General features: G+C 32.5%; 58 protein-coding genes, 1 pseudogene and 1 riboswitch (1 of these 60 running past the window's edge). Of the genes and pseudogenes, 43 read left to right on the forward strand and 16 right to left on the reverse strand.

Going from position 1 to position 57,671, the window contains the following annotated elements:
• On the forward strand, positions 1–371 hold a 371-nt coding region (locus EC396_RS03770), incomplete at its 5' end, for a FeoA family protein (protein ID WP_164975200.1).
• Positions 355–2,572, forward strand: a pseudogene (gene feoB / locus EC396_RS18260) (ferrous iron transport protein B). The gene EC396_RS03770 and the pseudogene feoB (EC396_RS18260), both read left to right, overlap by 17 nt.
• A 98-nt stretch (positions 2,573–2,670) precedes the next feature.
• Here the strand turns inward: feoB (EC396_RS18260) and EC396_RS03785 are convergent.
• The 4 genes from EC396_RS03785 to EC396_RS03805 all read right to left on the reverse strand — a co-directional run bounded on the left by EC396_RS03785 (position 2,671) and on the right by EC396_RS03805 (position 6,824).
• Complete coding sequence (locus EC396_RS03785; RefSeq protein WP_129365376.1) at positions 2,671–3,522, reverse strand: heparin lyase I family protein; 852 nt, start codon at positions 3,520–3,522, stop codon at positions 2,671–2,673.
• Positions 3,523–3,738: 216 nt separating this feature from the next.
• The gene (gene feoB / locus EC396_RS03795; RefSeq protein WP_129365378.1) at positions 3,739–5,847 is read right to left on the reverse strand and encodes a ferrous iron transport protein B; all 2,109 of its coding nucleotides are present in this window, start codon (positions 5,845–5,847) and stop codon (positions 3,739–3,741) included.
• Positions 5,848–5,850: 3 nt separating this feature from the next.
• A complete protein-coding gene (locus EC396_RS03800) occupies positions 5,851–6,078 on the reverse strand; it encodes a FeoA family protein (RefSeq protein WP_129365379.1) in 228 nt (75 codons plus the stop codon).
• 71 nt (positions 6,079–6,149) lie between these two features.
• Complete coding sequence (locus EC396_RS03805) at positions 6,150–6,824, reverse strand: SCO family protein (RefSeq protein WP_129365380.1); 675 nt, start codon at positions 6,822–6,824, stop codon at positions 6,150–6,152.
• Between the two features lie 159 nt (positions 6,825–6,983).
• On the opposite strand from EC396_RS03805, the gene rseP reads away from it, so the two are divergent.
• Positions 6,984–8,297: an RIP metalloprotease RseP gene (gene rseP / locus EC396_RS03810; RefSeq protein ID WP_129365381.1), complete on the forward strand. Its 1,314-nt coding sequence runs from the start codon at positions 6,984–6,986 to the stop codon at positions 8,295–8,297.
• Between the two features lie 278 nt (positions 8,298–8,575).
• Here the strand turns inward: rseP and EC396_RS03815 are convergent, their stop codons facing one another.
• Together EC396_RS03815 and EC396_RS03820 are read right to left on the reverse strand one after the other, a co-directional pair.
• Positions 8,576–9,229: an HD domain-containing protein gene (locus EC396_RS03815; protein ID WP_129365382.1), complete on the reverse strand. Its 654-nt coding sequence runs from the start codon at positions 9,227–9,229 to the stop codon at positions 8,576–8,578.
• Positions 9,230–9,304: 75 nt separating this feature from the next.
• Complete coding sequence (locus EC396_RS03820) at positions 9,305–9,715, reverse strand: BrxA/BrxB family bacilliredoxin (RefSeq protein WP_129365383.1); 411 nt, start codon at positions 9,713–9,715, stop codon at positions 9,305–9,307.
• 245 nt (positions 9,716–9,960) lie between these two features.
• Between EC396_RS03820 and EC396_RS03825 the strand changes: the two genes are divergently transcribed.
• The 27 genes from EC396_RS03825 to EC396_RS03955 all read left to right on the forward strand — a co-directional run bounded on the left by EC396_RS03825 (position 9,961) and on the right by EC396_RS03955 (position 41,997).
• Positions 9,961–10,704, forward strand: coding sequence for a TerB family tellurite resistance protein (locus EC396_RS03825; protein WP_129365384.1), 744 nt, complete (start codon positions 9,961–9,963; stop codon positions 10,702–10,704).
• Positions 10,705–11,011: 307 nt separating this feature from the next.
• On the forward strand, positions 11,012–12,475 hold the full coding sequence (locus EC396_RS03830) for a cobyric acid synthase (RefSeq protein ID WP_129365385.1): 1,464 nt from the start codon (positions 11,012–11,014) through the stop codon (positions 12,473–12,475).
• Entirely contained in the window at positions 12,468–13,481 is a 1,014-nt protein-coding gene (locus tag EC396_RS03835; RefSeq protein WP_129365386.1) for a histidinol-phosphate transaminase, read from the forward strand. Before EC396_RS03830 ends, EC396_RS03835 begins: the two co-directional genes overlap by 8 nt.
• A complete protein-coding gene (gene cbiB / locus EC396_RS03840; RefSeq protein WP_205757905.1) occupies positions 13,472–14,407 on the forward strand; it encodes an adenosylcobinamide-phosphate synthase CbiB in 936 nt (311 codons plus the stop codon). The genes EC396_RS03835 and cbiB overlap by 10 nt, the downstream gene beginning before the upstream one ends.
• The gene (locus EC396_RS03845; protein ID WP_129365387.1) at positions 14,395–14,940 is read left to right on the forward strand and encodes an AAA family ATPase; all 546 of its coding nucleotides are present in this window, start codon (positions 14,395–14,397) and stop codon (positions 14,938–14,940) included. Before cbiB ends, EC396_RS03845 begins: the two co-directional genes overlap by 13 nt.
• Before the next feature lie 48 nt (positions 14,941–14,988).
• Positions 14,989–15,191: riboswitch (cobalamin riboswitch) on the forward strand.
• 199 nt (positions 15,192–15,390) lie between these two features.
• Positions 15,391–16,935 (forward strand): uroporphyrinogen-III C-methyltransferase, encoded by a 1,545-nt coding sequence (gene cobA, locus EC396_RS03850; protein WP_129365388.1) that lies wholly within the window; start codon positions 15,391–15,393, stop codon positions 16,933–16,935.
• A gap of 4 nt (positions 16,936–16,939) precedes the next feature.
• Positions 16,940–17,872 carry a sirohydrochlorin chelatase gene (locus EC396_RS03855; RefSeq protein WP_129365389.1) on the forward strand — a complete coding sequence of 311 codons (933 nt, stop codon included), beginning with the start codon at positions 16,940–16,942 and terminating at the stop codon, positions 17,870–17,872.
• 20 nt (positions 17,873–17,892) lie between these two features.
• Positions 17,893–18,597, forward strand: a complete 705-nt coding sequence (gene cobI, locus EC396_RS03860) for a precorrin-2 C(20)-methyltransferase (RefSeq protein WP_129365390.1) — start codon at positions 17,893–17,895, stop codon at positions 18,595–18,597.
• Positions 18,594–19,970 carry a precorrin-3B C(17)-methyltransferase gene (gene cobJ, locus EC396_RS03865; protein ID WP_129365391.1) on the forward strand — a complete coding sequence of 459 codons (1,377 nt, stop codon included), beginning with the start codon at positions 18,594–18,596 and terminating at the stop codon, positions 19,968–19,970. The genes cobI and cobJ overlap by 4 nt, the downstream gene beginning before the upstream one ends.
• A gap of 3 nt (positions 19,971–19,973) precedes the next feature.
• The gene (bluB, locus tag EC396_RS03870; protein ID WP_129365392.1) at positions 19,974–20,612 is read left to right on the forward strand and encodes a 5,6-dimethylbenzimidazole synthase; all 639 of its coding nucleotides are present in this window, start codon (positions 19,974–19,976) and stop codon (positions 20,610–20,612) included.
• Between the two features lie 2 nt (positions 20,613–20,614).
• Positions 20,615–21,811, forward strand: coding sequence for a precorrin-6y C5,15-methyltransferase (decarboxylating) subunit CbiE (gene cbiE, locus EC396_RS03875; RefSeq protein WP_129365393.1), 1,197 nt, complete (start codon positions 20,615–20,617; stop codon positions 21,809–21,811).
• Between the two features lie 5 nt (positions 21,812–21,816).
• The gene (gene cobM / locus EC396_RS03880) at positions 21,817–23,658 is read left to right on the forward strand and encodes a precorrin-4 C(11)-methyltransferase (protein WP_129365394.1); all 1,842 of its coding nucleotides are present in this window, start codon (positions 21,817–21,819) and stop codon (positions 23,656–23,658) included.
• A 116-nt stretch (positions 23,659–23,774) separates the two neighbouring features.
• Positions 23,775–24,536 (forward strand): precorrin-6A reductase, encoded by a 762-nt coding sequence (gene cobK, locus EC396_RS03885; protein WP_129365395.1) that lies wholly within the window; start codon positions 23,775–23,777, stop codon positions 24,534–24,536.
• Positions 24,536–25,627 carry a cobalt-precorrin-5B (C(1))-methyltransferase CbiD gene (gene cbiD, locus EC396_RS03890; RefSeq protein ID WP_129365396.1) on the forward strand — a complete coding sequence of 364 codons (1,092 nt, stop codon included), beginning with the start codon at positions 24,536–24,538 and terminating at the stop codon, positions 25,625–25,627. Before cobK ends, cbiD begins: the two co-directional genes overlap by 1 nt.
• Positions 25,624–26,340 (forward strand): cytochrome c biogenesis protein CcdA, encoded by a 717-nt coding sequence (locus EC396_RS03895; protein WP_129365397.1) that lies wholly within the window; start codon positions 25,624–25,626, stop codon positions 26,338–26,340. The genes cbiD and EC396_RS03895 overlap by 4 nt, the downstream gene beginning before the upstream one ends.
• Positions 26,337–28,019, forward strand: coding sequence for an AAA family ATPase (locus tag EC396_RS03900; protein ID WP_129365398.1), 1,683 nt, complete (start codon positions 26,337–26,339; stop codon positions 28,017–28,019). Before EC396_RS03895 ends, EC396_RS03900 begins: the two co-directional genes overlap by 4 nt.
• Positions 28,012–29,331: a cobyrinate a,c-diamide synthase gene (locus EC396_RS03905; protein WP_129365399.1), complete on the forward strand. Its 1,320-nt coding sequence runs from the start codon at positions 28,012–28,014 to the stop codon at positions 29,329–29,331. Before EC396_RS03900 ends, EC396_RS03905 begins: the two co-directional genes overlap by 8 nt.
• Positions 29,332–29,343: 12 nt before the next feature.
• Positions 29,344–29,931 carry a cob(I)yrinic acid a,c-diamide adenosyltransferase gene (locus EC396_RS03910; protein WP_129365400.1) on the forward strand — a complete coding sequence of 196 codons (588 nt, stop codon included), beginning with the start codon at positions 29,344–29,346 and terminating at the stop codon, positions 29,929–29,931.
• 12 nt (positions 29,932–29,943) lie between these two features.
• Positions 29,944–30,963: a cobalamin biosynthesis protein CobW gene (cobW, locus tag EC396_RS03915; protein ID WP_129365401.1), complete on the forward strand. Its 1,020-nt coding sequence runs from the start codon at positions 29,944–29,946 to the stop codon at positions 30,961–30,963.
• A 21-nt stretch (positions 30,964–30,984) separates the two neighbouring features.
• Positions 30,985–34,731 (forward strand): cobaltochelatase subunit CobN, encoded by a 3,747-nt coding sequence (gene cobN, locus EC396_RS03920; protein WP_129365402.1) that lies wholly within the window; start codon positions 30,985–30,987, stop codon positions 34,729–34,731.
• A 20-nt stretch (positions 34,732–34,751) separates the two neighbouring features.
• A complete protein-coding gene (locus EC396_RS03925) occupies positions 34,752–35,471 on the forward strand; it encodes an energy-coupling factor ABC transporter permease (RefSeq protein ID WP_129365403.1) in 720 nt (239 codons plus the stop codon).
• Entirely contained in the window at positions 35,468–35,761 is a 294-nt protein-coding gene (locus EC396_RS03930; protein WP_129365404.1) for an energy-coupling factor ABC transporter substrate-binding protein, read from the forward strand. Before EC396_RS03925 ends, EC396_RS03930 begins: the two co-directional genes overlap by 4 nt.
• Positions 35,755–36,510, forward strand: a complete 756-nt coding sequence (locus EC396_RS03935; RefSeq protein WP_129365405.1) for an energy-coupling factor transporter transmembrane protein EcfT — start codon at positions 35,755–35,757, stop codon at positions 36,508–36,510. The genes EC396_RS03930 and EC396_RS03935 overlap by 7 nt, the downstream gene beginning before the upstream one ends.
• Entirely contained in the window at positions 36,503–37,330 is an 828-nt protein-coding gene (locus EC396_RS03940; protein WP_129365406.1) for an energy-coupling factor ABC transporter ATP-binding protein, read from the forward strand. Before EC396_RS03935 ends, EC396_RS03940 begins: the two co-directional genes overlap by 8 nt.
• A gap of 199 nt (positions 37,331–37,529) precedes the next feature.
• Positions 37,530–40,937, forward strand: coding sequence for an isoleucine--tRNA ligase (ileS, locus tag EC396_RS03945; protein ID WP_129365407.1), 3,408 nt, complete (start codon positions 37,530–37,532; stop codon positions 40,935–40,937).
• Positions 40,938–40,941: 4 nt separating this feature from the next.
• On the forward strand, positions 40,942–41,322 hold the full coding sequence (locus EC396_RS03950) for a TraR/DksA C4-type zinc finger protein (RefSeq protein ID WP_129365408.1): 381 nt from the start codon (positions 40,942–40,944) through the stop codon (positions 41,320–41,322).
• A gap of 66 nt (positions 41,323–41,388) precedes the next feature.
• Positions 41,389–41,997: a lipoprotein signal peptidase gene (locus EC396_RS03955; RefSeq protein WP_129365409.1), complete on the forward strand. Its 609-nt coding sequence runs from the start codon at positions 41,389–41,391 to the stop codon at positions 41,995–41,997.
• Here the strand turns inward: EC396_RS03955 and EC396_RS17955 are convergent.
• Both EC396_RS17955 and EC396_RS17960 read right to left on the reverse strand, forming a co-directional pair.
• Positions 41,994–42,560 carry a DUF1566 domain-containing protein gene (locus tag EC396_RS17955; protein ID WP_370276417.1) on the reverse strand — a complete coding sequence of 189 codons (567 nt, stop codon included), beginning with the start codon at positions 42,558–42,560 and terminating at the stop codon, positions 41,994–41,996. The two genes, EC396_RS03955 and EC396_RS17955, sit on opposite strands and share 4 nt — an antisense overlap.
• Before the next feature lie 55 nt (positions 42,561–42,615).
• Positions 42,616–43,206, reverse strand: coding sequence for a DUF1566 domain-containing protein (locus EC396_RS17960; protein ID WP_205757907.1), 591 nt, complete (start codon positions 43,204–43,206; stop codon positions 42,616–42,618).
• 131 nt (positions 43,207–43,337) lie between these two features.
• On the opposite strand from EC396_RS17960, the gene EC396_RS03965 reads away from it, so the two are divergent.
• The 10 genes from EC396_RS03965 to EC396_RS04010 all read left to right on the forward strand — a co-directional run bounded on the left by EC396_RS03965 (position 43,338) and on the right by EC396_RS04010 (position 49,750).
• Positions 43,338–43,673 (forward strand): helix-turn-helix transcriptional regulator, encoded by a 336-nt coding sequence (locus EC396_RS03965; protein WP_129365410.1) that lies wholly within the window; start codon positions 43,338–43,340, stop codon positions 43,671–43,673.
• A gap of 12 nt (positions 43,674–43,685) precedes the next feature.
• The gene (locus EC396_RS03970; RefSeq protein WP_129365411.1) at positions 43,686–44,162 is read left to right on the forward strand and encodes a DUF6428 family protein; all 477 of its coding nucleotides are present in this window, start codon (positions 43,686–43,688) and stop codon (positions 44,160–44,162) included.
• Positions 44,163–44,172: 10 nt separating this feature from the next.
• Positions 44,173–44,940: a metallophosphoesterase gene (locus tag EC396_RS03975; RefSeq protein ID WP_129365412.1), complete on the forward strand. Its 768-nt coding sequence runs from the start codon at positions 44,173–44,175 to the stop codon at positions 44,938–44,940.
• Entirely contained in the window at positions 44,941–45,426 is a 486-nt protein-coding gene (locus tag EC396_RS03980; RefSeq protein WP_129365413.1) for a GNAT family N-acetyltransferase, read from the forward strand.
• Between the two features lie 20 nt (positions 45,427–45,446).
• On the forward strand, positions 45,447–45,770 hold the full coding sequence (locus EC396_RS03985; protein ID WP_129365414.1) for a thioredoxin family protein: 324 nt from the start codon (positions 45,447–45,449) through the stop codon (positions 45,768–45,770).
• 144 nt (positions 45,771–45,914) lie between these two features.
• Positions 45,915–46,526, forward strand: coding sequence for a low molecular weight phosphatase family protein (locus EC396_RS03990; RefSeq protein WP_129365415.1), 612 nt, complete (start codon positions 45,915–45,917; stop codon positions 46,524–46,526).
• A 2-nt stretch (positions 46,527–46,528) separates the two neighbouring features.
• Entirely contained in the window at positions 46,529–47,560 is a 1,032-nt protein-coding gene (arsB, locus tag EC396_RS03995) for an ACR3 family arsenite efflux transporter (protein ID WP_129365416.1), read from the forward strand.
• A gap of 3 nt (positions 47,561–47,563) precedes the next feature.
• A complete protein-coding gene (locus tag EC396_RS04000) occupies positions 47,564–48,541 on the forward strand; it encodes a permease (RefSeq protein WP_129365417.1) in 978 nt (325 codons plus the stop codon).
• Positions 48,542–48,601: 60 nt separating this feature from the next.
• Positions 48,602–49,042 carry a nitrophenyl compound nitroreductase subunit ArsF family protein gene (locus tag EC396_RS04005; protein WP_205757908.1) on the forward strand — a complete coding sequence of 147 codons (441 nt, stop codon included), beginning with the start codon at positions 48,602–48,604 and terminating at the stop codon, positions 49,040–49,042.
• Positions 49,043–49,750, forward strand: a complete 708-nt coding sequence (locus EC396_RS04010; RefSeq protein WP_129365418.1) for an aromatic aminobenezylarsenical efflux permease ArsG family transporter — start codon at positions 49,043–49,045, stop codon at positions 49,748–49,750.
• A gap of 174 nt (positions 49,751–49,924) precedes the next feature.
• On the opposite strand, the gene EC396_RS04015 is transcribed toward EC396_RS04010, so the two are convergent.
• The 7 genes from EC396_RS04015 to EC396_RS04045 form a co-directional block, all read right to left on the reverse strand.
• Positions 49,925–50,149, reverse strand: coding sequence for a YwbE family protein (locus tag EC396_RS04015; RefSeq protein WP_129365419.1), 225 nt, complete (start codon positions 50,147–50,149; stop codon positions 49,925–49,927).
• A gap of 4 nt (positions 50,150–50,153) precedes the next feature.
• On the reverse strand, positions 50,154–50,699 hold the full coding sequence (locus EC396_RS04020) for an MOSC domain-containing protein (protein WP_129365420.1): 546 nt from the start codon (positions 50,697–50,699) through the stop codon (positions 50,154–50,156).
• Positions 50,696–52,192 (reverse strand): GH3 auxin-responsive promoter family protein, encoded by a 1,497-nt coding sequence (locus EC396_RS04025; protein WP_129365421.1) that lies wholly within the window; start codon positions 52,190–52,192, stop codon positions 50,696–50,698. The genes EC396_RS04020 and EC396_RS04025 overlap by 4 nt, the downstream gene beginning before the upstream one ends.
• Entirely contained in the window at positions 52,192–53,061 is an 870-nt protein-coding gene (locus tag EC396_RS04030) for a M23 family metallopeptidase (protein WP_129365422.1), read from the reverse strand. The genes EC396_RS04025 and EC396_RS04030 overlap by 1 nt, the downstream gene beginning before the upstream one ends.
• 86 nt (positions 53,062–53,147) lie before the next feature.
• Positions 53,148–53,726 carry a nicotinate (nicotinamide) nucleotide adenylyltransferase gene (nadD, locus tag EC396_RS04035; RefSeq protein ID WP_129365423.1) on the reverse strand — a complete coding sequence of 193 codons (579 nt, stop codon included), beginning with the start codon at positions 53,724–53,726 and terminating at the stop codon, positions 53,148–53,150.
• On the reverse strand, positions 53,727–54,299 hold the full coding sequence (gmk, locus tag EC396_RS04040) for a guanylate kinase (protein ID WP_129365424.1): 573 nt from the start codon (positions 54,297–54,299) through the stop codon (positions 53,727–53,729).
• Between the two features lie 11 nt (positions 54,300–54,310).
• Positions 54,311–55,168 carry a YicC/YloC family endoribonuclease gene (locus EC396_RS04045; RefSeq protein WP_129365425.1) on the reverse strand — a complete coding sequence of 286 codons (858 nt, stop codon included), beginning with the start codon at positions 55,166–55,168 and terminating at the stop codon, positions 54,311–54,313.
• A gap of 171 nt (positions 55,169–55,339) precedes the next feature.
• On the opposite strand from EC396_RS04045, the gene upp reads away from it, so the two are divergent.
• Positions 55,340–55,990, forward strand: coding sequence for a uracil phosphoribosyltransferase (gene upp / locus EC396_RS04050; RefSeq protein ID WP_129365426.1), 651 nt, complete (start codon positions 55,340–55,342; stop codon positions 55,988–55,990).
• Positions 55,991–56,108: 118 nt separating this feature from the next.
• On the opposite strand, the gene EC396_RS04055 is transcribed toward upp, so the two are convergent.
• On the reverse strand, positions 56,109–57,032 hold the full coding sequence (locus EC396_RS04055; protein WP_129365427.1) for a DUF6427 family protein: 924 nt from the start codon (positions 57,030–57,032) through the stop codon (positions 56,109–56,111).
• Between the two features lie 40 nt (positions 57,033–57,072).
• Between EC396_RS04055 and EC396_RS04060 the strand changes: the two genes are divergently transcribed.
• The gene (locus tag EC396_RS04060) at positions 57,073–57,270 is read left to right on the forward strand and encodes a uracil phosphoribosyltransferase (RefSeq protein WP_129365428.1); all 198 of its coding nucleotides are present in this window, start codon (positions 57,073–57,075) and stop codon (positions 57,268–57,270) included.
• 49 nt (positions 57,271–57,319) lie between these two features.
• A protein-coding gene (trmB, locus tag EC396_RS04065; RefSeq protein ID WP_129365429.1) for a tRNA (guanosine(46)-N7)-methyltransferase TrmB crosses the window boundary here: on the forward strand, positions 57,320–57,671 show its 5' portion. It continues 320 nt past the right edge of the window; the window shows 352 of its 672 coding nt (coding positions 1–352); it begins with the start codon at positions 57,320–57,322; the stop codon falls past the right edge of the window.

The following is a 57,671-nucleotide window of genomic DNA, read 5'->3' on the forward strand; positions in this document are numbered from 1 at the left end:
ATAACGAAAAGAGAGTTGTTTTTCATTCGGAAGGTGAAGAATATGTTTTGGCTCCTATTGTTGCAAACAATATTACCATTACCGAATTGCTAAAGGAAGAATTTTCAGAAGAAAAAAGCTTTAGATTGTCTAATTTAAAAAATGGAGAAGAAGCCAAAATAATAGGTATTTCAAGAGAATGCAGGGGCGAAATTAGAAGAAGATTACTAGATCTAGGTTTTGTAATAAACACCAAAATAACGGTAGATTTAACAAGCCCTATGAACAACCCCAGAGCTTATTTGGTGAGAGATACTTCTATTGCCATTAGAAATGAGCAAGCAAAATTTATATTAATCGAAAAAATAAAAACCCATGCAAAAAGCCACTAAAAGCGCTTGCGAAACCTGCGATTTAAACGCAAATGCAAGTCTAAAAAAAATGGGTATTAATACAGAAAATACCGATTATGTAATTGCCTTGGCTGGCAACCCAAACACTGGAAAAAGCACTGTTTTTAATGCCTTAACTGGTTTAAAACAGCACACAGGAAACTGGCCAGGTAAAACAGTTACACGTGCCGAAGGTGGTTTTGGTTATAATGATAAAAAATTTAAAATAGTAGATTTACCAGGTACTTACTCATTACTTTCCACTTCACAAGACGAAGAAGTTGCACGTAATTTTATTTTATTTGGAAAACCTGATGTTACCGTAATTGTAGTTGATGCCAGCCGATTGGAACGCAATTTAAACTTGGTTTTACAAATTTTAGAAATAACAGACAAGGCTGTTTTATGTTTGAATTTGATGGACGAAGCAAAACGTTTGGATATTGATATTGACGACAGAGCCTTGGCGCGTGATTTAGGAATTCCTGTTATACCTGCAAGTGCCAGATCAAAAGAAGGAATACCTGAATTGATTAAAACTATCAATCAAGTTGCAAATGGCGAAATTAAATGCAAGCCACATAGAATTAAAAATGTTCCTCAAAGCATAGAAAATGCTTTGAACAAATTGAGCAAAGAAATTGAAAAAGAATATCCATCCATACCAAACAGCAGGTGGATTGCTTTGCGATTGTTAGATGGTGATGAACGAATTATAGAAGCCGTTAAATCGGGTGAATTTATAACAGAATAACACTTGAATTTCAAACAAAAGAGAATACAAATTCATGGATAAAAACAACATATTAAATACAAGTAATGATTTGCGATGGCAAATTGGCGAAGGTTTTCACGATAAATTAACCGAAGCCATTTATGCTGACGCATCAACCATTGCCCAAAATGCTGTTACCAAAAAAGGTGATGTAAAAAAATTTAGATTCGATAAAAGTCTGGACAAAATTGTAACTAGCAAAACTTGGGGATTTCCAATAATGATTTTAATTCTATCAGTAGTTTTATGGCTTACCATTATTGGCGCAAATTACCCTTCAGGGTTGCTCGCGCAATTATTGTTAGACAATGTTCACCCTTGGCTTAAAAACTTAGCGAATCTGGCGGGTTTTCCTTGGTGGCTAAGCGGTTTTTTAATAGATGGTGTTTATTTGGCATTGGCTTGGGTTATAGCTGTAATGCTTCCTCCAATGGCTATATTTTTCCCTTTATTTACCCTGCTTGAAGATTTTGGTTATTTACCTCGTGTTGCTTTTAATTTAGATTCTTTATTTAAAAAATCTGGTGCCCATGGCAAACAGGCCTTAACTATGAGTATGGGATTTGGTTGTAATGCAGCAGGTGTAGTTGCAACACGAATTATAGACAGTCCGCGTGAACGATTGATTGCTATAATTACAAATAATTTTTCACTTTGTAACGGACGCTGGCCTACACAAATATTGATAGCTTCCATTTTTATTGGTGCCTTGGCTCCAGCTGGTTTTTCAGGAGCTTTATCAACCTTATCTGTAATTGCTATAGCGCTTTTAGGTATATTTTTCACATTTACGGTTTCATTATTTTTATCAAAAACCTTGTTAAAAGGCGAAGTATCTTCGTTCACATTAGAACTACCACCTTATCGTCCGCCAGATTTTTGGAAAACAATGTACACTTCACTAATAGACAGAACCTTGATTGTTTTATGGAGAGCCTGTGTTTTTGCTGCGCCTGCCGGAGCGGTTATTTGGCTAATTTCTAACATCACTATTGGAGATGCAACCATAGCTCATTGGATGATTGATCATTTAAATGGTTTTGGATTTATACTTGGTCTAAACGGTGTAATATTATTGGCTTATATAGTTGCTATACCTGCTAACGAAATTGTAATACCAACAGTACTTATGTTAACTGTTATGACTGCATCTATTGCTGGTGTTGGCGCAGGAAATGGTGTTATGTTTGAGCTAGATTCTGTTACTACAACAGGCGAAATTTTAAGGGCTGGTGGCTGGACGTTGCTTACCGCAGTTAACTTAATGTTGTTTAGCTTGTTACACAACCCATGCAGCACAACTATCTATACCATTTACAAAGAAACAAAAAGTGTAAAATGGACAGTTATTGCAAGTATTTTACCTTTAATACTTGGCTTTGTAGTTTGTTTTGTGATTGCACAGGTTTGGAGAATAATTTTTTAAAATCAAAGGACAGAATTATCAATTGTCAATTGATAATTGATAATTCTAATATTTGATATTAAACCTTTGCTATTTAATTAACTTTTCAGCTAAAAAAATCAATTTTCTAGTTCTTTAATACTGAAATCTGCAAAAAGTACAGCTTCATCTCTTAAATTATCGGCATCTTTTAAACTACGGTAAATACCCCATTTTGGACGCAAGAAATCAGCATCTGTTTTCCAGGTTCTAATATTGGAATTGCTATAGGAAAACAATTCTTTATTGGTACTTACATTTTTAATTGAAATAGCATATTGCCCAACTTCTTTTTCACCAAAAACAATGGTTTCAGTTACCTCAACCCAAACACCTTTAAACGGCGTTAGGTCTGTTTTTTTAATGGTTGATTGCTCGGCAAACTCGGCATATCGCAATTCTAAAATATCGGGTGCACCTTTGCGAACACTCAACGTAATTAATGGCATACTTTCTTCAGAACCACCAACAGCTTTTACCTGATGGATATGCGTAAAACCTTTTGAAGCCTGAAAATTAGCATCGAGTTTAAATTTCCAATTATAAACAACTTTTTCATTTTTTACAGCCAAGGTATTATCAGGAGAATTGCTATATGTTTTAATCTCGTTTCGTTGTCTATCATCTTTTTTACACTTATTGTTGTCGGGTGTTTTATGCATAAAAAAACGAAATACATTTTTTTTAAGTGATGCATCAAAAACCTCATCAATATGCCTTCCAAAACTCTCATGACTGCAATCTGGAGCTTCAATAGCTTCATAATTTGGTGCTAAAACCGAGTTGATTAATTCGTATGTTTCGCCTGCACCATCGGCTACTAAAACAACTTCAGAAAGTACTTTATCTTTTTTAACTTCCGCAGGAAATTTAAAAGCAAACACTGTTAAAAGTCCAAATATTAAAAGTCCGATATTCAATTTTGATTTCATAAAAAAAGCTTATTACAATAATAAATTATCACATCATAAATGCGCATAAATATATTATTAAAATTTTATAAAAACGGGGAAATATTATTTTTGAAAAAGATATTTAACAGCTGCAATCTGAGCTACAATTGCCTTTCTTTTTAGATTTAAAAAAATATTTTTTAACTAAAAATCCAACTGCAAATAAAAGTGATATGTAAACTAAAATTTCTTGCATTAGCTTAAAATTGTAAATGTTATAGTGGCAACAATATATGCCAAAGCAGACATTCCTGTTAATTGTAAAATAGGCCATTTCCAACTTTTGGTTTCACGTTTTACAATTGCTAAAGTACCAATACATTGCATTGCAAATGCGTAAAATAACAACAACGACATACCCGATGCAAAATTAAATCGTTTCTCTCCTGTTGCAGGGTTAATCTCGGCAGCCATTCGCTGTTTTATAGTTCCTGTATCTTCACCATCACTTTCTACACTGTAAATGGTAGCCAAAGCACCAACAAAAACTTCGCGTGCAGCAAAAGAGCTAATTAAAGCAATTCCAATTTTCCAGTCGTACCCCATTGGAGCAATTACAGGTTCAATGGTTTTACCCATATAACCAATGTATGAATTTTGCAATTTATAAGAAGCTACCTTTTTTTGAAGTTCCCCTTCAGACAAACCAGTATTGTCTTGCTGAGTCAATACTATTTGTTCAGCATTTTTAAAAGTTTCAGGGCCATTTGAAGCCAAAAACCACAATACAATAGACAATGCTAAAATAATTTTTCCTGCACCTAAAATAAAGGCTTTAGTTTTTTCAACAACTTCATAAAAAACATTTTTAAATGAAGGTAATTTATAGTTAGGCATTTCAATAACAAACAAACTTCTGTTATCTATTTTAAGTACCTTATTTAATAATATTGCTGAAGAAATTGCAGCTGCAAAACCTAAAAAGTAAAGCGCCAATAGCGTTAATCCCTGCAAGTTAAAAATTCCCATAACACGCTGATTAGGAATTATCAACGCAATTAATATAGCGTAAACAGGCAACCTTGCCGAACAAGTGGTAAACGGCACAACTAAAATAGTAATTAACCTTTCTTTCCAGTTATTGATATTTCGAGAAGCCATAATGGCTGGGATCGCACAAGCAGTACCAGAAACCAACGGAATAATACTTTTTCCACTCATTCCAAAACGGCGCATAATTTTATCCATTAAAAAAACCACACGACTCATATAGCCCGTTTCTTCAAGTATGGCAATAAATAAAAACAAGATGGCAATTTGAGGTATAAAAATAACAACACCACCAATTCCCGGAATCAAACCTTCAGCAATTAAATTGGTAAAAACACCCGGAGGCAAATTGCTTTTTGCCATATCGCTTAAGTTAGCAAACAAACCATCTATTAAATCCATTGGCACACTTGCCCATTCAAAAATAGAATTAAAAATAAGGAGCAAAACACCCACAAAAATAACATAACCAAATATTTTATGCGTTAAAACCCTGTCGAGTTTAGCCCTTAAATCTGTGGCTTTAGATGCATCTACCTTGTATGCTTTTTTTAAGATTTCATTTATTTTTTGATATCTAAAAACCGTTTCTTTATGCTGATATTTTTTAATTTTTTCGGAAGCAGGATTAAAAAAAGCAATATTTTTTTGCTGCTCTTCTGATAAAAAATGAATGTATTGTTGCTGAGTTATTAACAACCATGGTTTGTAAGTAGATTCTTCAGAAAAAACAGTTTTTATTTCACTAAAAAAATCAGGATCAATTTTATCAAGAAAATTAGAAACAGGCTCTGTGTTCCAATTTTTGTAATTTTCAATCTCTTTTTTCAAATTTTCAATACCTGAACTTTTTCGGGCACTTATAAGTACAATTTCCGATTTTAATTCGGCCTTTAATACTTCAAGATCCATAGAAATTCCTTTTCTTTCCATTTGATCGGCCATATTAACAACCAAAAGTGTTGGTATTTTTAAATCTTTAATTTGAGAAAATATAAGTAAGTTTCGTTTTAAATTTTCAACTTCAGCTACTACAACTACCAAATCTGGATAGGACTCTCCACTTGAATTTAGCAGGGTTTCTAAAACAATGGTTTCGTCTAAAGTTTGAGGATTGATGCTGTAAGTTCCTGGTAAATCAACAACTTCAGCAGTTAAAGTTTCTGAAATTTTACACTTACCGTGTTTTTTATCAACGGTAATTCCTGGGTAATTACCAACTTTTTGCTTTAAACCCGTAAGTTCATTAAATAATGAAGTTTTTCCGGTGTTAGGGTTTCCCACTAACGCAACTTTAACAACATTATTTTTCATGCACTACAGCTTTGTTATGTTAATTTGATTGGCCATTTCTTTTCTTATGGCTAAATGACTACCGTTTACTTTGATATATAACGGATCTTTAAGAGGTGCAATTTGAATTAAACGGACTTCTTTACCCGGTAAACAGCCCATTTCTAGTAAACATAACGGAATTAAATCTAAAGAGAAATCTTCTATGATGCCACTTTCGCCTATTTGTAAACTTCCAATTGTATCTCCCATTATTAAGAATAATTATAAATAATGAGCAAATATACTAAATTAGAACGATTCTAAACAATGATAATTGTCATTTATTTAGAATCATTCTTAAGTAGCTTTATATCTAAAATTAAGCGTTCAATATCTTCAGGATTGGTACCATCATAAAAACCTCTAATCTGTTTTTTCTTATCAACCAGCACAAAATTTTCAGTATGCACAAAATCCTGCAAGCCGCCATCACCGTCTTCTAAAACAGCAAAATAGCTTTTTCTAGAGAGTTTATAAATGTGTTTTTTATCGCCTGTAGTAATATTCCATTTGGCATCAATTACGCCTTTTTCATCAGCATAAGCACGCAATACAGCAACACTATCTATATCAGGAGTTACAGAATGTGATAAAAACATTACTTCATCATCATCTAAAAAAGCTTCCTGTAATTTCCCCATATTGTTGGTCATAACTGGGCAAATTGTATTGCATCTTGTAAAGAAAAAATCGGCTACATAAATTTTACCTTCATAATTGGCTTGCGTTATGGTATCGCCATTTTGGTTGATTAATTTAAAATCTGAAACCTTGTGGTTGCTTCTAATATGCGAAATACTTTCATCAACCAACTTTGGGTTTACATCAGCCGGATTATAAATTGGTAATTTTTTATCGGGAGTTAACATCGCATAAATGGCGTAAATCATAATTACTGAAAACACGCCCATAATTGCCAAAGTAGGAATTGATTTTTTGAAGAATTTTAAATCCATTTTTAGTTATAAAATTAAGATACAAATTTATAACAATTAGTTATTAAGGTTACTTAACAACTCTAAAACTTTGTTAAAAGGGCGTGAACTTTATTTTTAGGTTTTTTCAACTGTATATAAAACCGTACATTTGTGCGATTTTATTTTGAAAAAACACATATGGAAATATTAATAAAGGCATCACAATTTATTTTAAGTCTCTCATTTTTAATTGTTTTGCACGAATTAGGACACTTTATTCCTGCTAAATTATTTAAAACACGTGTAGAAAAATTCTACCTATTTTTTGACTATAAATTTTCGTTACTTAAAAAGAAAATTGGAGAAACTGAATACGGTATTGGTTGGATTCCGCTTGGTGGGTACGTAAAAATCTCAGGTATGATTGACGAAAGTATGGATACCGAGCAAATGAAACAACCAGCGCAACCTTGGGAATTTAGATCTAAACCAGCTTGGCAACGTTTAATTATTATGCTTGGTGGTGTTACTGTTAATTTTATTTTAGGTATTGTTATTTACATCATGATTGTTTTTGTTTGGGGTGTAGATTATGTAGCTCCTAACGATGTAAAAAATGGATTTGCTGTTCATGAATTGTTTGAACAATACGGATTTAAAGATGGTGACAAAATCACAAAATTTAATGGTGTAGAACCTGAAAATGTGTTGGATATAAACAAACATTTATTTTTAAGAGGTTTAACTTCATTAGAAGTTATGCATGAAGACGGCAATACTGAAACCATTTCAATTCCTGAAAATATTGGAAGCATTATGTGGGAAAATGGTGTAATGGAACCTTTTTCTGCCAGATCACTTCCTGTGATTGATACTGTAATAGTTGGATCTCCTGCTGAAAAAGCTGGACTTTTAAAAGGCGATAAAATTATTGCTGTAAATAACAATACTGCCAACTATTGGCAAGATTTTACAAATATGATTAAACAATCTGAAGATGCTATTGACATTACTTTTGAAAGAAATGGTGTTGCTGAAAATATTACAATTACACCTGATGAAAATAAAACAATAGGTGTATCAAACTTTAGACAAAGCGATTTAAACATTCAACATAAAGATTATACGTTTTTAGAAAGTATTCCTGTAGGAAATACTTTAGCAATATGGACTTTAAAAGATTATATTACACAGTTTAAATATGTATTTACTAAAAAAGGAGCTACAAGTATTGGTGGTTTTATAGCCATTGGAAATATTTTTCCTGCAACCTGGAGTTGGGAAGCCTTTTGGAGCATTACGGCATTTTTATCTATTATGCTTGGTTTTATGAACTTATTACCAATACCAGCCTTAGATGGTGGTCATGTAGTTTTTACTTTATTTGAAATGATTACAGGTAGAAAACCTAACGATAAATTTTTAGAATACGCACAAGTTGCTGGATTCATCCTTTTAATCGCATTGCTTTTATTAGCCAATGGAAACGATATTGTGAAGTTGTTTTCATAAACAACTAGATTTTTATTTAATTAAAACTCTGAACGAAAGTTCGGAGTTTTTTTTTGTTCCCCCTACCCCCAAAAGGGGAAATTGTAAAATAGCTATAAGCAATAATTGTAAATTTAAAAAATATTAAAAACTGAGAATTCGAAACTGAAAAAACACCTCCTTTATGTGATTTCTCTCTATCGTTCGAAATAACAATTTTGATATTTACAATAGCTTTTACCAAACCACACAATGATACAGACAATACTGTAAACTGCAACTGTAAACTGAGAACTTACTTACTTACTTCCCTCCCATTCACCGTAAAATTGCTTTAAAAAATTCTCCATAAATTGGTGTCGTTCTTTGGCAATTTCTTTACCTGTTTGGGTATTCATTTTGTCTTTTAGCAACAATAACTTTTCGTAAAAATGATTGATTGTTGGCGCGGTAGCATTTTTATATTCTTCCTTGGTTTGATTTAATTTCGGTGGTATTTCAGGATCATAAAGGGATCTGTTTTTAAAGCCTCCGTAATTAAAACAACGTGCAATACCAATGGCACCAATAGCATCCAATCGGTCTGCATCTTGGATAACATCTAATTCTGGTGAAGTAAATTTTTGCTCAAAATTACCACCTTTGTACGAAATATTTGAAATAATATTTTCAATATGAACAATCACGCTTTCATCAACTTGCTCACTTTCTAAAAAATTTCGAGCTACTTTTGGACCAATACTTTCATCGCCATTGTGAAATTTAGAATCGGCAATATCGTGCAATAGCGCACCCAATTCAACAATAAATAAATCCACTTTTTCACTATTGGCTATTAATTTGGCATTGTTCCAAACTCGTAAAATATGAAACCAGTCGTGACCGCCTTCAGCATTTTTTAAACTTGTTTTTACAAAATTCTCGGTATTGTAAATAATTTGTTTTTTATTCATTTTTTAAAAATAAAAAATCCATTCAAAATAGAATGGATTTTAAGTTTAATAATTTTAAAACGCGATTTGTTATTATTAACAAAACTCTTCGTAAGCACCTGCTAAATTTGAAGCAATTACTTCCGCAGGTCTTCCTTCAATATGGTGACGCTCTAACATATGCACTAAAACACCGTCTTTAAACAATGCAATAGCTGGTGATGATGGAGGAAACGGAATCATAAATTCACGCGCTTTTTCAACTGCTTCTTTATCTACTCCTGCAAATACAGTTACCAAATTAGTTGGTGTTTTATCAAATTGTAATGAAACTACTGCTCCTGGACGTGCAGTACCTGCTGCGCAACCACAAACCGAATTTACTACAACCAATGTTGTTCCTTCTTTTTGCAATGCTGTTTCAACCTCTTGTGCTGTGTGTAATGATGTAAAACCTGCACTTTCTAATTCTTGTTGCATTGGTTTTACTATTTCTAATGGATACATATTATCTTTATTTTTTTAGTTAGACGTAATTATTTTACAAACCTACATAATTTTTTTCGTTTTAATTTTGTTGACAATTATAAAAAAGACTTAAAATAAACTCTTTTAACGCAATTTAAATTCACCTTTCTACCTGTATACCAAACAGTTATTATAATTTTGTAGTTTTTTTAACATACCTAAAAACCAAAATATTGGAGTATTTTACCAATTAAACATATCTTTGACGCTTTTAAATAAAGGAAATGGGGAATTTTATTAAATGGATTGGAGCCGGATTGGGATTTACACTTGGTGGTCCAATTGGAAGTATTTTAGGGTTTGTAGTTGGTAATTTTATTGATGGTTTTACAAGTAGCGATATTGAAACAGCCAAGACTTTTACAAGCTCAAGTAGCAATCCGCAATCTGGTGATTTTGAAATAAGCTTACTGTTACTTTCTGCAGTAGTTATTAAAGCTGATGGTCAGGTTAATGAAAAAGAGTTAAACTATGTTAGAGAACATTTTAAAAGAATGTATGGTGAAGAAAGAGCCAGTCATGCTTTTAAGCTTTTTAATGGTTTTACAAAAAACAACAACATATCTACACAACAAGTTTGCCTTCAAATTAGACAAAATTTATCTCACGCATCTCGTTTACAATTAATTCATTATTTATTTGGAATTGCACAAGTTGACGGCAATGTTTCAGAATCTGAATTTAATACCATAAAAACAATTGCTGGTTATTTAAATGTAAGTCAGTACGATTTTGAATCCATCAAAGCAATGTTTTATAACAGTACAGACAGTGCTTATAAAATTTTAGAAATAGAAAAAACCGCAAGCAATGAAGAATTGAAAGCTGCATACAGAAAAATGGTAAAAAAATACCATCCAGATAAATTACAACATTTAGGCGAAGAACACGTGAAAGGTGCTGAAGAAAAATTTAAACAAGTCCAAAAAGCCTACGAGCAAATTCAAAAAGAAAGAGGAATACAATAAAGTTTCAATTATTTCGTTATATTTGTAGACAGACTTTTAAGAAACACTTCAATTAAAAAATATAGGGTTATTTAAAAAAGTTGAACAAAATATTTAACCCCAAATTAGTAAGAAGGGCGCCTCTGTTAGAGGCGCTTTTTGTTTTTAAAATTACTTCAACCCAATTAATTACCCTAAGTTTTGGCAAATTTAAAAGCATCAAACAAAAAGCATCTAAAATAATTATTAAGATGAATTTACCTTAAAAGACTTACAATTATATTTTATTCATTTGTATATTTGGCTTTTTATTTTGAAAAAAAAAGCAATGAAAAAAAGTCCCATAATGTTTGTTGGTACAGGTTCCGACGTAGGTAAAAGTATAATAACCGCAGGAATTTGTCGGATTTTAAAACAAGACGGCTACCATCCAGCGCCTTTTAAAGCACAAAACATGTCGTTAAACAGTTTTGTAACTCCTGAAGGTTTAGAAATTGGAAGAGCACAAGCGGTTCAGGCAGAAGCTTGCGGCATTGCTTGTAAAAGCAGTATGAATCCTGTTTTATTAAAACCTACTTCACAAAAATCGGCTCAAATAGTTTTACACGGCAAGCCAGTTGGCAACCAAACTGCAAGCGATTATTTTTTGGGAAACAACAGAAATAATTTATTTAAAGAATGCCAAAATGCTTTTGATTCTTTAGCCAAAGAGTACCATCCTATTGTAATGGAAGGCGCAGGAAGCATCTCCGAATTAAACTTAAAACACAGAGATATTGTAAATATGAGAATGGCAAAATATGCCAATGCTTGTGTTTATTTAATTGCAGATATTGACAAAGGTGGTGTTTTTGCAAGTGTTTACGGAACCATTCAATTGCTCGAAAAATGGGAACGAGACCTTATTAAAGGTATTATTATCAATAAATTTAGAGGTGATATTAATTTATTTGAAACTGGCAAAACCAAAATTGAAGAACTTACCGGTATTCCTGTAATTGGCGTTGTACCTTATGCTACTGATATTTATATTGAAGATGAAGATTCCGTAGCTTTAAGTCAGAAAAAGGAATTGGCAGCTCATGAAAAAATAAATATTGCAGTTGTATTGCTACCTCATATTTCAAATTACACCGATTTCAATTTATTGGAGCGTGATGATCGAGTTCATTTATTTTATTCAAAAAATGCAGAAGAAATTGAAAAAGCCGATATTATTATGTTGCCAGGAACTAAAAACACCATGGCCGATTTACAATTTTTGCGTGTAAGTGGTATTGCAAAATCTGTTTTAAAAGCCTTTGACACTCATAAAAAAGTAATCGGAATTTGTGGCGGTTACCAAATGATGGGCGAAGAAGTTTGCGATCCTTTTGGTGTTGAAAGCGATGCTTTAACCATTCCGGGCTTGGGTTTACTTCCTATAAAAACAACGTTAGCCGAAGAAAAAACAACCATTCAACAAGAATTTAAGTTTAAAAATTTTGAAGAAAAATGTACGGGTTATGAAATTCATATGGGCGCTTCCATTACAAATAAACCTTCGCCATTACTTCAAATTAATGATCAAAAAGAAGGTTATTTGTTGAACGAAAATTGTTGGGGATCTTATATGCACGGTATTTTTGACAATCAGGTGGTGATAGACGATTTGTTGGGAAGCATCTCTAAAAATGAAATAAAAAGCTACAAAGAATTTAAAGAAGAAAACTTTGATAAATTGGCTAACTTGTTAAGAGAATGCCTTGATATTGAAAAAATATATTCACAAATAACATTGGCAAATGATTAATGGGCACGGTGATGATTTACATCAATTTAATTGTGAAATAAAATACAATTTTAGTTCAAATGTGTATTACAAGGGTTGTTCGCCTTTGTTATTAAAAGAACTGGAAAATAAAGTTTTTAAAATTCAAAATTACCCTTCTCCTGCTGCTGAAGAATTAAATATTTTGGCTGCCAATTATTTTAATTTAGATAAAAATCAATTTTTATTTTCCAACGGAGCCACCGAAGCATTTTATTTAATTGCACAATGTTTTCAAGATAAAAAAGCAATAATTGTTGGACCAACTTTTGCTGAATATGAAGATGCTTGTAAAATCAACAAATTAGCACATCGTTTTATTTCAAAAGAAGAAATTTTTAATACCAACTTTGAAAATAACCTGGTTTTTATCTGCAATCCTAACAATCCTGATGGTAGTATTTTAAGTCTAAATGAAATAGAAAAGTTGCTAAAATCTTTTCCGCAAGCACAATTTATTATTGATGAAGCTTATTACGAATTTACAAATGCCACCAAGCCTGCAATACCTTTAATCAATAAATATTCAAATATTGCCATTGTACGTTCGTTAACAAAAACTTTTGCAATGCCTGGTTTAAGGCTGGGTTATGTAATTTCAAATTCAACATTCATCAATAATTTATTACAGTTAAAAATGCCTTGGAGCGTCAATAGCTTGGCAATTGCTTCGGGTGAATTTATTTTCAACAATTACAAAACATTGTCTTTTAATATTGATGAATTATTACAAGAAACCGCAGTTTTTAAAGCGCAAATAAATAGCATCAATTATTTGAAAGTTGTGAATGGTTTTACCACCTATTTTTTAGTTGAACTTCAAAAAGGAACAGCTTCACAACTAAAAAAATATTTAATTGAACAGCATCAAATTTTAGTGCGTGATGCCACTAATTTTACAGGCTTAAAAGGCCAATTTATTCGTGTTTCCGTTCAACATTCAACAGCAAATATCCAATTAATTAAAGCACTAAAAGCGTGGAATTAGCGTTTGTTTACATACTGGTTATTGGCTTTTTATTAGATTTAATATTTGGAGATCCCAAATGGTTACCGCATTTAATTGTTGGCTACGGAAACTTAATTTCAAAAGGCGAAAATTTATTAAATAAAGGAAATTATCAATTTATCAAAGGCGCATTTTTAACAATTACATTGGTTGGCAGTGCCTTTTTTATGCCTTTTTTTATCATAAAACAATTGCAAATCAATCATTTATATATTGTTGAAGTTGTTTTTTCTATTCTTATGTTATTTTACTGTTTGGCTAATAAAACCTTGGTTGTTGAAGGCAAAGCGGTATTCAATACGCTTCAAAATGAAGGGTTAGAAGCTGGCAGAAAAAGGTTATCATGGATTGTTGGTAGAGATACTTCAAAATTAAATGAGCAGCAAATTAGAATTGCCACTTTAGAAACCATGTCTGAAAATTTAAGTGATGGCATTATTGCGCCGTTGTTTTATTTTGTTTGTTTTGGAGTGCCTGGAATTATGGCATATAAAATGATCAATACGCTCGATTCAATGATTGGTTATAAAAATGAGCGTTACGAACAATTTGGCAAGTTTGCAGCTATTTTAGATGATGTTGCCAATTTTATTCCATCACGACTTACAGCGATTTTAATTTTATTGGTTTCATTTAAATTAAACGGAATTTTAGTTGTTTTTAAAGAAGGAAAAAAACACAGTAGTCCAAACGCAGGTTATCCAGAAGCTGCCTTGGCTTATGTGCTAGATTGCAAGTTTGGAGGTCCAAATTTTTACGGTGGTAAAATTTATAAAAAACCATACATTGGCACAAATAACAGAACCATTGAGCATATAGAAATTAACAAAGTTGCAAACATCAATTACGCATCAAGTATGGTATTTGTAGCTGTTTCAATAGTTGTTTTTTTATGGTTGAAATAAATAAAAAATTTATTATTTCGGGTCCACCAGGTTCTGGAAAATCGACTTTAATAAGTGCTTTGGAGGCAACAGGAATTGAATGTTTAAAAGAAGTTTCTCGTGATGTTATTATTGCTGAACAAAATTCAGGAAGCGACGGAATGCCTTGGGAAAATATGGAACGTTTTGCAAAATTGGTATTTGATGAAACTTTGATTCGATTTCAAAAACAACCCAAAAGCTTAATTTGCGATAGAAGTTTAATTGATACCATGGCTTATTTAGAATTTGCCAACAAACCCATATTTGATGAATTAAAAAACTTCGATTTTACTCCGTATTATCACCGTACTGTATTTTTTGCATTGCCGTGGTCTCATATTTATGTAAAGGATCCTCAAAGACCTGAACCTTTTGAACATCAATGGTCATTGTCCAATAAATTGATAGCTTACTACAAAAATCACAACTTCAATATTGTGTATTTGCCTTTTACTTCAATAGCATCTAGGGTTGATTTTATCATCAATAATTTAAAAGACATTTACTTTTAAATTAAGATAATTTAATATTTTATTTTAGGATTAGATGGTATTAATAATTACATTTACGCCGCTTTTGGTTTCTTAAATCTTTTTTTAGAAATAAGAAATTAAAAAGGGAATCTCGTGTAAATCGAGAACTGTACCCGCAGCTGTAAGCTCTAAAAAAGCTTTTAACAATTGTGTCACTGTTAATTTAATTAATGGGAAGGCCGTTAAAAGTAGAGTAAGTCAGAAAACCTACCAAAATGCAATTAAAATATATACTAAACTTTCGGGAGTAAAAGTTAAAGTGTTCGATAACTGCCTTTTCGGGTATTATTCTAACTCTTTGTTGCTACTCTCTAGTGAACAAAAGTAGGATGAAAATTATAAAAAAAATTGTGAAAATAATTACTACTCCACCAAAAGTAGTAGTTAAAACCGTTGTTATTGCTAACACTTTTTTAATACCTGTTATCAATGACTAAAAAAGTTGCCATTGTTGGTTTGGGTTGGTTGGGTGAATCGTTGGCAGTTTCACTACTCAAAAAAGGATACACTGTTTCAGGAAGTTCGGCTTCATTAGAAAATGTTTTAACGCTTTCAAAACATCCGTTTTATGTTGGTAAAATTCAGTTACTAACAACTAAAATTGTTGGAGATTGGGATACTTTTATTTACGAAGCAGATTATTTAATTGTAAATATTCCACCAAAAAGGATTGATCGTATTGAAGAAATTTATTTAAATCAAATCAGTCAGATTACCAAAAACACTTCAAAAAATACAAAAGTAATATTTGTAAGTTCCACAGCGGTATATGGCGCAAGAGCAACGGATATTACAGAATTAGATGAACCTTTACCAACCAAAGTTTCGGGAGTTGCTGTTTTAAATGCCGAAAATGAAATCAAGCGTCATTTTGGTAAAAACGCTACTATATTAAGGCTGGCTGGTTTAATTGGACCCGACAGGCATCCTGGGAAGTTTTTAGCAGGAAAAAGAGTATTGAAAAATGCCGAATCACAGGTGAATTTAATTCATAGAGAAGATTGCATTGGTTTAATTGAGGCAATTATTGAAAAGGATTTCTTTGGCGGAATTATAAACGGTTGCGCATCAAAACATCCTAAAAGAGCCGATTATTATAAAAATGCAGCAGCGTTTTTAAACTTGGATCAACCTATTTTTGAAAATTCAGAAATTACTTCAGAGAAAAAAATTATAGACAATTCAAAATCAAAAAGAGCATTGAATTACACCTATAAATTTGATGATCCTGAAGAAATTTTTAAAGTAAATACTGGTAAAATTTCAATTATTGGCGGTGGTCCAGGCGATTTAAAATTACTGACAGTTAAAGCCTTAGAATTAATTGAAGAAGCCGAAATTATTTTACACGACAATTTAATTAGCAGCGAAATATTGGCCATTAACACTACTGCTGAAAAAATATATGTTGGTCGAAAATTTGGAGATCGTCATTGCCAAATGGAACGCCAAGATACCATCAACCTATTATTTAAAAAATACTTTCAACAAGGTAAAAAGGTTGTCCGCATAAAATCTGGAGATCCTTATATTTATGGAAGAGCTGGTGAAGAAGCTCGTTATTTAACAAAAGAAAAAATTCCGTTTACAGTTGTTCCGGGTATTTCTGCGGCGTTGGCAGCAGCAAGCAATTTCAACATTCCTATAACAGAACGAAAAAAATCAAATGCAGTATTAATTTGTACCGCACACACCGCCGACTATTCATTTGAACAATTAAAATGCATTGCCGAGTTGCTAAAAGCAGGTAATTCTTTGGCCTTGTATATGGGTTTAAAAAGTTTAGACAAACTAATTCCAAAATTAATTGAAGTTACAGGCGACCCAACAATTCCAATCAACGCCATTTCAAACGTATCAAGTTCAAATGAAATTTTGTTAACCTCAACTTTAGCAACTATAGAACAGGATATTAAAAATTGCCCATTACCAATGCCTGTGGTGTTTTTAATAGGTATTGAACCAATTATTTAAGCTTATGAAAAAAGGAATTTTATTATGCGGCCACGGTAGCAGAACAAAATCGGGTACCGACGCTTTTAAAGGAATGGTTGATATTTTGAAAAAAAGATATGCCGATTATGAAGTCGATTACGGTTTTTTAGAATTTAACCATCCGCTGTATGAAGCTTCGGTGGAGCGAATGTATGAAAAAGGAATTAGAGAAATTTATGCATTGCCTATTATTTTATTCGCAGGTTCTCACGCAAAAAACGACATTCCGTACGAGTTAAACACATTGCAATCGTACCATTCAGATTTAACCATAAAAATGGGTAAACATTTGGGTGTTAGTACTTTTTTATTGGATCTATCTCAAAAAATTTTGCTGGAAAAAGAACAAGAATTACCAACAATTCCAAGAAAAGAAACTGCATTAATAGTTGTTGGAAGAGGCACCACAGATCCCGATGCAAATTCAGATGTACATAAATTATGCAGTATGCTTTGGGAAGGAATGGGTTTTGGATTTGCAACTGTTGGCTATAGCGGAACTGCCTATCCAAGCGTAAAAGAATCGTTAGAATTTGTTGAAAAACTAGGATTTAAGCGAACCTATGTGATTCCGTTTTTCTTTTTTACAGGCATTTTACTCGAACGCATTTACAAAACGGTTGAAGATTTCAATAAAAATTCAACCAATAAATACATTTCAACAAAAGCATTTGGAAGTGACGAGTTGGTTTTAAAAGCTTTTGACGAACGTTTAGATGAAGCCATAAATGGTACAGGTAATATGAATTGCCAAGTATGTAAATACCGTAAGCAAATTGTAGGTTTTGAACAGGAACAAGGTAAAGAGCAAATTGGACATCACTTAAATGTAAAAGGAATTTTATTTGAAGAAGATGAAAAAGTAGGCGAGAAAAAAAGTATTTCGAAAAAAATTAAAAATATTTTGGGGATTTAACTTCAAAAGCACAAAATAAAATGAAAAAGAAAGCAATTATTTATGGCGTTTCATTAGGACCAGGTGATCCCGATTTAATTACACTCAAAGGACTCAAAATTTTACAGGAAGCTGACAAAATTTACTATCCGGGTTCTTTGTTTAAAAGCGGTTTAAAATCAAGTTATTCGCTTAGTATTTTAGAACATTATAAATTAGATACAACCAAATTTGAAGGGTTTTATTTAGAAATGGATTTAACAAGGGTTAAAGTAAATGAATTGTACGATTTAACTTTTGAAAAAATTATTGAAGATTACAATAAAGACCTAAAAATAGCCATTGTTAGCGAAGGCGATGTAAACACTTTTAGCTCATTTTCATACTTGTTAGAAAAAATTAAAAAAGAAAATTTCAACGTAAAATTAATACCAGGAATTACATCTTTTGCATTGGCGGCTGCTGAAAATCTTGCGCCTTTATGTTTGCAAAATGAAAAGCTAATTATTTTGCCAAGAGTACAAACCGAAACAGAATTAGAGGAGGCTTTAACGCACTTTAATACCGTTGTTTTAATGAAAATTAAAACGGTTATGAATGTAATTAATAACGTGCTTTCAAAAGGAAATTATTCCATTTATTATTCTGAAAAATTAGGAACAACACATCAATTTATCACTTCTAATTTGGAAGAAATTAACAAAAGAGACATTCCGTATTTCTCTTTAATAACCATAAAAAAATGAAAATTACAGTAGCAGGTCTTGGACCAGGAGATAAAAATTACATGCTGCCTTTGGTAAAAAACGCGTTGGCTTTGGCTGATGTTGTTATTGGGTACGATTATTATTTTCAATTTGGAAAAGAATTTTTTAAAAAAGACGCAGAGTTGATTTCTATGCCTTTAGGAATGGAAGAAGCACGCGCCGAAAAAGCCATTGAAAAAGCAAAAGAAAATAAATACGTTGTTGTAATTGGATCGGGCGATGCCAGTATTTACTCCATGGCAGCCATTGTTTACGAAATGGTTGCAAAACAAGATATTGAAAACCTTGAATTGGAAACCTTGCCGGGCATTTCAGCATTTTTAGCTTCAGGAAGTAAATTAGGTGCTCCACTTGGTCACGATTTTTGTTGTATTTCATTGTCCGATTTAATGACACCTTGGAATGTTATTGAAAAAAGAATTAAAGCTGCTGCTATGGGCGATTTTGTAACCAGTTTGTACAACCCAAAAAGTATCAAGAGACATTGGCAATTGGGTAGGTTGCAAAAAATATTTTTAGAAGAAAGAAGTGCTTCAACACCCGTTGCAATTGTAAAGCAAGTTACGCGTCCAGATGAAAACATTAAAATTACTACGCTTGGCGAATTCAACCCTGAAGATGTAGATATGTTTAGTTTGGTTATGATTGGCAATTCGCAAACATTTCAATTTAAAAACTATTTGGTAACGCCTCGTGGTTACTTAAATAGAAAGCCACATACTGGAAAAGAAATTCAGCAAGAAAGCTTTAGAATTGTGACCAATCATATCAAAGATTTAAAGTGTAAAAATCAAGATAAATGGGCAATCACACGTGTAATTCACACAACAGGTGTTTTAGACGATCATCAGTTTTATAAATCTACTGAAAATGCAATTTCAAACGTACATAATTTCCTTAAAAACGGTGGTGAAATTATTACCGATGTTACCATGGTAAAAGCTGGTATTACCAAGGCTTTTAGTGCACAATTTGGTACAAATATTCATTGTTATTTAAACGATGAAGATGTACAGGAATTAGCCATAAAAGAAAACATTACACGTTCTCAGGCAGGAATTAGAAAAGCCATTGAATTGCATCCAAACGCCTTGTACGTAGTTGGAAATGCACCAACGGCTTTGATGGAAATTACAGATGAACTTAGAAATAATACCCATTTTAAACCTGCTTGCGTAATTGGAGCGCCCGTAGGTTTTGTAAATGTAATTGAATCTAAAGAGCAATTGTCACAGGTAAAAAATACCGATTGGGTACTTATTGAAGGAAACAGAGGTGGTAGCAATGTGGCGGCAGCAATTGTAAATGCGGCTTATACTTTAGAAGAGGCTTCAACTTATTTTGAAGTTTAAACAATGGATAAATTTACTTCAAAAGACATCGCAACCTTAGAAAACATCATTCTTTCCAGAAGAGATGTTCGTGGTAATAGATTTATTGATAAAGATATTTCAGAAGAAGATCTTGAAAAAATATTGTTTGCAGGTATTAATGCGCCTTCTGTTGGATTTTCACAACCTTGGGAATTTGTGGTAGTAAAAGATACTGCCATTCGAACTAAAATTAAGCAAAGTTTTATTGAAGAAAATGATAAAGCGGCTAAATTATTTGAAGGTAAAAAAGGTGATGCTTACACCCTATTGAAATTAGAAGGCATTTCAGAAGCTGCTTTAAATATCGCTGTATTCTACAAACCAGAAGCGCATCCAGTTTTAGGACAAACGTCTATGAAAGAGGCTGGTGTTTTTAGCGTGGTTTGTGCCATTCAAAATATGTGGTTAATGGCAAGAGCTTTGGGTGTTGGACTTGGTTGGGTTAGTATTTTGGACCCTAACAAAGTGAAAAGCATTTTAAATGCACCAGGCAACCGACAATTAATTGGCTATTTGTGTTTAGGACACGTAGATTTTTTTTATGAAAATCCTGAGTTGGAGAAATTAAAATGGGAAAAAAGAAAAACCATTGAAGAAGTTTTAATTTACAATCACTATTAACAATGAGTCAAAGACAACAAATCGAATTTTATTTGGTGGGAATTGGCAATCATTCCACACCAATTATAAATGATGAAGTTTTGTTATTCATACAAAATACCAAGGTTTTTTCTGGCGGAAAAAGACATTACGAATTGGTAAAATCCATGTTACCTGTAAACCATATTTGGATTGAAATTTCTGGACGTATGGATATGGTTCTTCAAAAGTATGGTGAAACTAAAAAGCCAATTGTAATATTTGCTTCCGGTGACCCTTTCTTTTACGGTTTTGGAAACACATTAAAACGCTATATGCCAGATGCTAAAATGGAATCTTTCCCGTATTTCAACAGTATTCAGCGTTTGTGTCAAAAAACAAAAACAGATTATAGTTTGTTGCGATCGGTTTCTGTTCACGGCAGAGATTGGGCTGCATTGAATCAGGCTTTAATAAACCAAGAACCTTTGATTGGAGTTTTAACCGATAACAAAAAAACACCCGCAGCCATTGCAGCACGTTTGTTAAAATATGGTTTTGACAATTATCAAATTACAGTTGGTGAAGAACTTGATGGCGATAATGAGCAAATTAACACCTACAATTTATCGGAGTGTAAATGGTTAAAACACCAAGATCTAAACTGTGTTTTGTTACAAAGAAAGTTTGTTAAAAATAGTGCTTTTGGAATTTCTGATGATGAATTTATTCCACTTCCAAACAGGGCAAATATGATTACCAAAATGCCTATTCGATTAAGTACTTTAAACGCTTTGCAATTAAAAAATACGGCTGTTTTTTGGGATATTGGGGCGTGTACAGGTTCTGTAGCTATTGAAGCAAAAAAACAATTTCCGCATTTAAACATTACCGCTTTTGAAAAAAGAGAGGAATGCGGCGCCATTATTCAACAAAATAAAGAGCGTTTTTCAACCCCGGGAATTAACGTGGTTATAGATGATTTTTTTAATTTAAACTTAACTGATTTCCCAACGCCAGATGTTGTTTTTATTGGTGGTCACGGAAATAGATTGAAAGAAATGATTCACACTATCTACCAGTTAAATCCTTCAACAAGATTTGTAACAAACGCCGTAAAAGAAACCACGAGTTCAACTTTTATAAATGAGTTAACAAAACTTAATTACACTGTAAATAGTACCAATATTCAGGTAAACGAACACAATAAAATTACAATTCACGCTGCTGTGAAAAATTAGATAACATGAAAAAAATAAGCATTATAGCAATAACGGATAAAGGGATTGAACAAGCCTTAGTTTTACAAAAACAATTTCCAAAATCATTGATCATTACAACCCGAAAATCGGACAACGAAAATGTATCAGTCGTTGGTTCAATTTCAGATTATTTGGCAGACAATTTTTCAAAAATTGATGGCATTTGTTTTATCAGCGCCTTAGGAATTTGTGTGCGCACAATTGCACCATTTTTAAATGATAAGTACAAAGATCCAGCAGTTATTTGTGTGGATGAATTGGGCTTAAATGTGCAGTCGGTAATAAGCGGACATACGGGTGGAGCGAACGATTTTGCACTAAAAGTAGCTCAATTATTAGGTGGAAACCCAATTATTTCAACATCAAGTGATGTACAACAAATTTGGGGGTTGGATACGCTTGGAAAACAATTTAATTGGAAAACGGAAAGCTCTTCAACTTTAAACGAACTAATGGCATTGTTTGTAAACAACAAGCCTACTGCTTTATTGTTAGCTGTAAAAGATGCTGGAACTGAGTTTTTAGAAAAAAGTGTTCCTGATTTTGTAACCGTATTTTACAACGAAAATGAGATTGATTTTTCGCAATTTGAATTGTTGATTGCAGTTACTTACAAAACAATTTCAACTGCAATTCCTGTGTTGTATTATGTACCTAAAGTATTATCTGTTGGTTCTGGTTGTTCAAAAAGCTTGGATGAACGTTTATTTGATGCAACTTTTAAAGCAAAATTTGAAGCAACAGGATTGCTATTTTCAGCCATTGAAAAATTAGGATCTATTGATATAAAAGGACAACAAAGTGCTTATTTAGATTGGAGTAAAAACAACAACATTCCTTTTAAAACTTTTACTTCAAAAGAAATTGATACCGTAAATGTGCCAAATCCAAGTGCTATGGTACAGCAAAAAATTGGTGTTGATGGTGTTTCAGAATCTACTGCTATGTTACTTTCAAATACCAAAACATTATTGGTTGAAAAACAAAAAATTATTCTTGAAAACAACGAGAAATTCACTTTTGCAGTTGCGTTGAATTCAAAAGTAGAACGCAAAGCACAAATAGCCATTATTGGAGCTGGCCCTGGTGATGAAGAATTGATTACGGTTAAAGGAAAACAATACTTAGAAAAAGCCGATTGTGTGTTGTATGCAGGGAGTTTAATTCCTGAAGAAATGACCAATTGGTGTAAAAAAGGTGCTGTGGTTCGTAATTCGGCCACTATGACTTTAGAAGAGCAAGTTGCGTTAATGCAAGAACATTATTTAAAAGGAAACTCCATTGTGCGTTTACAATGTGGTGATCCTTCTATTTATGGAGCTATTCAAGAGCAAATGACCATTTTTGATGAGTTGGGAATGGATTATTTTATTGTTCCGGGCATCTCTTCATTTAGCGCAGCTGCGGCAGCATTGAAATCGGAGTTTACAATTCCTGAAGTGGTACAATCCATTATTTTAACGCGCGGAGAAGGTAAAACACCCTTACCTGCAACTGAAAAATTGGTTGAAATGGCAAAACACAAAGCAACCATGTGTTTGTTTTTAAGTGTTGGAATTGCTGAAAAAGTTCAAAATCAATTATTAGAACATTATGATGCTACAACACCAGTTGCTGTAATGTACAGATTGACTTGGAAAGACGAAGAAATTTACCAAGGAAAATTAGAGAATTTAGCTCAAATAGTAAAGGATAGTAAAAAATCGAGAACTGTTTTAATTATTGTAGGTGAAGCTATTGGAGCACGAAAAAACAGATCGCAATTGTACAGTCCGGAGTGGAAACACATTTTTAGAACGAATAAGAAATTTGTTTTAAGTGAGTAGATAGAGAAGAGAGAAACACTTCGACAAGCTCAGTGTGACAATTTTGGAAGAGAGAAAGAAACGCAATTCAACAAGCTCAGTGTGACAATTTAGATAAATAAAAAAAAACGATTGACATGATATTGGTTTTTGGAGGAACAACAGAAGGTAAACAAGCAATTGAGGTGTTAGAAGCACTTCAATTGTCGTATATCTATTCCACAAAAACAGCCATAAATGTTGAATTAGGTAAAAATGGTTTATATCGTTTTGGCGCTTTTTCTGTTGAAGATTTAACTCAATTTATTTCAGAAAAAAAGATAACAAGCATTGTTCACGCAGCACATCCTTTTGCTGAAGAATTACATAAAACAATTGATGCGGCAGTCAAAAAAAGTCAAATTTCAGTTTATAGATTGCAAAGGGCATATCCTGAGCGATTACAAAATACAATGATTTATTATGTAAATGATTATGATGATGCATTGAATTTATTGAATGAAAAATTTACTGGAAAAACTTTATTGGGATTAACAGGAGTGCAAACAATTGAGAAGTTTGAAAGTTTTTGGAAAAACAATGAGAGCTATTTTAGAATTTTAGACCGAGAATCTTCAAAAGAGATTGCCTTCAAATGTAATTTTCCTGAAAATCAATTGATTTTGGGTTATCCAAATACAACAATTGAAGCTGAAATAGCACTTTTTCAACAAAAAAAAATTGAAGTGGTTATTACCAAAGAAAGTGGAAATAGCGGTGCATTGTCTGTGAAGATTGATGCAGCAAAACAACTGAATATTCCAATTATCATCATCAAAAAACCGTTATTACCAGCTTCTTTTCAATTGGTAAATAACAACTATGAATTGTCTCATCTTCTTAAAAATAAGTCAGAATAATGGGATTGGTAAAAGTACCTAACGGACCTTTAAAAGATGGTTTTACAACCGGAACTTCTGCTACGGCAGCTGTTAAAGCAGCGTTGGTTTCTATTATTCAACAAAAAAAACAAACGAAAGTCAACGTTCATTTACCCATTGATAAAATATTGGAAATACCCATTTACACCAATCAATTTACAAGCAATTGGGCAAAATGCAGTGTTATAAAAGATGCTGGTGACGATCCTGACGTTACAAATGGCGCTGAAGTTGGCTGTGAAATTCAGCTAACAGAAAGCAAAGAAATTATGTTTATTGGTGGTGAAGGTGTTGGTACAGTTACATTGCCAGGTTTACAATTGGCAGTGGGCGAACCTGCGATCAATCCTGTTCCAAGAAAAATGATGACAAGCGCTGTTCAAAAGTTGCTACACGACTTTCAATTAGAATGTGGTTTGGTGATTTCAATTTTTGTAACCAACGGAAAAATATTGGCAAAACGCACCTTAAATGAACGTGTCGGAATTTTAAACGGTTTATCCATTTTAGGCACATCGGGCATTGTAAAACCTTATTCATCTTCATCCTATATTGCAAGTATTGAGCAAGGAATTGATGTTGCTGTGGCAAATGGCATTGATGAAGTGGTTATTAATTCGGGAGCGAGAAGTGAAAAATATTTACGGCAATTGTTCCCAAATTTAAAGGAGCAATCTTTTATTCATTTTGGAAACTGGATTGGAGAAACTTTGCAAAAAATAAGCACTTCAAAAATAAAAAAAGTAACCATAGGCATTATGCTTGGGAAAGCGGTGAAATTGGCTTACGGAAAAACCGATACGCACAGTTGTATTTCGAGTTGGAACAAAGAATTTATTGTGAGTATTGCTAAACAATGTGGCTATGATACTGAAATAAGCGAGCAAATTTTAGACTTGAATATGGCCGGAAGATTAACAGAGATTTTCCCATTCAATAGTGATGAAAAGTTTTATCAAAAGTTATTGGAAGCGTGTTATTTCCAAAGTAAAGAGATTATTAATAACGCAACGCTAGATATGTACTTGATTGGTATGAATGGTGCGTTTATTAAATATAAAAAAATATGAGTATAGTTAGTTTAGTCAGGCCTTTAATGGCGGGCGTTTTACATTCCTTTGAACCTGATCACGTTACGGCAATTTCAGTATTAGCCACTGAAAATGCCATAAAAAAGGAAAAAACATCTTTTAAAATGGTTATAAAAGCATCGCAATGGGCTTTGGGTCATTCGTTGACTTTATTGCTTTTTGGTGTTGTAGCATTGCTATTTAAATCGTCTTTAAGTCTTTTTGTTCACGGAATTTCTTATTGGGCAGAAGTTTCTGTGGGACCTATTATGATTTGGTTAGGCGTTACTGCAATCAAACGAAATCATAAAATAAAAGAGATGATTCAAAAACATAAAGAAATTGAAGAACACGATCATTTAGATTCAAATTTAATTCATTTACACGGTAAAGGTGGCGAAGAAATAGCCATGAACCCAATGAACAAATCGTTTTGGGTGGGAATGTTGCACGGTTTGGCAGGTACTGGTGGCGCTTTAACCTCAGCATTGGTAATTAGTGCCGCAACTATTGGCGATGCTCTCATTGTTTTATTGGTTGAATGTGTGGGAATTATTATTGCAATGGGTATTTATAGTTATTCACTTATTTCTGTTATGAGTCGTTTTATTGAAAAAAACTTGTCCATTTTTAAATGGATGAATGGTATCGCTGGTTTGGCTTCAATTTTTATTGGTACCTACTGGATTTATAATACAATTTCAGCATTATGAAAACATTAAAAAATACGTTTCCGTTTACAGCAATTGTTGGACAAGACGATTTTAAATTGGCGTTGATACTAAATGTTATTGATCCATTATTAGGTGGCGTTTTGGCGATTGGAGATAAAGGAACTGGTAAAACGACTTTAATTCGTTCTTTGGCTCAATTAATTGATGCTGAAGATGCGTTTCCTTTTGTCAATTTGCCTATAGGCGTTTCTGAAGATCGAGTTTTGGGACATCTCAATCTGGAAAAATTGATCAATGAAAAGAAAGAGCATTTGCAATTAGGCTTACTAGCAAAAGCGCATAAAGGCTGTTTGTATATTGATGAAATTAATTTGTTGAATGATTATTTAATGGATGTTTTATTAGATGCATCTGCCACAGGATCGTATCATTTAGAAAGGGAAGGCATTTCAAAAAAAATTGAAAGTCGCTTTTGTTTAATTGGCTCTATGAATCCAGAAGAAGGCGATTTACGTCCGCAGTTAAAGGATAGATTTGGACTAAGTGTTGTTGTTAAAACATCGGTTTCTTTAGAAGAAAGAGCTCAAATTATTTCGAACAGATTGCAGTTTGATGATGACCCAAAAGCATTTGTAACAATTTATGCTGAAGAGCAAGAAAAAATATACCATCAAATAAAAAATGCTCAAAAACAGCTAAAATTCATTAAAATTGATGAAAATTTATATAAAATAGCCGCAAATTTGGCTTTGGAAAACAAAGTTGAAGGACATAGAGCCGATATTTTATTGTTGAAAACAGCAAGGGCGTATGCTGCTTATTTAAACGACGCCAAAGTTGAAGCATTTCACATGCAAAAAATAGCTCATTTTGTGTTGAATCATCGTTCAAATAATGGCGATTTTTCTAAAGAACAAAACAATTCTCAGGAAGAACAAAAACAACAACAGCAAGAACAAAAAGAAGAAAATTCTTCAAATAGTTCGCAACAAGAACATACGTTTCAATCCATCATTCCTGCCAACGAAAAAAAACATTCAAACGGTGTAAATGGTGCTTCAAAAAATGGCGCAAATCACAACAATTATCAGCAGCAAAATCAGTTAAGTGAAAGTCAAACTGCGTTTAAAAATATTGACAATAAAAAAACGGTTTCTCAATATTTGGCCACTGATAAATTTGAAATTCAGCATAAATTTCAACAAAGTAAAACACAATTGCATTTGATATTTTTATTGGATTCGAGCGGGTCTATGTTGAAAGAAAAAGTAGTTGCGTATGCCAAAGGTTTGATAGAAAAATTCGCAAAATCAGAGAGCGGTTTAAAACCTGTGTACTCGTTAATTTCATTGTACAACGGCAATGCCGATTTGGTGCAAGAAGCTTCCAAAGATATTGATGATTTATTAGAAAAATTGAAGGCCATTAAAACGGGTGGAAAAACAAATATCGTCCCTGCTTTTAAGAAAGTTAAAACGTTGACAAACAATTCAAAAGATATCAATTACGAATTAATTATTATTACAGATGGTAAATTTAATACGGATGCTGAAAATGCTTTTGATGAAGCCGTAATTGCGTGTCAAACCTACTGTAAATCTGTACATCAATTAACCGTTGTAGATGCCGAAAAAGGCTTGGTAAAATTGAATTTAGCACAAAAATTTGCAACAAAAATTAGAGCGAATTATGAACCTTTAATTATTGAAAATGACTAAGAAAATTCCTCAGTTTATCATTGCAGCACCCACAAGCAATTCGGGTAAAACTACGGTTACTTTGGGCTTACTTCGGGCTTTAGAAAATCGAGGTATTGCTACCCAACCTTTTAAAGTTGGACCCGATTATATAGATCCTAAATTTCATAAAATTGCCTGCGGAAAAAACGGTTTGAATCTGGATTTATACATGACAACTACCGAAGATATTTTAACAACGTATGCCAAATACGCTAAAAATAAAGGCGCTGTTTGTGTTGAAGGTGTGATGGGCTTGTTTGATGGTGCTCGAAAATCGGAAGGCAGTACTGCCGAGCTTGCAAAATTGTTGGATTTACCCATTATTTTGGTGGTTGACGCCAAATCTGTTGCCTATTCCGTAGCGCCGTTATTGTACGGTTTTAAAAACTTTGATAAAGCGCTGAATATTGCAGGCGTAATTTTTAACAAAGTAAATACCAAAAGTCATTATCAGTTTTTATTGGAAGCCTGTGAAGATGTTGGAATTCCTGCTTTGGGTTACGTTCCGTTTATTCCAGATTGTGAAATTCCTTCCAGACATTTAGGCTTATCTATTCACGAAATGCAGGGATACGATTCAGTGATTGAAAAAGTAGCAAATGCAATGGAAGAAACCGTTGCTATAGATGCTTTATTAGAATGTTGCTTGTTAGACCAAAAAAAACACGAAGCATTTATTTCAACAATACTTTCAAAAAAAATAAACATTGCGGTTGCTGAAGATGAAGGATTTAATTTTAGTTATGTTCAAAATATTGAATGTTTAAAACAACTAGGGAAAATCACCTTTTTTAGTCCGCTAAACGACAAGGAGTTACCTAAAGTAGATTTGGTGTATTTGCCTGGCGGTTACCCCGAATTTTACACCAAACAACTTTCTGAAAACAAATCGATGCTGCAAAGTATCAAGAATTTTGCTGAAGCAGGCGGTAAAATTATTGCGGAATGTGGTGGAATGATGTACTTGGGAAAATCGATTATAGACAAAGATGGCAATGAATTTGAAATGGCAAGTGTTTTTGATTTTTCGACTTCAATGCAAGCAATGAAATTGAATTTGGGCTATAGAACCATTCAGTTTAAAAATTTCGAATTGAAAGGTCACGAATTTCATTATTCAACAATAATTCAACATAAAAAATCAACAAGTATTGCAACGGTATTGAATGCTCGTGAAAGCGAAGTCGATACCATGGTATTTCAATATAAAAATGTGATTGCATCCTACATTCATTATTATTTAGGACAAGAACTATTACTAAAAAAACTACTAAAATTAATAACTAACTAAAAATCAGAAGAAATGAAAGTGTACACACGTAAAGGAGATAAGGGTCAAACTGGCGTTTTTGGCGGAAGCAGACAATACAAAGATTCTCCAAGAGTAGAATGTATTGGAACTATTGACGAAGTGAATTCGACCATAGGTTTGCTAAGAGCAAAACTGGGCGAAACACACGAATGGCAACCAAATTTACATAAAATTCAAAAAGACATTATGAATATGATGTCGCATTTAGCACGACCATCAGATGCCAGAAAAGTAAATGAAAATCCGAGACCAGAAGATGGTGCTGAATTTTGTGAAAAATGGATTGATGAATTGGAGGAAGCAATGAGTGCACCTTCCGATTATTTTTTATTGCCTGGAGGAAATGAAATTTCGGCTTTATGTCACGTTTGTCGTACACAAATTAGACGAGGAGAACGTGCAATGGTCACATTAATGCGCGAAGATCCAGAAAGTGTACACGATTATATTGCAGCTTACATCAACCGATTGTCGGATTTGTTTTTTACAATGGCAAGAGCTGAAATGGACAAACAAGGTGTTGCTGAAGAAAAATGGAATTTATTTCTATATAAAAGAAAAAAGAAAACTACTAAATAAAAATAACTACAAATGAAAAAAATACCAATTACAATAATAACAGGTTTTTTAGGTGTTGGAAAAACAACCTTAGTACACAATATGATTAAAAATGCCAACGGTAAAAAAATTGCCGTTTTGGTAAACGAATTTGGTGAAATTGGCATTGATGGAGAATTGATTAAAGCAGGTTGTGGCGATGATGAATGTAACTTAATTGAATTGGCAAATGGGTGTATTTGCTGTACGGTGCAAGAAGAATTTTTACCTGCAATGCTCAATTTAATTGAACGTAAAAACGAAATAGATCATATAGTTATTGAAACATCTGGCTTGGCAATGCCAAAACCATTGGTGCGGGCTGTAAATTGGCCAGATTTAAAACCACACATCACCATTGATGCTGTAATTACTGTTGTTGATGCTGTTGGTATGATTACAGGTGAATTGTGCGACAGAGAACGTGTGCAACAACAACGTTTGGCCGATGATTCTTTAGATCACGAAACGCCTATTGAAGAATTATTTTTAGATCAATTATCGTGTGCAGATTTGGTGTTGGTTAGCAAAACCGACTTATTAGATACCGAAAAATTGGCTGAGGTTAAAGACTTCATTGTAAAAAAATCCAGAGCAAATATCAAAATTATTCCTGTTGAAAATGGAATTATAGACAATGAATTGTTGTTGGGAATTGAAGCGGGTAGCGAGGATGATTTAGACAATCGCCATTCCATTCACGAACACCATCACGAGCATCATCACGCTCACGACCACGATAATGACATCAATACCATTGTGGTTGAAACTACTGAAACTGCTGATATAAAAGAATTGGTTAAAGCATTGAAAACACGCGTTCAGCAAGAAGAAATTTACAGAATAAAAGGTTTTGTAAATATTCCAAACAAACCTATGCGAATGGTTTTACAAGGTGTTGGTGAACGTTTTGATTACTATTTTGACAGGGCTTGGAAAGAAGGAGAAACAAGAAAAACAAGTTTGGTTGTTATTGGTCGCAATTTAAAATCGATAACAGAAACTGTTTTATAAAATGAATACAACCAATAGATTTTGCATTTAATATCTACCATACCTGGCGGCTGGAATCCTAACGATGAAGGTGTTTTTTACATTCAACAAAAACCTGGAGATGTGTTGTTTTTGTCGGCTGCAGATACCGATTTGTACATTTTAAATAAAGTGTATAAAAAGTTATATGCTGAAAACAATGCAATTCCAAGTTTACGATTGGCAAACCTCACCTATTTTAAACAGGAATTAACCATTGATACGTATATTGAAGAAGTGGTTTCAAAGGCCAAAGTGGTTGTTTTAAAATTATTGGGTGGCACTTCCTATTTTTCATATTTGTGTGAAGCAATTGCTGATTATGCTGAAGAAAATAACATTCAGTTGATTTTTATGCCAGGCGATGACAAGCCAGATTTAGAGTTGATGCAATTGTCTACAATTTCATTACCTAAAGTCGATCGTATTTGGAAGTATTTATTAGCGGGTGGTATGGAAAATACCGAAGAAGGTTTGAAGCAAATTTTAAATTCAACCTTGGCTGTTGAATTTCAAATTAAAGAAAAAATAAATACGCCCGATTTGTTTTTATTTCATCCAAATGAAGGTGTTTTAACAACAAGTTTTAAACCAACCAAGCAACCGTTGGTCATTATTTTTGGGTATAGAAGCTATTATTTAGCAGATAATTTAGATCCAATTCTAAAATTAACGGAAAAGTTAGCGGAAAATGGTGTGTTAGCCATTACAGTAATGGCATTGTCGTATCGAGATAATAATATAAAAGATAGTATTCTTGAATTATTAAAAGAACATAATTTAAGCAAGCCAAAAGTCATTATCAATACTACAGGTTTTTCAATTCAGTCGTTTAATGAAACTACTGAAAATGGCTTGTTTGACACGTTTAATGTTCCTGTAATTCAGGCAATAATGGCGAGTTGTAATAAGCAAACGTGGGCAGATGGCAGTTTTGGATTACCACCAACAGATGTTGCAATGAATATTGCGCTCCCTGAAGTTGATGGTAAAATTATTTCAACAGTAATTTCATTTAAAGAAGCCTTAGATAAAGATGTTTTAACCCATTCTGAAGTGGTAAAATATGTTGCTTTTGATAAAGGTTGCAATACCGTTGCCAAACAGGCAAAAGCTTGGATTGCATTGAATGGTAAAAAAAATAATGAGAAAAAGATAGCCATTGTTGTTCCTAATTACCCAAACAAAAACAGCCGTTTGGCAAATGGAGTGGGATTGGATACCCCACAAAGTACGGTAGATTTAATACACGAATTAAATAAAGTTGGCTACGATTTGGGAACTGAAATTCCGAATACGGTTGATGAATTAATCACCAAATTAACCGATCATATTACCAACGATCCAGATTCGTTGCATTCAGCAACAATAAATTTAACCATTGCTAAAAGTGATTTTTTTGCCTATTACAATGCAATGTCTATTCAACTTCGTGAAAAGGTTGAAAAGCAATGGGGAAACCCAACAGATTCGCCAAATTACAGCAATGGCAGTTTTATTATTCCAGGCGTTTGTTTGGGCAATATTTTTGTAAGCATTCAGCCAAGTCGAGGATACGATATTGATTTACAAGCAACTTACCACTCACCAGATTTACCGCCAACCTTTGCGTATTTGGCATATTATGTTTGGTTGCAACAATATTTTAAAGCCGATGCCATTATTCATATGGGGAAACACGGAAATTTAGAATGGTTGCCCGGAAAAAGCGTTGCTTTAAGTGAAGAAAGTTGTTTTCCGAGTGCTATTTTGGGTGAAATTCCACATTTTTATCCGTTTATTATTAATGATCCTGGTGAAGGAACTCAGGCAAAAAGAAGAACACATGCCATTATTTTAGATCATTTGATTCCGCCAATGACACGTGCTGAAAATTACGGGGATTTGTTAAAATTAGAATTGCTGATAGACGAGTTTTATGAAGCTGCATTATTAGATCCTAAAAGAGCCAGTTTGATAAAAAGTAAGATTGAAACATTGGTAAATACGACTCATTTGAAATCGGATTTAAACAATGATGGTAAAGATATTGATGCCCTTTTAGCAGTAATTGATGGCTATTTATGTGAATTAAAAGAAGCGCAAATTAGAGGCGGACTGCATATTTTTGGAAAGCATCCAACGGGTGAAAAATTAGCAGATTTATTAGTCGCCTTACATCGTTTGCCTTCAAACAATACCTTAGGAATTACACAAGCCATTGCAAAAGATTTAAACTTAGATTTTGATCCGCTAAATGTTGATTTTGAATTGAATTACAACCATACAATTGGTTCAATTGAATGTAGAACGTACGGACAAGCTGTTGAAATTTTAGAATTAAAAGCCAAAAATTATATTGATGATTTATTGAACAACGACCTAAATAAATCAGTTTTAGGAACAGCAACATTGGCAGTAATTAATGAAATTGAATCTTCAACTTTAGAAAAAATTACCAGAACAAAAGAGGAAATTACAAACCTTTTAAATGGATTGAATGGCGGTTATGTTCCACCAGGTGGTTCGGGTGCTCCAACACGAGGCAGGTTAGATATTTTACCAACAGGAAAAAACTTTTATTCGGTAGATACACGTACAATTCCAACACAATCAGCCTATGAATTAGGTGTAAAAAGTGCCAAAAACATCATTGAACGTTATGTACAAGAACAAGGAGAATATCCTACTTCCATAGGAATTTCTGTCTGGGGAACTTCAACAATGCGAACTGGTGGAGATGATATTGCACAGGCTTTTGCTTTGTTGGGTGTTCGACCAATTTGGTCTGGAATCAATAGGCGTGTAAGCGATTTTGAGATCATTTCATTATTGGAATTAAAACGTCCGAGAGTAGATGTTTTGTTGCGTATTTCGGGCTTTTTTAGAGATGCTTTTCCTGATGTAATTTCATTGTTTAATGCGGCTATTGAAAAAATTGCTTTGTTAGATGAATCTGAAGAAATGAACCCCATAAAAAAACGTTTTGACGCTGAAAAAAAGGAATGGCTTGAAAAAGGATTGCCTGAACAACAAGCTGAAGAACGCTCACTTTACCGTGTTTTTGGATCGAAACCTGGCGCTTACGGAGCCGGTTTGCAAGGTTTAATCGACGGTAAAAATTGGGAAACCCAAGATGATTTGGCTCAGGTGTATATCAATTGGAGTGGTTATGCCTATTATGGTACTAAAAATGAAGGGAAATCGGCGCACGAATCTTTTGAAAAACGGTTGGAAAATGTAGAAGTTGTGATTCAAAATCAAGACAATAGAGAACACGATTTGTTAGATTCGGACGATTATTACCAGTTTCAGGGTGGAATGACTTCCGCAGTAAAAAAAATAAAAGGAACGCAACCAACCACTTATTTTGGCGACCATTCAAGACCCGATAATCCACGAATTAAATCGTTAAAAGAAGAATTGCATAAAGTCTATCGCTCGCGAGTTGTAAATCCGAAATGGATGAACGGAATGCGAGATCACGGCTACAAAGGAGCTTTTGAAATGGCAGCAACTATGGATTATTTATTTGCCTACGATGCAACTACAAATTTAATTGAAGATTTTATGTATCAGGGTATTACAGAAGCTTATTTGTTTGATAAAGAAAACAAAGCCTTTATTGAAAAGAATAATAAATGGGCTTTAAAAGATATGTCGGAAAGAATGTTAGAAGCCATTCAACGTGGCATGTGGCAAAATCCTTCAGAAGAAACGGTTGAAAAACTAAAAAGCTTGTTTTTAGAAGCTGAAAATGAGTTAGAATAAATTAAAAAATATCATGAATTATGAAAAAGTATTTAAGTGTTTTATACCTGTTTCTATTGCCTTTAAAAGGCTTTAGCATGCACATTGCTGAAGGTTTTTTACCCAAAGAATGGGCATTGCTTTGGGTACTTGTTTTTGTACCTTTTTTAATAGTTGGCTTTAGAAAATTAAAAAAACAATTAGCAGAAACACCAAAAGCAAAAATGTTGTTTGCCGTAGTTGCCGCTTTTGTATTTGTGTTATCGTCTTTTAAAATACCATCGGTTGCAGGCAGCAGTTCGCATTTAACAGGCATTGCTTTGGGAGCTATTTTATTTGGAGCCTCAACAATGTCTGTTGCAGGTTTAATTGTATTGTTATTTCAGGCGTTATTATTGGCTCACGGCGGAATTACAACCTTGGGCGCCAATGCATTTTCTATGACCGTTGTTGGTGCGTTTAGTGCTGTTTGGGTGTATAAGTTGGCTTCAAAATTAAGGTTGTCACAGTGGTTAAGTGTTTTTTTAGCGGCATTTGTATCAGATATTTTAATTTATATTGCCACGTCGTTACAATTGGCATTGGCTTTTCAATCTGAAACAAATAGTTTGTTAGAAAACACTACAAAATTTATGAGTGTTTTTGCAATAACACAAGTTCCGTTGGCAATTATTGAAGGTGTTTTTACAGCCTTTGTTTTTAAACTGATTTTAAATTATAGCAAAACCGAATTAGGAACTATAAATCCTTCAATTTTATGAAAAATAGCAGCATCATAAATATTACAATTGTTAGTATTGCACTGATACTTATAGCGATGCAGTTTTTTTTAGCTGAAATCGTCTCAAAATTTGAAGGCACCGACGATCAAGCAGTTGGAATAATTAACGAGTTAGCACCCAACTACAAACCTTGGGCAGCAAGTATTTGGGAACCTTCGGGAGATTGGGGAGAAACCTTGTTATTTACTTTTCAAACATTTTTAGGTTTAAGTATTCTTGTATTTTATTTCATCAAAAAAAACACAAAGAAAAAGACTGATAAATGTTAATTGAAGATGTATACAATTACAATCATAAATTGGCAAAAACACCCGTAGTTCTTAAAAGTCTATATGTTTTGCCAGCATTTATATTGTCCATTATTTCAACCAATTTATTTTTTCATATCGGTATTTTTAGTTTGTTTTTAATTGCCACAATTTATGTAACCCAACAACCCATTTTGGGGCTATTAAAACTATTTTTAATACCAAGTGCTTTTATTGGCATCGGCTGTTTAACACTACTTTTGTCGGTTAATTTTGAAGGTAACTGGAGTACTTTTATTTATTTAAATAAAGCAACTTTGCCTGTTGCTTTGGCTATTTTTTTTAGAAGTTATGCAATTATCAGCATTGTTTATTTTTGGTTGTTAACCAATACCATTTCTGAAATTGCGACACTGATGTATGCGTGTAAAATACCCAGTTTATTTGTAGAGTTGTTTGTACTTATTTACAAGTTTATTTACATGCTAATGTACACTACAAAATCTATGTTAATTGCTCAAAAATGTAGAATGGGATATACCGCTGTTTCAAAAAAATCAATAAACAACTTTGCTTATTTATTTGCTGCAGTTTTTAAACAAGCTATGCAGCAAACTTCACAAATAGAAATCGCTATGGATGCGCGCTTAGGGAACAATGAATATCTGTTTGTAAAACCAAAAGTGAATTTCAACATCAAAAAAACAACAATTCCTTTAGCGGTAAATATTGCAATAATTGCTGCTTTTATAATTCTATATTATGATTGAAAATATAATTGAACTAAACAATGTTAGTTATACCTATCCAAATGGCGAAAAAGCCATCAATAAAATTAATTTAGCCATACCTAAAGGAAAAAAAATTGCATTGTTAGGTGGCAATGGCGCAGGTAAATCTACTTTAATGCTGTTATTAAACGGTATTTTAAAACCAACCAAAGGAAGTTTAACATACCAAAATTTAAGTTATAACTACAATAAAAAAGGTTTGCGAGAATTAAGATCAAATATAGGTTTGTTGTTTCCTGAACCCGATTACCAATTAATTGCCCCAAGTGTATATGAAGAAATAACGTTTGGTTTGCTAAATAAATTTAAAGATGTTGAAATTGTAAGAGCAAAAGCCGCAAAAGTTATTGTTGATTTTTCGTTAGAAGCCATTATAAATAAACCGCCGCATCAACTTAGTACGGGACAAAAAAAACGAGTTTGTTTGGCTGCTGTATTGGCTATGGAACCCGAATTGGTTGTTTGCGACGAGCCAACTTCAAACTTAGATCCAATGTACTCTAAGCTGATTTTCAATTATTTAGACTTGTTAAATGAAAAAGGTAAAACAATTTTAATTTCAACACACGATACTGATAAAGCGTACACTTGGGCAGATTGTATTGTGATAATGCACCAAGGAGAACTATTGATAAAAGGCACACCCGATACTGTTTTTGAAGATCAAAATTTACTGAACAAAGCAAACCTGGAACAGCCTTTTTTAATTGATTTTTTAAGCAACTTTGGAGCTGATTTTAACATAACTTCAAAAACCATTTCAGCCTTAAAAAAACAGTACCCAAAAATGTTTAGATAGCGCAATGAATTACACCTATTTCAATAGGCATTTTCACCTTATTTCCTTTAGAAAAAAGCACCTTATTTTTAGCTGAAATCATCCACCAAACGAAGCTTCAAAAACCTGCTATTTGCATTCATAAATTTTTGCAATTTATAGCAATGATATTTTGAAGAAAATCCGTAATTTCGCAAACTAATTTATTTAAGGGTAAAAAATGAGCAAAAAATTTAGAGAATATAAGGAATTGAACCTCACTAAAGTAGCAGACGAGACTTTAGCGTTTTGGGAAAAAGAGAATATTTTCGAAAAAAGTATCGCAACAAGAAAAGAAAGTAAACCTTATGTATTTTTTGAAGGACCTCCTTCAGCAAATGGTTTACCAGGTATTCACCACGTAATGGCACGCGCTATTAAAGATATTTTTTGTCGTTATAAAACCTTACAAGGCTTTCAGGTAAAACGAAAAGCTGGTTGGGACACGCACGGTTTGCCTATTGAATTAGGTGTTGAAAAAGAATTGGGCATTACCAAAGAAGATATTGGAACTAAAATTACTGTTGAAGAGTATAACGAAGCTTGTAAAAAAGCGGTAATGCGTTATACCGATGTTTGGAACGACCTTACAAAACGTGTTGGTTATTGGGTAGATATGGAAGATCCATATGTAACTTACAAACCAAAATATATGGAAACTGTTTGGTGGTTATTGGCCGAAATGTATAAAAAAGGCTTGATCTACAAAGGATATACCATTCAACCATATTCGCCAAAAGCGGGTACAGGATTGAGCTCTCACGAGTTAAATCAGCCAGGAACTTATCAAGATGTTACAGATACTACTGCTGTTGCACAATTTAAAGCTATTAAAAATACGTTGCCTGCATTGTTGCAAAACGTAACTGGAGATGTTCATTTTTTAGCTTGGACAACAACTCCTTGGACATTGCCATCTAACACAGCCTTAACTGTTGGAAAAAAGATTGACTATGTGTTGGTAAAAACTTTTAACCAATATACTTTTGAACCAATAAATGTAATTTTAGCTAAAAATTTAGTTGGAAAACAATTCTCAGGAAAGTTTTTTTCTGTTGAAGATGAGACTTTACTTACTGAATATAAAGCGAATGACAAAAAGATTCCTTACTTCATTGTTCAGGAATTTAAAGGTGCTGATATTTTAGAGTCTAAATACGAACAATTATTACCATACGCATTGCCATATAAAAATCCTGAAAATGCTTTTAGAGTTATTGCAGGAGATTTTGTAACTACTGAAGATGGTACCGGAATTGTACACACAGCGCCAACTTTTGGTGCTGATGATGCCTTGGTAGCTAAATTAGCTGAACCAGAAGTACCGCCAATGTTGGTGTTAGACGACAACGGAAACCCTGTGCCATTGGTAGATTTACAAGGAAAATTCACCAAACATATGGGTGAATTTGCAGGAAAATATGTTAAAAACGAATACTACAATGAAGATGAAGCGCCAGAGCGTTCTTTAGATGTTGAAATTTCTATCAAATTAAAAGAAGAAAACAAGGCATTTCACGTAGAAAAATATCGTCACAGTTACCCACATTGCTGGAGAACAGACAAACCTATTTTATATTACCCACTAGATTCTTGGTTTATTAAAGTTACCGAAAAACGCGATCAAATGTTTGCGTTAAACAATACCATTAACTGGAAACCAAAATCAACTGGTGAAGGTCGTTTTGGCAACTGGTTAAAAAATGCCAACGACTGGAATTTATCTCGCTCACGTTACTGGGGAATTCCGTTACCAATTTGGAGAACTGAAGATGGAACTGAAGAAATTATTATTGGTTCGGTTGAAGAATTAAAAGCCGAAATGAAACGTTCTATTGAAGCTGGATTTATGAAAGAAGATATATTTTCAACTTTTGAAGTTGGAAATATGAGCGAAGAAAACTATGATAAAATAGACCTTCATAAAAATGTAGTTGACAAAGTAATATTGGTTTCAGACAAAGGTCAACCAATGAAACGCGAAAGCGATTTGATTGATGTTTGGTTCGATTCTGGTTCTATGCCTTATGCACAATGGCACTACCCTTTTGAAAACAAAGAATTGATTGACAATAACAAGTTTTATCCAGCCGATTTTATTGCTGAAGGTGTTGACCAAACACGTGGTTGGTTTTATACTTTGCACGCCATTTCAACAATGGTTTTTGACCAAGTAGCATACAAAAATGTAGTGTCTAACGGATTGGTATTAGACAAAGAGGGTAAAAAAATGTCGAAACGTTTAGGCAACGCCATTGACCCATTTGAAACAATGGACAAATACGGTGCTGATGCTACACGTTGGTACATGATTTCTAATGCAAACCCTTGGGACAACTTAAAATTTGATATTGAAGGTATTGATGAGGTTCGCCGTAAATTCTTTGGTACATTATACAATACCTATTCATTTTTCTCACTATATGCCAATTTAGATAATTTCACGTATGCTGAAGATGAAATTGCCATTGAAGAAAGACCAGAAATTGACCGTTGGGTGTTGTCTGAATTAAATACCTTGATAAAAAATGTTGAGTTGTTTTATGAAGATTACGAACCAACCAAAGCTACCAGAGCAATTCAAGAATTTGTTGGTGAAAATCTAAGTAACTGGTTTGTTCGTTTAAGTAGAAGACGTTTTTGGAAAGGCGATTACGGTCAAGATAAAATTTCAGCATATCAAACATTGTACACTTGTTTGTTAACTGTTGCTAAATTAGCTTCACCAGTTGCACCATTTTTTATGGACAATCTTTACAAAGATTTAACAAATGCTACAGGTACAGAAAACTTTGAATCTATACATTTGAGCGATTTTCCAAGTTATGATGCGCATTTAGTAGATAGCAAATTAGAACGCAAAATGCAAAAAGCACAAAAAATATCTTCAATGGTATTGTCACTTCGTAAAAAAGAAATGATAAAAGTGCGTCAGCCATTACAACGAATTATGATTCCTGTATTGGATGAAAATGATCGAGAAGAGATTTTAGCTGTTGAAAACTTGATAAAATCGGAAGTAAACGTAAAAGAAATTGAGTTAATTGATGATGCTTCAGGAATCTTGGTAAAAACCATAAAACCTAATTTTAAGGCACTTGGACCAAGATTTGGAAAAGATATGCGTTTTGTTGGTGCTGCCATTCAAAAATTAACACAAGAAGATATTGCAATTGTTGAAAAACAAGGCGAAATTTCTATTGAAGTCAATGGAAATTTTGTAAATTTAACTCAAGCCGAAGTTGAAATTACTTCACAAGATATTGAAGGTTGGCTGGTAGCAAATCAAGGTAGCTTAACAGTTGCTTTAGATGTTACAATTACTGATGAGTTACGAAAAGAAGGAAATGCACGTGAGTTGATCAACAGAGTACAAAACTTACGTAAGGAATCTGGATTAGAAGTAAATGATAAAATCAAGCTGATTATTCAAAAAAATGATATCTTAGAGCGCTCGATTGAAGCTAATGAAGATTATATAAAAACGGAAACCCTAACAAAAGAATTGGTTTTTGAAGAGCACATTGAAAATGGTATTGAAGTTTCTTTTGACGACGTAAATACCAAAATATTAATCACAAAAATATAAGGTTATGAATGAAAATGAAAACAATAGATATTCAGACAAAGATCTAGCAGAATTTAAAACATTAATCCAAGCTAAAATTGCTCATGCTGAAGAAGACTTGGCTATAATTAAGAGTTCTTTTAAAAATGACAGCAACAACGGAACAGATGATACATCGCCAACGTTTAAAGCATTTGAAGAAGGTTCTGAAACTATGTCAAAAGAAGCAAACGTAGCTTTGGCAATTCGTCAGGAAAAATTTATCAGAGATTTAAAAAATGCTTTGGTACGTATTGAAAATAAAACTTATGGAATTTGCCGTGTTACAGGAAAACTAATTCAAAAAGAACGTTTAAAATTAGTACCACACGCTACATTAAGCATTGAAGCAAAAAATATGCAATAAAAATACTTTAGAAACTTTTTACATAAAGCTTCCTGCATTGGGAGCTTTATTTTTTAATACAATTCAATGAAAAACAGTCAATTACAAAAATCCATATTGCTTATTATTTTAGTTTTACTAATCGATCAAATTAGTAAAATTTACGTTAAAACTCATTTTTTATATGGTGAAGATGTTGTTGTTTTTGATTGGTTTAGAATTCATTTTATTGAAAATAACGGAATGGCTTGGGGTGCCGAATTTGGCGGTAAAGCTGGAAAATTATTTTTAACCATTTTTAGATTATTTGCCATTACAGGTATTGGTTACTGGTTGTATAAATCTATTCAAAACAATGGGCATAAAATATTAATTGTTGCAATTTCATTGATATTTGCTGGTGCTTTAGGTAATATTATAGATTCTGTTTTTTACGGTGTTATTTTTAACACGCCTTACAATGCAACAGCTACCTTGTTTGCTGAGGAACCTTACGGTCAATTATTTTTTGGAAAAGTTGTAGACATGCTTTATTTTCCTATTTGGAGCGGTTATTTACCAGAATGGTTGCCAATTTGGGGCGGTAAACCTTTTACTTTTTTTAATGCCATTTTTAACGTAGCCGACAGTGCAATTTCTATTGGTGTAGGCTTGTTAATATTTTTCAATAAAAAAGCATTTCCTAAAGAAGATTAATTTATAGTTCTAACGCATCTTACATAGTTGTAAACGTAACGCACATCGCCTTGCGGACCAAAAAACTGTGGATAATTGCTTTTATTACCACTTTTTGGATCACTTCGCTGACAGCCAGCGCCGTGAACATCCATCAACGTACCGTTCATTTTTCCTTGCCCTTCACCAAAAGCAATATAAACCGCACCCGAATAAGGATTTACGCCATCTAAATGGGTTGTTCCTGTCCAATAAAACGGATAATGCCCCGTGTTACCATTGGGATCTGTAATTTCAGTACACTCAAACAAAGGATCTATTGCAGGCGAATTTGTAGTTTGTGGCGACCTTGTATAATCTACAATACTTTGCATTTCTTTGGCATTTGGCAATCGCCAATCGTTGTGATTTGCCAATGATAAATTTTCAGCATAACTCAATGATTCACTCCAATCTCTCGAAATTCCATCATCGGCTTTTTGCCACATCAAGCCAGTTGCTAAATCGCTGATAGTTCCATCATTATTATCAACAAAATAATTTTTACCGTAATCGGTATTTCCTCTTACCATTCTAAAATACATTTTATTAGCATTGCCTGTTCTTGGGTTAAATTTAGGATACCCTTTTATACGCCCATCAACAAAATTGACACCAAAAACAGTCGCCTGCATACATAGTTAAACCAACATATTGTGTTGATGTCCAGGTTTGAGCATCAATTTCTCGTTCACCAATTGAAGTATCTCCTAATGGTTGATTAAAATAATTTGTATCAATAAAAAAATCAATAGCAACTGCCCCTTTTACACTTCCTGTAAATAAAATTAGCGAATACATTTCTTTTAAAGTAGGCACCCGCCAATCGTTATAATTTCCTAAAGTAGAAGCATTTGCTTTTGTAAAAGCTTCATCAAAAGTTATTTTTTCACCCATACTTTGCTCCCACATCAAGCCCGTAACATTGTCGGTAATGGTTCCATCTCCATTATTGGTATATGAAGGCTCATTACCATTGTAAGTAGCATCTTGACCGTAATATATTTGACCTTCCGCAGGTATTGAAATAACACTATTATCACTATAAAAAACTTTAGTACCAGTATCTACAATTGCATATGGTTTACCAATTACAGGAATTTCAATATCAACTATCTGCGCTTCATCTAAATTACTATCATTGTTACTACAAGCAGTAATAAAAAGTATTCCAATTATTAACCAATTCATTTTTAATATCTTAAGCATTATTATTTGGGGGTTTGTATTTTAATTTGACCAAATAAAACATAAAAGGTTTAATTTTTATTTTGATATTAATTTATTAATCGTAATATTGCAATAAACTAATTAAGTAAATTATGGGTACTACAAAAACAGAAATATTTGATAAAAATCAAAATCAAATTGCATTGATAGCAAAAGCATTTGCACACCCAGCCAGAGTGGCAATATTGCAGCAGATATTTAAAGCAAATGCTTGTATTTGTGGTGATTTGGTTGATGAAATTGGATTGGCACAACCTACTATTTCTCAGCATTTAAAAGAATTAAAAAACTTGGGGCTGATACAAGGTACCATTGAAGGTACTAGTGTTTGCTATTGTATTAATAAGGAAGTTTGGCAAGATGCTAAACAACTATTTAATGCATTTTTAAACCAAGAAAATACAGATGAAAAACAATGTTGTTCTTAAAAAATTAGTAAAATGACTATAGCACAAATTAAAACACATTTAAGCAAATTAAAAACCATTGCTTTTGAATTACCTGATGGAAAATTAGTTCCAAATCATTTTCATGTTACCGAAGTTGGAAAGGTTACAAAACATTTTATTGATTGTGGCGGCACCTTACGAAATGAAGTAGTTGCTAATTTTCAGTTATGGGAAGCTAATGATTACGACCACCGTTTACATCCTGAAAAATTGATTCATATTATTGAATTGTCCGACAACTATTTGGACTTAGGCAATTTAGAAATTGAAGTCGAATACCAAGGTTCAACTATTGGAAAATATGGTTTGGATTTTAACGGCACCAACTTTTTACTCACTTCCAAACAAACAGATTGTTTGGCAAAAGACAAATGCGGTATTCCCGATGAAAAACCAAAAGTAAGGCTATCCGAATTAAATAAAAACACAGTAAATTCTTGCTGTACACCAAAAACAGGTTGTTGTTAAATAGTAACTTATGAGAATTGCATTATTTAGTGATATTCACGCAAATTTACCCGCTTTAGAAGCCTTTTTAAAAGATGTTGAAAGTCAAAATGTGGATACCATTTATTGCTTAGGCGATTTGGTTGGCTATAATATTTGGCCTAATGAAATTATTGAAGAAATTAGAAAGCGAAAAATTGCTACAATAGCAGGAAATCACGATGAAGCCATTGGAAATATGGTAAATACTCAAAAAGAAATTGATGTAACTATTTTAAACAACGGAGCCATTTCTAAAGAATTTACCAATCAATTGTTAACTGAAGAGAATCGGTTGTTTTTACAAACACTTCCTGCGCATATCCGATTAGAATTTAACTTCAACAATGAAAAAACCACTATTTTATTGGTACATGGCAGTCCAAATGCTATTAATGAATACATTTATGAAGAGCGCCCAAAAAACGAAATATTAGAAATGATGCAAATTTACAATGCAGATATTTTGTGTTTTGGACATACGCACAAACCATTTCATAAAGTTTTAAATGTTGAAATTAATGGGATTACAAATTATAAACACGCCATTAATATTGGCTCAGTAGGAAAACCAAAAGACAATAATACCAAAGGCTGTTATGTTATTTTAGAACTCAATAAAAACACTTCAATGTTAAATAAAAAAAGTTTAGATGTAGCATTTATTCGTTTTGATTACGATATTGAAAAAGCAGCAATGGCTGTTGAAAATAGCATTTTACCAAATGTGTTTGCTGATAATTTAAGAAACGGTTATTAAATGGAATTTGTTGATATAAATACAAGTAATTTTGATCAAGTTAGCAAGATTTACTGGGAAGGAATTCAAACAGGAATAGCGACATTTGAAACCTCAGTACCCACTTGGGAAACCTGGAATAATTCGCATTTTAAATTTGGAAGAATTGCTTTAATCGAAAATAACCTATTACTTGGTTGGGCTTCATTAACACCAGTAACCAATAGGTGTGTTTATGCAGGTGTTGCAGAAGTAAGTGTTTATGTAGCTGAAAATTCAAGAGGGAAAGGAATTGGTAAAAAACTATTGAAAAAGTTAATTAAAATAAGTGAAGAAAACAATATTTGGACACTTCAATCGGGTATTATGCGCAAAAACGAAGCGAGTATTCAAATGCATTTAAATTGTGGATTTAGGCTAATTGGATATCGTGAAAAAATTGGAAAATTAAACGGAGAATGGCTTGACAATGTTATTCTTGAAAGAAGAAGTAAATTGATAAATTAAAGAAATAAAACAATAAAGAAATGAGTAAGATAATCAAAATTTTAGGTACAGGTTGCCCAAGTTGTAAAAGCGCCGAAAAAGTAGTTTCAGAAGTCGTAAGCGAATTAAATATAGACGCTAAAATAATTAAAGTCACTGAAATAGTAGACATTATGATGTATGATGTTATGAGAACTCCTGCTATTGTAATTGATGAAAAAGTGGTTATTAAAGGTAAAATTCCTACTAAAGAAGAAATAAAAGCGCTTTTAGTTGATAATTTTGCGAACAACGCTTGTTGCTCTGATGAAAATTCAGGTGCTTCTTGTTGTTCTGACGATGAAAAAAATACGGGTTGTTGCTAACATTTTCGTCTATTTCAGTGTTTTTCTAACCCGGTGAAAATGTATCGAGAAGTTTTCGGTTAAAATATTAGCTTCTCAACGCACTGCTCCTAAAGTCGAAGCACTCGAAATGACGTTTTAAAAAACTATTAAAAATTAAAAACAATGGTATTTCAAGAAATAAACAATACAATAGATACTATAAAAAACCTAACAATCTCAACTGAGCGAAAGTTGGAATTACAACCTTTTATAGATTTTATTCAAGAGAAAGTTTCAGGTGGTAAAAATGTAAATCTAAATTTTATTTGCACACATAATTCACGTAGAAGTCATTTGTCACAAGTTTGGGCACAGGTTGCTGCTTATTATTACAATGTAAAAAATGTACATTGTTACTCTGGCGGAACCGAAGCTACCGCTATGTTTCCAATGGCAGCTCAAACACTGGCTTCCGCAGGTTTTCATATTGTAAAATTATCTGAAGAAAGCAATCCGGTTTACAGTATCAAGTATGCCGAAAATGAACATCCTATTATTGGATTTTCTAAAACTTACGATAACAGTTTCAACCCAAAAAGCGAATTTGCAGCGATTATGACTTGCAACAATGCCGATGTTGGTTGCCCTTTTATTCCGGGAGCAGATGCACGAATTCCTGTAAAATACAACGATCCAAAAGCGTTTGACAACACACCTCAACAAGCAGAAAAATATAAAGAACGAAGCAATCAAATCGCTTCAGAAATGCTCTATGTTTTTTCACAAATTAAATAACAATGAAGAAAAAATTAAGTTTTTTAGATAGTTACTTAACATTATGGATTTTTGTAGCTATGGCTATAGGTGTTGGACTTGGATATTTTATCCCAACATTTCCCAATGTAATAAACTCATTTAGCAGCGGAACAACTAATATCCCTATTGCAATTGGGTTGATTTTAATGATGTATCCACCTTTGGCAAAGGTCAACTATTCACTATTGCCAAAAGTTTTTAGAAATACCAAAATTTTATCTATTTCGCTTATCCTAAACTGGATAATTGGACCTGTTTTAATGTTTGTATTGGCAATCACATTTTTACGTGATTACCCCGAATATATGGTTGGACTTATATTAATTGGCTTGGCGCGTTGCATTGCAATGGTTTTGGTTTGGAACGACCTTGCAGAAGGTAGTGCTGAATATGGTGCAGGTTTGGTTGCTTTAAACAGTATTTTTCAGGTTTTTGCGTACAGTTTTTATGCATGGATTTTTATAACAGTGCTTCCTCCTTATTTTGGGTTTGAAGGCGCTATTGTAGACATTTCAATAGGAACAATTGCTGAAAGTGTTGCTATTTATTTGGGAATTCCATTTGTGATGGGAATTTTAAGCAGACTTATTTTAGTAAAAATTAAAGGTGAAGAATGGTACACCAAAAAATTTATTCCTACAATTTCACCAATAACCTTAATTGCATTGTTATTTACAATTGTGGTGATGTTCTCACTTAAAGGAGAATTAATTGTTGAAATTCCTATGGATGTGCTACTTATTGCAGTTCCTTTACTTGTTTATTTTAGCATCATGTTTATTATTGGATTTTTCTTTACAAAAGCAATGGGTGCTGAATATGACAAAACCGCGGCGGTTGCATTTACAGCAGCAGGAAACAATTTTGAATTGGCCATTGCAGTTGCCATTGCCGTTTTTGGGTTGAACTCTGGTCAAGCATTTGCAGGAGTTATTGGTCCATTGGTAGAAGTACCAGCACTTATTTTGTTAGTGCGTGTTTCATTTTGGTTGAAGAAAAAATACTACGCTTAAATGATGTTTGATTGGATTCAACAGTTAGCTGATTGGTTGGTTTTTGATGTGCTAAACTTAAAAGAAGGAGCTCATTTAGCCAACGCTTTAAATTTCTTTATTTACGATAGTATCAAAATCCTGTTATTGGTTTTTGTTATTATTTTTTTTATGGGCATTATAAATAGTTATTTTCCTGTTGAAAAAGTGCGCAATTATCTATCGCGTAAAAAATTATATGGCTTTGAATATTTAATGGCATCGTTATTTGGCGTTGTAACTCCGTTTTGCTCTTGCTCATCGGTGCCATTGTTTATTGGTTTTGTAAAAGGTGGAATTCCGTTAGGCGTTACCTTTGCTTTTTTAATAACATCGCCACTAGTTAACGAAGTTGCTATTGGGTTGTTTATTGGACTGTTTGGATTAAAAATCACCATTATTTATGTAATTAGTGGTATTTTATTAGGAACCATTTCGGGCATCATTCTTCAAAAGTTAAAACTCGAAAAATATTTAACACCTTGGGTGCAACAAGTTCTAGAAAACTCAAAACACGAAACAGAAAAATTTGAATTGGAAGGAACAAGTTTTAAAGCTAAATTACCTTTTATTTGGAATGAAACTAAATCTGTTTTAAAAGGAATTTTACCTTATGTACTTATTGGAATTGCTATTGGCGGTTTAATGCACGGCTATATTCCTGAAGGTTTTTTTGAACAATATATGAGCAAAGACAACCTTTTTGCAGTTCCACTAGCTACCATTATGGCTGTGCCAATGTATATGAATGCTTCAGGCGTTTTACCAGTAGTTCAGGTATTGGTTTCAAAGGGAATTCCTTTAGGAACTGCTATTGCATTTATGATGGGTGTTGTTGGACTGTCTTTACCCGAAGCAATGCTACTTAAAAAAGTAATGACCTTAAAGCTTATTTTTATATTCTTCTCAACAGTAACACTTTGTATTGTTATTTCAGGATATTTATTTAACATCATATTATAAATCAAAAAATCAATCAAAATGAAATCGAAGACTCACAAAAACAAAAAACAAATTAAAAAATTGAGTAAAACAATCCAATTTCTCTCAGTTATAGTTATTGGTTTAATACTTACATCTTGTAACGCCCAGGATAAGAAAAAACCAGATTCTGTAGGTAAATCTGTTACAAAAATAGAAGTTTTAGACTTTCACTCAACCCACAGATGTATGACTTGTAATGCTATTGAAGCCAATACAAAATACACTTTGGAAACCTATTTTTCACAAGAATTAAAAGATAATAAGATCACTTTTCAAGTTATTAATGTAGACGAAAAGGAGCACGAAAAAATTGCTGAAAAATTTGAAGCGTCTGGAACATCGCTATTTTTAAATGTGATAAAAAACGGAAAAGAAACCCAAATAGATTTAACCAATTTTGCATTTATGAATGGAAATAACCAACAAGTATTTTCAAAAGAACTAAAAATAAAAATCGAAAACGAATTAAAGGCGCTCTAAATGGATGTTTTACAAGCTCTTTTAGACAATTATAATTTTCCAATTTTATCGGCATTTATATTAGGGTTAATGACCGCAATTAGCCCTTGTCCATTGGCAACCAACATTACTGCAACTGCTTTTATATCTAAAAATATTTCGAATAAAAGAAAAGTTTTTTTAAGCGGATTATTGTATTCATTAGGAAGAGGTTTTAGTTATACTACAATTGGCTTGATATTGTATTTTGGTGCAAGTAAATTTCACATTGCTCGTTTCTTTAACCAAAATGGAGAAAAATATTTAGGTCCTTTGTTGCTAATTATTGGATTGATAATGCTAAATATTATAAAATTTAACTTTTTAGGAAAATCAAATTTTCTAGAAAAACTATCTGATAAATTTAAAGACAAAGGTTTATTAGGTTCTTTTTTAATAGGTGTAATTTTTTCTTTGGCATTTTGTCCGTATAGTGGAGCATTGTTTTTCGGAATGTTAATTCCTATGACAATTGTAGCTGTAGACGGACTTTATTTACCTATTATTTTTGCATTTGGAACAGGATTACCTGTAATTCTATTCACTTATTTGTTGGCTTTTACAGCTGGGAAGGTTGGAATATTTTATAACAGCATTTCTAAAATTGAAAAAATAATGAGAATATGTGCAGGTATTGTTTTTATAATCACAGGATTATACTATATATTAATTTTTGTTTCGTTTATTTAATTTATTAAATTAGCAAAAAAAAACACTATGAAACTTATAAACAAAATAAAAGAAACACCTATTCAAACTAAAATTTTGATGGTTGTTGTTGTCTTGGCTATTTTATTTTACACTTGTATAATGGAGTAATACCAAGTTAAACTTCTTAGATTTTTAAGACAATGCTTTAATAACTTATTGGCTTTGCATTTTATTTAAAACCCACTTTACCCTGCCTACTTTACCCGATGTCAATTGCACTTTAATACCGTGTGGATGATTTGGAGAATTTGTTAAAAGACGCGAAACAATGCCTTCGGTTAATTCACCTGAACGCTGGTGTTGTTTTTGAACCACCTCAACAGTTGCTCCAATGTAAATGTTTTTTCTATTGGTACCTGCTACCCTTTCTTCACTCATAAAATTAAGGTTTTGTAGTGTCGTAAACCGCTGCAATTGTTGGTGAATTTTCAGCTTTTTTAATCAATAACAATGTGTCGCCAACAGCAACTTTTCCTGTTTTTAAAACTTTAAAATAGATGCCACTTTTAGATGAATTCCAAAATTGTTTTAAAACAGCCTGTGTGCCAAATCGCAATCCCAATTTAAAACAAGGTTCTCTAGGTTTGGTAACTTCTAAAATAACTTCACCTAATTGATAAGTGTTTCCAACATATATTTCGGTTTCTTCTAAATTAGAGATGGTTAAGTTTTCGCCAAACATACCGTAATCCCACGCTAAATTTGGATACAAATTTTTCCAATATGCATAATGATTTTCAGAATAACCATAGACTGCTTTTTCAATTCCTCCATGGTATCTTCGGTCAATTACAGCATCATTTTCTACATCTTCTTCACCCAAAAAAATAGCACCTTCAACAGGATATTTAAAAATCCCTGTTTCAACTATTTTACCTTTGTAATTGATAACTTTTTTCTCACCAATATTTACGGACTTTACAATCATTTTTCTTTAAACTTTAACAATTCATCTGCAATTTTTCGATCGTTTGATAAACGTGGCACTTTATTTTGACCACCTAATTTACCAACAGATTTCATATAACTATTAAAACCGCCTTTTTCAATTACAGTAATTTTTAAAGGCTGCAATACTTTACCAACAATTAAATCGTAATAATAGCTATTTTGTTTTTGCAATGCTGCGTCAATATTTTTAGCAAGCAAAGCCAAATCGTCAGGTTTGTTTTCAAATTCGATAAACCATTCGTGATAAGGCAGTTCATTTACTGGCGTAATTTGAGGCGCCACAGTAAACTCATTAATACTTATGTTGGTATTTTCAGTTTGTAAATTCAGAGCTCTTTCAACTTCTTTTCCAATTACATGTTCTCCAAAAGCAGATATATAATGTTTGATTCGACCCGAAACAACAATTCTATACGGATTTAAAGACACAAACTCAACCGTGTCACCAATATTATAACCCCAAAGTCCGGCATTGGTATTTAAAATAAGTACATAATTTACCCCGAGTTTTACATCTGCCAATGAAATTCTTGTAGGATTTTCATCAAAAAAAGTTTCCGCAGGAATAAATTCATAAAAAATACCATTGTTAACTAACAACAACATTCCTTGTTCAAACTGAGAATCTTGATAAGATATAAAACCTTCTGAAGCAGGATACAACTCAATAGAATCTACTTTTCTTCCAATTAAATTTTCAAATTTATTGCGATAAGGCTCATAGTTTACACCACCATAAACAAACAAATCAAAATTTGGGAACACCTCACCTACTTTTTTCCCTGTTCTTTCAACAATTCTTTCAAAATACATTTGCACCCACGAAGGAATTCCACCAATTAAGGTCATATCTTCTTTAATTGTTTCATCAATAATGGCTTCAACCTTGGTTTCCCAATCTTCAATACAATTTGTTTCCCAGCTTGGCAATCGGTTTTTGGTTAAATAATTTGGCACATAATGCGCTGAAATACCTGAAAGACGACCAGTTTTTATACCATTTTTTTCACCCAACTCTGGACTTCCTTGTAAAAAAATCATTTTACCATTTAAAAAAGCGGTGTTTTTAGTTTCGTCTATATAATGCAACAAGGCATTTCGCGCTGCATTAATATGCGTTGGCATAGATTCTTTTGTTAAGGGAATGTATTTTGTACCCGAAGTTGTACCCGAAGTTTTGGCAAAATAAAGCGGTTTACCTTTCCATAAAACATCTTTTTCACCAGCAACAACTCTTTCAATATATGGTTTTAAACCTTCATAATCTTTTACAGGAACTTGCTTTTTAAAATCGTTATACGATTTAATTTTGCTGAAGCTATGATCTTTACCAAAAGCAGTATTTTCAGCTTGTTTTAAAAGCTTTTTCAACAATTTGTTTTGAACATTTACAGCGTCATTACTTTGCTTGTAAATTTTAGAAACAACTAGTTTTGCGAATGGTTTTGCTAAAATAGATTTTATATTCATTAGTCAAAGTCAATATAATTAATTGGGTTTACAGGATACCCATCACTCCATAACTCAAAATGCAAATGTGGACCTGTACTAAATTCGCCTGTATCACCTGCAGATGCAATTGCTTCACCAGATTTTACCAAATCGCCCTGCACTTTATGAAGTGCCGTGTTGTGTTTGTAAATAGATATAAACCCTCCTGTATGTTCAACAATAATAACATGGCCGGTTTGTGCTGTCCACTCTGCAAAAATTACGGTACCATCTGCAACAGATTTAACAGGTGTACCCATTTCAACAGCAATATCTACTGCAAAATGTTTTGTTTTTGGATTGTATCCATCTGTTAAACTTCCTGAAACTGGCGCAAAAAATACGATATCGGCATTTTTTGTAGCTTCATTAAATATACTATATCTATCTGCACTTTCAATAGATTTTCTAAATTCTAAATCGGTTGGAGATGGATATAAATTCATAGAATCTTTATTGTATTTTACAGTTTGTAATACAGAATCTTTATCAAATTTAAAATCTTTTGTTTTACCGGTTAGCACTTCCTTAACTTTTTCGATATATAAATTATTTACATCCAACACCTCTGTTAAAGAATCTACTTGGTAAACTAATTGGGTGGCTTGTTTTTGTAATTTGGTTGAAGAATAACCCGGAATGTACTCTCTTAAATCTGTAAAAGCAATTAAAAATATGGTTCCAACTATTAATAAAATAGAAAAAAGACCGCCAAAAACAAACACGTTTAATCTGGTTAATTTAAATGTTAACTTTTCTTCAAAAGTATCTTCATTAATAATTACCAAACGGTATTTATTAATCAGTTTTTCTTTAAATTTTCTTTTCTCTTTTATTTTTTCTTTCATAATTAAGTTCGAACAAATACAAATGGAAATATAGTTTAGTTAATTACAAGCCGACATTTATTTATGTTAAATCTAAGCTAAAATTACTATTTATAAAAATTCATTTCATCAATATAATTCCAAACATTTGGCGGCAACATAGCCCTAACATCTTTTTGGTCGTGAATTGCTTTTCTTATAAAAGTTGAAGAAATTTCAACAATTGGTGCGTTAACAAGGTGTACTTTTGGGTGTTTTAATAATTCTATTGCAGTTTTACCATCTGAAATGCGTGGGTATACATACAACTCGTAATTTTGAAGAATGATTTCGTAATTTTTCCATTTTTGAAATCCCTTCAAATTATCTTCACCCATTATTAAACAAAACTGATTATCAGGAAATTTTTCTTCTAAATGAAGTAGGGTATTTATGGTATAATTTGGTTGAGTAAGCTTAAATTCTATATCTGAAGTTTCTAGCTTTGGATAATCTTCAACAGCAATATTGGCAATGGCTAAACGGTGATGATTAGACAAAAGAGATTCTTTTTGCTTAAACGGACTTAAAGGTGTTACCACAAACCAAACCTTGTCTAAATCTGAAAATTCAGCAAAATGATTTGCAATAATTATATGTCCAACATGAATTGGATTAAAAGTGCCAAAAAACAATCCTACTTTCATTTATAACACAAAATTTTTAACCAAATTACGTGCTTCTTGCTTTGCAACTTCCAAATTGTCATTTACTAAAATAACATCAAATTGCTGCGCATATTCAAGTTCTTTTTCAGCTTTTAAAACACGTTCTTTAATTTTTTCTTCGCTGTCTGTTTGGCGATTTCTTAAACGGCGTTCCATTTCTTCAATAGAAGGTGGTTGCACAAAAATAGCCAAGGTTTGATCTGGAAATTGGTTTTTAATATTTAATCCTCCAACAACATCAATATCAAAAATTACGTGTTTACCTAGGCTCCAAATACGCTCAACTTCATTTTTTAAAGTACCGTAATAATTGTTGGTATAAACTTCTTCCCACTCAATAAAATCTTCTTTTTCAATATGTTTTTGAAAAGCTTCAGCAGTAATAAAATAATAATCTTTTCCATCAATTTCTGCTCCGCGTTTAGCACGTGAAGTTGCTGAAATAGAAAAATCTAAATTCAAATCTGTTTGCTTCAACAAATCGTGCACAATTGTAGTTTTACCTGAACCTGAAGGTGCTGAAAAAACAATGAGTTTTCCTTCTTTTTTCAAATCTTGTTATTTTATAAAACGTTTAAGTTTTGTTCCTTAATTTTTTCGAGTTCGTCTTTCATTTGAACAACCAATTTTTGCATATTGGCATAATTGGCTTTAGAACCAATGGTATTTATTTCTCTACCAATTTCTTGGGTAATAAATCCTAATTTTTTTCCGTTAGAATCGTCGGATCTTAAAGCCAATTTAAAATAATCTAAATGATTTTTTAAGCGCACTTTTTCTTCGGTAATGTCTAACTTTTCAATATAATAAATAAGTTCTTGTTCAAACCTATTTTGATCTACTTTTGCTTCTAATTCTTCAACGCCTTTTTTCAGTTTTTCTCTAACCTGTTCAATGCGTTCTGGATCCAGTTCAATTACCTGTTCCAATAAATTTTGAATGTTTGAAATTCGAAGTTCAAAATCGTTTAAAAGCACCAAACCTTCATCAGATCGGTATTTGTTAATTTCAACAATAGCTTCATGCATACCAATTTCAATTTGCTTCCACTCTTCTTCATCTAATTCTTCACGCTCTGTTTTTAAAGTATCAGGCAAACGAACCGCAATTTTAAGCAATTCAATATCACTTGCGTCAACAATTTTTCGCAATTGATTCATATAAGCTTTAACCGTATTTTCATTTACTTTTGATGAAACTTCCTCTCCATTATTTTCAATATAAATTGAAAAATCTATTTTTCCTCTTTCCAAAGTGGCAGCCAATTCTTTGCGAATATCTAGTTCTTTTTCTCGGTAATAAGAAGGAATTCGAACATTTAAATCTAAATTTTTGCTGTTTAACGATTTCAATTCAATCGTAATTTTTTTTGTTGAAAGTTGCAATACGGTTTTACCGTAGCCGGTCATGGATTGTATCATCTATTGTAAAAATTTGAGCAAATTTAATGCATTTTAATTTAAGTAAACCTTTTCAGATTTATTTTTGAATTCAATCTAATAGCAATAATAATCCATTTATACTCATTTATCCATCATTTCATATAAAACATGTGATTTTATTATCTTATTTTTGAAAAAAAATAAAGTCCAATGAATGTTACTATTTTAGATCATCAAAATTCACTTTTAAACAAATTTATTGCTGAAATTAGAGACGAAAATGTTCAAAAAGATTCTATGCGTTTTAGAAGAAATATTGAACGAATTGGAGAAATACTTGCTTACGAACTTAGCAAATCGCTTAGCTATAAAAGCGAAACTATTACCACACCTTTGGGTACTAAAATTGTGCAATCGCTCCAAAATGAAGTTGTTTTATGCTCAATTTTAAGAGCTGGTTTGCCTTTACACAACGGACTTTTAAATTATTTTGACAATGCTGAAAATGCTTTTATTTCGGCCTATAGAAAACATACTTCTGAAACAGATTTTGAAATAGTTGTTGAATATTCGGCTTCACCAAATTTAGAAAACAAAACCTTAATTTTAGTAGACCCTATGTTGGCTACTGGACAAAGTTTAGTAAGTGTTTTTGAAGGTTTAAAAAAACATGGAACGCCTAAAGAAATTCATTTAGTTTGTGTAATTGGCGCAACAGACGGAATAAAATATATTGAAGAACACTTGCCTGAAAATACAAAATTATGGATTGCTACTGTTGATCAAAAACTAAATAGCAAAGGGTATATTGTACCTGGTTTGGGTGATGCAGGCGATTTAAGTTACGGTCAAAAATTATAAGTTAATTACGAATAAATTGTTTTTCAATTATTTCTTTTTCAAAAAAATACTTCATTGTAAAAAAACGCCGACAACAGCTTTAAATAACTATTCGTAATTGTAAAATCATAATTTATAATTACAAAAAGTAAACAGCAATTGCAATAGCAAAAGTTAAGTACATAATCAAGTTTTTAAAATTGCTAGACACACTTTTCTTTAAAAACAGTGCAACTATTAAACTCAACGGAAAAACAATAAAAAACATTTCCGATCCATTTTTTACGGGCGATAAAAGCAATATAAACACCGATATTAACAATTGATTTAATACAACACGCCAAGCTCGCTTTGAATTTACCCCTCTATTTGCAAATTTTGGAGTCAAATTTACTATAGACCATATCCCTAGCGTTAATAAAAAAGTAATTGGAATTAAAAATTTTAACTGATTGTAAACTACAAAATTTAGATTTGGTTCAAACAACCATCTTTCATAAAATACAGCTAAATTGTCTGTATAAAAAAAGTAAGTAAAGTAAATAAAAATAGGCGTTGAAAAACCAATTAAAGGAATCCATAAATTTTTAAAATCCAATTTTTGATAAATTATAATGGCTAAATAAATCAACACAATATAAAACAAACTCCACGCGTATATTAAAGTTGCAATTCCAACCCAAAAACTTGCATCAAAAAGTTTTTGCTTCACATTGGTTCCCGACTTTAAACTATAAATTTTTCGCCATGACAAAAGCAACACAAAATTGGCAAACAATACGGAATTAGAAAACATGGTTTCATAAAAAGTCCCTAACATTAAAACAATAAATAACAATGCATACGAATTGTTATACGTTAAGTTGTTTTTTTGAATAACAAAATTTACACCAAGTATAAAAAACACAAAACAAGCAAAAACAAGCAATCTTTTGGCTACATAAGCAATTGAAATATCATTAAATTTAAACAAAACAATGGCAGTTAAATAAAAAACAAACAGCGTTAATATCACTGTAAAAATAACTACTGGTTTAGTTTTATTAAAAAAATTGGCTATCATTACTATATTTTATACTTTTGCCTGTAAATATAATTAAGATATGATTGCAAACAATATTTTTAAGGCCATTGGTGATTTTTTTACAAATGTTTTATTTACTCCTTTTAACAGTATAAGATTTATGGATAATTGGTGGCTACAAAGTACTGTAAGTTGGATTTTTATTGCCATAACTTTTGCTGCGTTTTTCTATTGGTTAGGCGAACTTAGAAAATACAAAAAAGCAGGAAACGAATAATATAACTTACAATTTTTAACCATTTTATTCTTAAAACACACTACTAACTGTGGGCAGTAAAAACAAACTCAAAAGATTTCGTGAAAACGAAACATTTTCTAATGTCATTCAGCCAACACGCGAAGAAGTGTTAAATGGTTTTTTATTAAAAGGTAAATGGCACACACATTTTAACAATAACAACCCTATAATTTTAGAATTGGGCTGCGGAAAAGGTGAATATACAATTGCCTTGGCTCGCAAAAACCCCAATATAAATTACATTGGTGTAGATATAAAAGGTGCACGTTTTTGGCGTGGTGCAAAAATTGCTTTAGAAGAAAATTTAAGCAATGTTGCCTTTTTACGTACCCAAATAGAATTGATCGATTTGCTATTTGGAGAAAATGAAGTTTCTGAGA

It is taken from the genome of Lutibacter sp. HS1-25 (assembly GCF_004121075.1).
Taxonomy (GTDB): Bacteria; Bacteroidota; Bacteroidia; order Flavobacteriales; family Flavobacteriaceae; genus Lutibacter.

Bases quoted from the DNA above. Each gene is read 5' to 3' on its own strand.
- EC396_RS03785 (WP_129365376.1), bottom strand. From the start codon at position 3,522: ATGAAATCAAAATTGAATATCGGACTTTTAATATTTGGACTTTTAACA.
- feoB (WP_129365378.1), bottom strand. From the start codon at position 5,847: ATGAAAAATAATGTTGTTAAAGTTGCGTTAGTGGGAAACCCTAACACC.
- EC396_RS03800 (WP_129365379.1), bottom strand. From the start codon at position 6,078: ATGGGAGATACAATTGGAAGTTTACAAATAGGCGAAAGTGGCATCATA.
- EC396_RS03805 (WP_129365380.1), bottom strand. From the start codon at position 6,824: ATGGATTTAAAATTCTTCAAAAAATCAATTCCTACTTTGGCAATTATG.
- rseP (WP_129365381.1), top strand. From the start codon at position 6,984: ATGGAAATATTAATAAAGGCATCACAATTTATTTTAAGTCTCTCATTT.
- EC396_RS03815 (WP_129365382.1), bottom strand. From the start codon at position 9,229: ATGAATAAAAAACAAATTATTTACAATACCGAGAATTTTGTAAAAACA.
- EC396_RS03820 (WP_129365383.1), bottom strand. From the start codon at position 9,715: ATGTATCCATTAGAAATAGTAAAACCAATGCAACAAGAATTAGAAAGT.
- EC396_RS03825 (WP_129365384.1), top strand. From the start codon at position 9,961: ATGGGGAATTTTATTAAATGGATTGGAGCCGGATTGGGATTTACACTT.
- EC396_RS03830 (WP_129365385.1), top strand. From the start codon at position 11,012: ATGAAAAAAAGTCCCATAATGTTTGTTGGTACAGGTTCCGACGTAGGT.
- EC396_RS03835 (WP_129365386.1), top strand. From the start codon at position 12,468: ATGATTAATGGGCACGGTGATGATTTACATCAATTTAATTGTGAAATA.
- EC396_RS03845 (WP_129365387.1), top strand. From the start codon at position 14,395: ATGGTTGAAATAAATAAAAAATTTATTATTTCGGGTCCACCAGGTTCT.
- cobA (WP_129365388.1), top strand. From the start codon at position 15,391: ATGACTAAAAAAGTTGCCATTGTTGGTTTGGGTTGGTTGGGTGAATCG.
- EC396_RS03855 (WP_129365389.1), top strand. From the start codon at position 16,940: ATGAAAAAAGGAATTTTATTATGCGGCCACGGTAGCAGAACAAAATCG.
- cobI (WP_129365390.1), top strand. From the start codon at position 17,893: ATGAAAAAGAAAGCAATTATTTATGGCGTTTCATTAGGACCAGGTGAT.
- cobJ (WP_129365391.1), top strand. From the start codon at position 18,594: ATGAAAATTACAGTAGCAGGTCTTGGACCAGGAGATAAAAATTACATG.
- bluB (WP_129365392.1), top strand. From the start codon at position 19,974: ATGGATAAATTTACTTCAAAAGACATCGCAACCTTAGAAAACATCATT.
- cbiE (WP_129365393.1), top strand. From the start codon at position 20,615: ATGAGTCAAAGACAACAAATCGAATTTTATTTGGTGGGAATTGGCAAT.
- cobM (WP_129365394.1), top strand. From the start codon at position 21,817: ATGAAAAAAATAAGCATTATAGCAATAACGGATAAAGGGATTGAACAA.
- cobK (WP_129365395.1), top strand. From the start codon at position 23,775: ATGATATTGGTTTTTGGAGGAACAACAGAAGGTAAACAAGCAATTGAG.
- cbiD (WP_129365396.1), top strand. From the start codon at position 24,536: ATGGGATTGGTAAAAGTACCTAACGGACCTTTAAAAGATGGTTTTACA.
- EC396_RS03895 (WP_129365397.1), top strand. From the start codon at position 25,624: ATGAGTATAGTTAGTTTAGTCAGGCCTTTAATGGCGGGCGTTTTACAT.
- EC396_RS03900 (WP_129365398.1), top strand. From the start codon at position 26,337: ATGAAAACATTAAAAAATACGTTTCCGTTTACAGCAATTGTTGGACAA.
- EC396_RS03905 (WP_129365399.1), top strand. From the start codon at position 28,012: ATGACTAAGAAAATTCCTCAGTTTATCATTGCAGCACCCACAAGCAAT.
- EC396_RS03910 (WP_129365400.1), top strand. From the start codon at position 29,344: ATGAAAGTGTACACACGTAAAGGAGATAAGGGTCAAACTGGCGTTTTT.
- cobW (WP_129365401.1), top strand. From the start codon at position 29,944: ATGAAAAAAATACCAATTACAATAATAACAGGTTTTTTAGGTGTTGGA.
- EC396_RS03925 (WP_129365403.1), top strand. From the start codon at position 34,752: ATGAAAAAGTATTTAAGTGTTTTATACCTGTTTCTATTGCCTTTAAAA.
- EC396_RS03930 (WP_129365404.1), top strand. From the start codon at position 35,468: ATGAAAAATAGCAGCATCATAAATATTACAATTGTTAGTATTGCACTG.
- EC396_RS03935 (WP_129365405.1), top strand. From the start codon at position 35,755: ATGTTAATTGAAGATGTATACAATTACAATCATAAATTGGCAAAAACA.
- EC396_RS03940 (WP_129365406.1), top strand. From the start codon at position 36,503: ATGATTGAAAATATAATTGAACTAAACAATGTTAGTTATACCTATCCA.
- ileS (WP_129365407.1), top strand. From the start codon at position 37,530: ATGAGCAAAAAATTTAGAGAATATAAGGAATTGAACCTCACTAAAGTA.
- EC396_RS03950 (WP_129365408.1), top strand. From the start codon at position 40,942: ATGAATGAAAATGAAAACAATAGATATTCAGACAAAGATCTAGCAGAA.
- EC396_RS03955 (WP_129365409.1), top strand. From the start codon at position 41,389: ATGAAAAACAGTCAATTACAAAAATCCATATTGCTTATTATTTTAGTT.
- EC396_RS17955 (WP_370276417.1), bottom strand. From the start codon at position 42,560: ATGTATTTTAGAATGGTAAGAGGAAATACCGATTACGGTAAAAATTAT.
- EC396_RS17960 (WP_205757907.1), bottom strand. From the start codon at position 43,206: ATGAATTGGTTAATAATTGGAATACTTTTTATTACTGCTTGTAGTAAC.
- EC396_RS03965 (WP_129365410.1), top strand. From the start codon at position 43,338: ATGGGTACTACAAAAACAGAAATATTTGATAAAAATCAAAATCAAATT.
- EC396_RS03970 (WP_129365411.1), top strand. From the start codon at position 43,686: ATGACTATAGCACAAATTAAAACACATTTAAGCAAATTAAAAACCATT.
- EC396_RS03975 (WP_129365412.1), top strand. From the start codon at position 44,173: ATGAGAATTGCATTATTTAGTGATATTCACGCAAATTTACCCGCTTTA.
- EC396_RS03980 (WP_129365413.1), top strand. From the start codon at position 44,941: ATGGAATTTGTTGATATAAATACAAGTAATTTTGATCAAGTTAGCAAG.
- EC396_RS03985 (WP_129365414.1), top strand. From the start codon at position 45,447: ATGAGTAAGATAATCAAAATTTTAGGTACAGGTTGCCCAAGTTGTAAA.
- EC396_RS03990 (WP_129365415.1), top strand. From the start codon at position 45,915: ATGGTATTTCAAGAAATAAACAATACAATAGATACTATAAAAAACCTA.
- arsB (WP_129365416.1), top strand. From the start codon at position 46,529: ATGAAGAAAAAATTAAGTTTTTTAGATAGTTACTTAACATTATGGATT.
- EC396_RS04000 (WP_129365417.1), top strand. From the start codon at position 47,564: ATGTTTGATTGGATTCAACAGTTAGCTGATTGGTTGGTTTTTGATGTG.
- EC396_RS04010 (WP_129365418.1), top strand. From the start codon at position 49,043: ATGGATGTTTTACAAGCTCTTTTAGACAATTATAATTTTCCAATTTTA.
- EC396_RS04015 (WP_129365419.1), bottom strand. From the start codon at position 50,149: ATGAGTGAAGAAAGGGTAGCAGGTACCAATAGAAAAAACATTTACATT.
- EC396_RS04020 (WP_129365420.1), bottom strand. From the start codon at position 50,699: ATGATTGTAAAGTCCGTAAATATTGGTGAGAAAAAAGTTATCAATTAC.
- EC396_RS04025 (WP_129365421.1), bottom strand. From the start codon at position 52,192: ATGAATATAAAATCTATTTTAGCAAAACCATTCGCAAAACTAGTTGTT.
- EC396_RS04030 (WP_129365422.1), bottom strand. From the start codon at position 53,061: ATGAAAGAAAAAATAAAAGAGAAAAGAAAATTTAAAGAAAAACTGATT.
- nadD (WP_129365423.1), bottom strand. From the start codon at position 53,726: ATGAAAGTAGGATTGTTTTTTGGCACTTTTAATCCAATTCATGTTGGA.
- EC396_RS04045 (WP_129365425.1), bottom strand. From the start codon at position 55,168: ATGATACAATCCATGACCGGCTACGGTAAAACCGTATTGCAACTTTCA.
- upp (WP_129365426.1), top strand. From the start codon at position 55,340: ATGAATGTTACTATTTTAGATCATCAAAATTCACTTTTAAACAAATTT.
- EC396_RS04055 (WP_129365427.1), bottom strand. From the start codon at position 57,032: ATGATAGCCAATTTTTTTAATAAAACTAAACCAGTAGTTATTTTTACA.
- EC396_RS04060 (WP_129365428.1), top strand. From the start codon at position 57,073: ATGATTGCAAACAATATTTTTAAGGCCATTGGTGATTTTTTTACAAAT.